Raw genomic sequence first — 57,671 nt, 5'->3', positions numbered from 1 at the left:
TCGATGTTCTGCCCATGACCATCTACAACGAATTTACCGGCTATGCCAACTTTGCCACGGCGGCCTCGCTGTCCATCGTGCTGGGCGTGATCACCTGGGCGGTGCTGGCACTGGCGCGTTCGCTCACCGGCAGCGGCGTGGCCGCAGCGGCTTGAGGAGTGGCCATGCAGAATCGTTTGCGTTTTTACGTTCAATTGGGATTCACGCTGCTGGTGTGCGCCTTCCTGGTGGTACCGGTGGTGCTGTCGATGCTGGCCGGCGTGACCGAGAATTTCTTCGTCGGCTTGTCCAGCGGGCTCACGCTGCGCTGGGTGGCGCAGGTGTGGGAGATGTACCAGCCCACCATCTGGCGTTCGCTCATCATTGCGCTGGCCTGCCTGGCGGTGACGCTGGTGGCCGGTGTGCCGCTGGCCTACATGCTGGCGCGCTATCGCGGCGGACACAGCCGCCTGGCGCGCGTGATCGAGGAGCTGCTCATGATGCCGGTGGCCGTGCCGGGCCTGGCCACCGCACTGGCGCTCATCATGGCTTACGGCCAGTTGCGCGAGTTCCGCGCCAGCATCCTCTTCATCCTGGTCGGCCACGTGATCTTCACGCTGCCCTTCATGGTGCGCCCGGTGCTGGCGGTGATGCAGTCCTCGCAGCTGGCCCAGCTGGAAGAAGCCGCTGCCAGCCTGGGGGCGGGGCGGATGCGCCGCTTCTTCGGCATCGTCATTCCCAATGCCGCCTCGGGCATCCTGGCCGGGGCGCTGATGGTGGTCACGCTGTCCATCGGCGAATTCAATATCACCTGGATGCTGCACACGCCGCTGACCCAGACCCTGCCGGTGGGCCTGGCCGATGCCTATGCATCGATGCGGCTGGAGGTGGGATCGGCCTATACGCTGATCTTCTTTTTCATGATCATTCCGCTCCTGATCGGCATGCAGTGGGCGACCCAGGCAACACGCAAGAAAGTCAGTCTATGAAGCCCAAGCAAGAAGCCGTTTCCATCCGCCTGCAGCAATGCGCCAAGTCCTTTGCCAATGGCACCCGCGCGCTGCAGCCGCTGGACCTCGATATCCATCCCGGTGAAACCCTGGTCCTGCTGGGCCCCTCGGGCTGCGGCAAGACCACCACGCTGCGCATGATCGCCGGGCTGGAGTTTCCCGATGAAGGCGGGCGCGTGTTCTTCGGCGATGAAGACGTGACCGCACTGCCCATTGAAAAACGTGGCGTGGGCATGGTGTTCCAGAACTATGCGCTGTTCCCCAACATGAGCGTGGGCGAGAACATCGCCTACGGCATGAAGATCCGCAAGATCCCGGCCGGCGAACGTGCCGAGCGGGTCGAACGGCTGCTGGAGATGGTGCACCTGCAAGGCCTCTCGCACCGTCGCGTGGACCAGCTCTCGGGCGGCCAGAAGCAGCGCGTGGCACTGGCCCGCGCACTGGCGATGGAGCCGCGCGTGCTGCTGCTGGACGAGCCGCTCACGGCACTGGACGCCAAACTGCGCGAAGCCGTGCGCAGCGACCTCAACAAGCTGCTGCGCAGCCTGGGCATCACCGCCATCTATGTCACCCACGACCAGGGCGAAGCCATGGCGCTGGGCGACCGCATCGTGGTCATGGAGCGCGGCAAGATCTCGCAGATCGGTACCCCCCAGGAAATCTACTATCATCCCGCCAATGACTTCGTGGCCGATTTCATCGGCGCGATGAATCGCGTGCAAGGTATCGTTTCGGGAGATAGATTGTTGTTGCCCACCGGTAGCCTGCCGCTGCTCGACAAGCTCGATGCCGCCAGCCAGGGCCAGGAGGCTTGCGCCATGTTCCGTCCCGAGGATGTGCAGGTGGCGGACATCACCGAAGCCGATGGCCAGTGCGTGCGCGGCAAGTTGCTCAACACGTTTTTCCTGGGTGACCGCACCCGCTTTGAAATCGAGATCGGCACGGAGCGGCCGATCATCGCCGAGACCAGCCGCCGTGGCTGGTGGGAAGCCGGGCAGCAGATCGCCATCCGCGTGCCGGCCGAGGCACTGGTAAAACTGGCGCCGCGCGCCGAGAAGGAGACCGCATGATCCTGGGACAGATTTCCGACCTGCACATCAAGACCGATGGCAAGAAATCCTATCGCGTGGTGGATACCGCCGAAGCACTGCGCCGCTGCGTGCGGCAAGTCAATGCACTGAAGCAGAAGCCGGACGTGCTGGTCATCACCGGCGACCTGGTGGACTTCGGCAAGCCCTCCGAATATGCCTGCCTGCGTGAGTTGCTGGCACCGCTGGCCATGCCCTATTACCTGTTGCCGGGCAACCATGACGAGCGCAATGCGCTGCGCGCGGCCTTCCCGGAGCACGCCTATCTGCAGCAGGGCGGTGAGCGCATCGAGTATGTGATCGAAGACCATCCGGTACGCATCATCGCGCTCGATACCGTGATCCCGCGCGCCAGCGGTGGCGAGCTGGCCGCCTCCAGCCTGCTGTGGCTCGATGAGGTGCTGGCACAGCAGCCGGAGCGTCCGACCGTGATTGCCATGCATCATCCGCCGTTCACCACCGGCATCGGCCACATGGATGACATGGGCCTGGCCAATCCACAGGCGCTGGAAGCGGTGGTGCGCAAGCACCCGCAGGTCGAGCGCATCCTGTGCGGGCACCTGCATCGTTCGATCCAGCGGCGCTTTGCCGGGACGCTGGCCACGACCTGTCCGGGCGTGTCACACCAGGTGCAGCTGGACCTGGATCCGCAAGCGCCTTCCTGCTTCGTGATGGAGCCGCCGGGATTCCAGTTGCACTGGTGGGATGCGGCTGCAGGGAGCCTGGTCAGCCATACGGCCTTCATCGGGGAATTCGATGGGCCGTATCCGTTTTATGATGGGGATGAATTGATCGACTGATCGACTGATCGTTGATCAACGGGGCGAGTGATTGATCTCTTTGGGAGATCAATCAGGGCCGCCGCAGCGATGGAGTAGATGAATGGAAAACGGCAATATCACTTCCACACCAGCGCAATGACCGGCGGCTCGTCGTAATCCTCGCAGCGGTCATTGATGGCCGTGCAGCAGAATTCCACGTCTTCCACCAGGTCCGGCAGGCGCTTGTGCAGGTCGGCGCTGTGGCTGATCTCGATGGTCAGCACTTCCTTGGGCTTGAGCCTGAACTTGCACATGCCGTCCTCATCGCGCAGGTAGGACAGGCAATCGACCCAGGCATCCATGTTGCGGCCATAGAAATCCGGGAAGCCGAAGGCGGCTGCGCTCTCGGTATGGAAACTGTCCCAGTCGGTGATGCGGTCGCCCGCCAGTTGTACGGTGGCCATGCCTGCTCTCTTTCAGTTTGCTTGTCTGTTGCTCTTGCCGCCGCCCTTGGGATCGGTGACGAAACCCAGCTTGGTCAGCCCCGCACCCTGCGCGGCTGACATCACTTCGGCGATCATTTCATAGCGGGTCGACTTGTCGGCCCGCAATTGCAGCTCGGGCTGCGGTTTCCTGGCTGCAGCCGTGGCCAGCCGCGCATCCATGTCCGCTTCGCTGACCGGCTGGTCGTTCCAGTACAGCTTGCCGGCCGCATCGATGCCCAGGGTAATGGTCTCCGGTTTTTCCGGGGCCGGGTTGGACTGCGCGGTGGGCAGGTCCAGCTTCAGGGCGTGGGTGAACATGGGCGCGGTGATGATGAAGATCACCAGCAGGACCAGCATCACGTCCACCATCGGGGTGACATTGATGTCGGCCATCGGGGCCGAGTTCTGGTTGTCGTTGAATCCGCCGAAACTCATGTGGGACTCCTCTCGGATCGGGTGTCGGAAAAATTATTTGCGCATGCCGCCGACGCGCTCGCCGGTGGTCAGGTACGCATGCAGGTCGTGCGCGAAGCCATCCAGTTCGGCCAGCACCACGCGGTTGATGCGGGTGAAGGCGTTGTAGGCCAGCACCGCCGGGATCGCGACCAGCAGGCCCAGCGCGGTCATGATCAGCGCCTCGCCCACGGGACCGGCAACCTTGTCGATCTGCACCGTGCCGCTGGCCGAGACCGCCACCAGCGCGTGGTAGATGCCCCACACGGTACCGAAGAGGCCCACGAAGGGCGCGGTCGAGCCGACCGAGGCCAGCAGCGTCAGGCCGCGCTCCAGGCGCGCAGAGACGCGGTTGATTTCGCGGCGCAGGGTGCGCGTGATCAGTTCGCCCGGATCGGTGGCGGCGTTGAGCGAGGGCGTGCCCTGCTGGCGCGTGCCGATGTCGGCCGCTTCAGCGGCGCGTTCGGCCATGGGGGTGTAGATCTGTTCGCTGTCCAGGCGCTGCATGGCGGCGGTGGCGTCGGCCAGGGTCGGGGCCTGCCAGAATTGTTCCAGGGCATTGCTGCCACGGCGGATGCGCCAGGCGGCCCAGGCCTTGGAGAGGATGTAGAACCAGCTGGCGATCGACATCAGCAACAGCAGGTAGGCCACCGAGTGCGAAACGGCATCGCCTTGGGCCCAATAGTGGGCAAATCCAACGTTCTGTTCCATGGTAGGTGCTTTCGGGAAAGACGCCGCGCTGGCGGCAGGGAGTCAATGAAAGTTGGCTGGGGGAGAGTCGCTTGGAGCGGCGGCCCCCAAAAAAATTCGCTGCCGGACCTGGTGGGGCGCGGCAGCGTCGGGCATTTCCTGTGGTGGCGGGCTCGGCTTACTTGAAGCCCAGCACATCCTGCATGTCATACAGGCCGGTGTCCTTCTCGGCCAGGAAGCGTGCGGCACGCAGGCTGCCCATGGCGTACGAGACGCGGCTGGACGACTTGTGCGAAATCTCGATGCGCTCGCCGATACCGGCAAAGAGCACCGTGTGGTCGCCGATGATGTCGCCGCCGCGCACGGTGGCAAAGCCGATGGAGGACGGATCGCGTTCACCGGTGACGCCTTCGCGTGCATAAACCGCGACGTCGTCGAGCTTCTTGCCCAGCGCATCGGCGATGACTTCACCCATCTTCAGCGCAGTGCCGGAGGGGGCGTCGACCTTGTGGCGGTGATGGGCTTCGATGATTTCGATGTCGTAGCCGTGCGAGAAATTCTTGGCGGCCAGTTCCAGCAGCTTCAGCGTGACGTTGACGCCCACGCTCATGTTGGGTGCGGCCATGATGGCGGTACGCTTGGCGAATTCGGCGATGGCCGCTTTGCCTTCGGCTTCGAAGCCGGTGGTGCCGATGACCACCTTCACGCCATGGGCGGCGCAGTATTCCAGGTGTTTGAGCGTGCCTTCCGGGCGGGTGAAGTCGATCAGTACATCTGCGCCGGCCAGGCCGCGCGCCAGGTCGGGCTCGATGACCACGCCGGTGGTCTTGCCCAGGAACAGGCCGGCATCGGTCCCGATGGTGGGCGAGGCGGGCGTATCCAGGGCGCCGGAGAGCTTCAGGCCCTCGGCGTTGAGGATGGCTTCGATCAGCATGCGGCCCATGCGCCCGGAGGCGCCGGCCACGGCGATATTCAATGCAGTCATGTGAAACTCGGAAGGAAGAAGTGCGAAGGACAGGTCTGGCCCGGCTTACTTGTTGGTGGCCGAGGAAGGCGCCACCGGCGAGGCCGGTTTGATCTCGCTGTCGTCCTTGGGTTTGTCGCTGAAGCTGGCCTTGGCGCCGACCTTGGCGTCAGTGATCAGGGTCAGGTATTCGCTTTCGGTGGGCAGGTTCTGGCCGCCTTCGACGTGATCCAGCAGGTCATCCTTGAAGAATACCGACACGCGGCTGGTCATGATCTCGCCGTTGCCCTTGGCCAGGCGGAAATCGTAGTCCCAGCGATTGGCGTGGAACATGTCGGTCAGCAGAGGCGTGCCCAGCACGAAGCGCACCTGGTCGCGCGTGAGGCCCGGGCGCAGTTGCGCCACCATTTCCTTGGAGACGAAGTTGCCTTGCTGGATGTCGATGCGGTAGGGCTTCAGGAAGCCGAACAGGCTGTTGCTCTTGCCGGTCACCTTCACGCCCGAGGTATCGGTGGGTGCAGCCTGTTCCGGTGCCTTGGTCGAGGAGCAGCCGGCCAGCGAGACGGCCAGTGCAGCCAGGACGCCGACGGCGGTGGTGTGATGACGGGACTTCATTCGGGAAAGCATGCGCATAAAGATTTCAACCGGGTTGAGCCATGAGCCTAAAGCACTATATGATAAGCTAGAACTTACTTCTTAAATAGGCATGAGTGCGTTCCGGGTGTAAAAGGGTGTTCCCCACCGCCCCGCCGGAATGGTCCGCCAGGTCTTCCCAGTGGACCGCCGCGCCTGTTCGAGACCAGTAAAACCCCGGGAACCCACTCTACCATGCCGAACAATCCATCCGAACTGAAGGCCAGCGGCCTGAAGGCGACCCTGCCGCGCCTGAAGATCCTCGAAATCTTCCAGAACACCTCCGTGCGCCACCTCAGCGCCGAAGACGTCTACAAACAATTGCTGTCCGACAACCTCGACGTCGGCCTGGCCACCGTCTACCGCGTGCTGACCCAGTTTGAACAGGCCGGCCTGCTCCAGCGCAATCACTTCGAGACCGGCAAGGCCGTCTTCGAACTCAACGAAGGCTCGCACCACGATCACCTGGTCTGCCTGGATTGCGGCAAGGTCGAGGAATTCTTCGACGCCGAAATCGAAAAGCGCCAGTTGAAGATTGCCCAGGAGCACGGTTTCGAGATCGCCGACCATGCCTTGGCCCTCTACGGTCATTGCAAAAACTGCAAGAAAGTGAAGAAATAAGCCCGCCATCGCTTCCTGGCTCGATTTGAGCAAGGCAGCGTGAAGCAACATGCAAAAAGCCACGTGCGGTCGCGCGTGGCTTTTTTGCGTTCTGGCGGGATGGTTGTGCTGGCCGGGCTCAGTGCTGGCTCAGCGCGCTGGAGAGCAGTTTGGCGGTGATGTCGACGATGGGAATGACCCGTTCGTAGGCCATGCGGGTCGGCCCGATCACGCCCAGGGTGCCGACGATGCGGCCGTTGACCTCGTAGGGGGCGGTGACGATGCTCATGTCGTCCATCGGCACCAGCTGGGATTCGCCGCCGATGAAGATCTGTACGCCGGTGGCCTTGCTGGACACATCCAGCAGCTGCAAGAGCCCGGTCTTCTGCTCGAACATGTCGAACAGGCGCCGCAAGGAATTCATGTTGGAAGACAGGTCGGTCACCGACAGCAGGTTGCGCTCGCCGGAGATGACCACGTTGTTGTCGGCCTCTTCGTTCATGGCGTCGCTGCCGGCTTCGACGGCGGCCTGCATGAGCGCGGTCATGTCGTCGCGCAGCTGGCGCAGTTCGCCTTGCAGGTGGATGCGCACCTGGTCGAAGGACTGGCCGGCGTAATGCTGGTTGATGTAGTTGGCGGCCTGGGTCAGCTGGCTGGGGGTGTAGTCGACCTCGGTCAGCAGCATGCGGTTCTGCACGTCGCCGCCCTGGTCGACGATCACCAGCAGGATGCGTTTTTCGGATAGCCGCAGGAATTCGATCTGCTGGAACATCGATTCGCGCTTGGGCGTCATCACCACACCGGCGAACTGCGACAGCGAGGACAGCACCTGGGCTGCATTGGTGATGATCTTCTGGGGCGAACCGCTGTGCTGCAGCCGCGCCTGCAGGCGGCCTTCGAGGGCGCTCTCGTCGATGGCCTCGACGGTGAGCAGGGTATCGACGAACATGCGATAGCCGCGCGGCGTGGGCACGCGGCCTGCCGAGGTGTGCGGGCTTGCGACGAAGCCCATCTCTTCGAGATCGGCCATGATGTTGCGGATGGTCGCCGGCGACAGTTCCAGGCCCGACAGTTTCGACAGGGCGCGCGACCCTACCGGCTGGCCGTCGGCGATGTACCGTTCGACCAGGGCCTTCAGGAGTGTGCGGGCGCGGTTATCGAGTTGCATGGGGCATATTCTAGCGGCATATCCGGCAAATGTGACGGCCGCGTCAGTTCTTCCAAAAATTGAACAAAGGTTCAGGCTTGCGCCTGCAGCCAGTCGTGCAGCTCATGCAGGTCGCGGCAGATGGCGTCGGGGGTGATGCCTTCGGGCAGGGTGCGCTCGAAACGGTTCATCCACACTGCCCGCAAACCGGCCCGCTGCGCGCCTTGTACGTCCAGCAGCGGATCGTCGCCCACATACACCGTGGCCGCCGGAGCGACCTGCAGTGCCTCGCAGGCGGCGTGGAAGATGGCCGGATCAGGTTTGGCGCGGCCGAAGCGATGGGCGGCAATCGAGACCCCGAAGTGCCCGGCCAGGCCGATGCGCTCCAGGTCGGCAAAGCCGTTGGAGACCGAGCCCAGCGTGAGCCGGTCTTTCATGCGCAGCAGTGCTGGTTCGACGTCATCGAACAGCGCCACCGTGCTGCGCGCCTCGGAGAACAGGGCCATGGCCGGGTCGACCAGCGCCAGGTCCACGTCATGCTCGCGGAAGACATCGGAAAGCGCCGTATGGCGCAGCTTCCAGAGGTCGATGCGGTACATGGGATCGGTCTTCATCAGGGCCATGCGCCGTTCGCGCAGGCTGGCAATCGTATGGGCCGCTACCACGGCGGGCGCATGCTCGCGCAGCCAGTCGTAGAGCAGGCCTTCGGCGCGCACCAGCACCGGCTCGATGGCCCACAGGGTATCGTCGAGATCGAACAGCACCGCCTCGATAGGGGAGGGGGCGGGCGAGGAGGGCAGGGGGGAAGCGCTTGGTTTCATTACAATGTCATCTCAAATTATGGTCTAATCCGCAGCATGTGGCCCATCAAATTACCCGTTCAGGCAGCCGTACCCAAAACCGTCGCCATCGTCGGCAAGTTCCAGGCCGTCGGCATCGCGCAGATCTTGTCGGACATCGCGGTGTTCCTGGAATCGCACGGCCACACCGTGGTCTTCGAGTCCGAGACCGCCGAGAACATCGCCCTGCAAGGCTATGACAGCATGACGCCCGAGCAGATCGGACATCACGCGGACGTGGCCATCGTGGTCGGCGGCGACGGCACCATGCTCGGCATTGCACGCCAGCTGGCGCCCTACAACGTGCCGCTGATCGGCATCAACCAGGGCCGCCTGGGCTTCATCACCGATATCGCCCAAGACCGCATGATACCGGCTCTGGCCGACATGCTGGAAGGCAAGGTCGAAGCCGAGTCGCGTTCGCTGCTGGAGGCGCGGGTCTACCGCGAAGGCAGCGAGATCTTCCGCGCGCTGGCCTTGAACGATGTGGTGGTGGCGCGTGGCTCCACCTCCGGCATGGTCGAGCTGCGGGTGGAGGTCGATGGCCGCTTCATGTACAACCAGCGTTCCGATGGCCTCATCGTGGCTACGCCCACCGGTTCCACCGCCTATGCCTTGTCGGCCGGCGGCCCTATCCTGCATCCCAGCCTGCACGGCATCGTCATGGTGCCGATTTCTCCGCATTCGCTGTCGAACCGCCCCATCACGCTGTCGGATTCCTGTGAGATCGTGATCCAGGTGGTGGCCGGGCGCGAGGTCAGCGCCAACTTCGACATGCAGTCCTTGACCAGCGTGCTGCATGGCGACCGCATCGTGATCCGCCGTTCGGCGCACAAGATCACCTTCCTGCATCCCGAGGGCTGGAGTTATTTCGATACCCTGCGCGAGAAGCTGCACTGGAATGAATACCCCTCCATAGAAGGCCGATTACAATAAGCGCGCATCGAGCCCGGCCATTGCGCGCCGGCTCGCTTGAGCATACTGGCCTGTCCGTCCAACCCGCTGCGAGACCACCATGCTGCGTACCTTAACGATTCGCGACTTCGTGATTGTCGATGCCATCGAGCTCGAATTCGCGCGCGGATTTTCCGTCTTCACCGGCGAAACCGGCGCCGGCAAATCCATCCTCATCGATGCCCTGGCGCTGGCCATGGGCGGACGGGGCGACCCCAGCGTGGTGCGCGAGGGCGCGGCCAAGGCAGACGTGAGCGCCGACTTCACCGCCACGCCGGAAGTCATGGCCTGGCTGGACGAACACGAATTCACCGGCGAGCACGACGGCGTGCTGTTGCGCCGGGTGATCGACAATGCCGGCCGCAGCAAGGCCTACATCAACGGCAGCGCCGCCACCGCCGCGCAATTGCGCGAAGTCGGCGAGATGCTGGTGGACATCCACGGCCAGCATGCGCACCAGTCGCTGATGAAGGCCGATGCCCAGCGCCAGTTGCTGGACAGCCAGGCCGGTCTGCTGGAGCCTGCACGCGAAGTGGCTGCGGCCTACAAGACCTGGCGTGCCCTGGCTCGCCAGCGCGAACAGTTCGAGCAGGATGCGCGCAATGTGCTGCTGGAGCGCGAGCGCCTGGAGTGGCAAGTGGCCGAACTGCACAAGCTGGCCGTCAAGCCCGGTGAATGGGCCGACATCAGCACCGAGCACAGCCGCCTGTCGCATGCTGCGGCGCTCATCGGTGGCGCGCAGGAGGCGCTGGGCGTGATCTCGGAATCGGAATTGCCCATCCTCTCGCAACTCTCCTCGATCACGCAGAAGCTGACCAAGCTGGTCGATGTCGATACGGCCTTGAAGCCGGTGCTCGACGCGCTGGAACCGGCGCAGATCCAGCTGCAGGAAGCGGTCTATGCCTTGAATGATTATCTCGGCCGCGTCGAACTCGATCCCGCGCGATTGCAGGAAGTGGAAGAGCGCCTGGAAGCCATCCATTCGACCGCCCGCAAATTCCACGTGCAGCCCGATGAGCTGCCGGAGGAATATCGCAAGCTCTCCGAAGCATTGAAGCAACTGGCCGATGCCAGCGACCTCGATGCTCTGCGCGCGCAGGAAGACAAGCTCAAGCAAGCCTATCTGGCGCAGGCGCAGAAACTCTCCAAGGCGCGCGCCAAGGCCGCTGCCGCATTGGGTGAGGCGGTCACGGCCGCCATGCAGGATCTGTCGATGGCCGGTGGACGCTTCGAGATCGCGCTCAATGCAGTGGAGCCGGCGGCATACGGTCTGGAACAGGTGGAATTCCTGGTGGCCGGCCACGCCGGCGTGGCACCGCGTGCCTTGGCCAAGGTGGCCTCGGGCGGTGAACTGGCGCGCATCTCGCTGGCCATCTCGGTGATCGCCTCGGCCGCCACCACGGTGCCGACCCTGATCTTCGATGAAGTCGACAGCGGCATCGGCGGTGCCGTGGCTGAAGTGGTCGGGCGATTGTTGAAGCGCCTCGGCCAGGAACGCCAGGTGCTGTGCGTGACCCACTTGCCGCAGGTGGCCAGCCAGGCCAACCAGCACTACCAGGTCAAGAAGCGCAGCGAGGGCGGCAAGACCCTCTCCGACATCGACGGGCTGGACCCCAAGGCGCGCGTGGAAGAAATCGCCCGCATGCTGGGCGGACTGGAAATCACGGCCACCACGCGCAAGCATGCGCGCGAGCTGCTGGCGTCCTGACCGCCTTCACACCAAGAACATCAAGAAACCCAAGCGCAACGACCATGCCCTTCCGCAAAGAACCTCCCTACACCCATGGCAGCCCGGCCTCCACCGCCGTGGTGCTGGTCAATCTCGGCACGCCCGATGCGCCCAACGCGGGCGCGCTGCGGCGCTACCTCAAGCAATTCCTGTCGGACCCGCGTGTAGTGGAAATCCCGCGTGCGGTGTGGTGGTTCATTCTCAACGGCATCATCCTGCCCTTCCGCTCCTCCAAATCGGCCGAGAAATACGCCAGCATCTGGACCGAGGAAGGCTCGCCGCTGCGCGTACATACGCAGCGCCAGGCTGCCGCGCTGGCGGTGCAGCTGGCCGGGCGCGGTCATCATCAATTGCAGGTGGTGTATGCCATGCGTTACGGCACGCCTTCCCTGCCCGAAGTACTGGACCAGTTGAAGCAACAGGGCTGCACGCGCATCCTGGTATTGCCGGCCTATCCGCAGTATTCGGGTACGACCACCGCTTCCATCTTCGATGCCGTCTTCGATCATTACCGCCAGGTGCGCAACATCCCCGAGCTGCGCCTGATCCGCAACTATCACGACCAGGATGCCTACATTCAGGCGCTGCGCCAGTCGGTGCTGGACCACTGGGACCTGCACGGCCGGCCGGACAAGTTGCTGATGAGCTTCCACGGCGTGCCCAAGCGCACGCTGATGCTGGGCGATCCTTACCATTGCGAGTGCTACAAGACGGCGCGCCTGCTGGCGCAATCGCTGGGGCTGACCGATGAGCAGTACCAGGTTACCTTCCAGTCGCGCTTCGGCAAGGCCGAATGGCTGCAGCCCTATACCGCGCCCACCGCCCAGGAATTGGGCCGGCAGGGCGTGCGCCGCATCGACGTGATGTGCCCCGGCTTCACCAGCGACTGCCTGGAAACCCTGGAAGAAATCGCCATGGAAGTGAAGGAAGACTTCCTGCATGCGGGCGGCAAGGAGTTTCACTTCATCCCTTGCCTGAATGAATCACCGGCCTGGATCAACGGCATGGTGGAGATCGTCGAGCAGCACCTGGCCGGCTGGCCGACCATGAGCAATGCGGCCGCCCGTGAAGAGATGGCGCGCCAGCAGGCGATCGCCGCAGAGCGGGCGAAGGCGCTGGGCGCGGATCGCTGATTTTTCAGGAAGCTTCATATCGGCCGCCGACCTCGGGCGGCCAACCGACGTCAGCCTGCTAAAATGGCAGGCTGAACGCCTTTACTGTCGCCGATGTTGTCTGTCCGGCAACGATCTTGCCTGGTGCAGGGCGACCAGATTGTTCATACAAGAAAAAAACCGGGGGGTAGCGTCGCTCAGAGCGTGTATTCGCTCACCAGATGCGTATAGCTGATCCAGGCGGTCGCCAGCAGGCTGTACAGGGCAACGAAGATAATGGCCGCAATCAGTGGCAGTTTCATGATGACACCTTGTTGGCGCGACAAGCGATGAGGGGAAGTGGGAGTGCCGTCAAACGAGCCTGCCCCAAAGGGCGAGAACTCGAATTCAGTTTAGGTCGGGCTCGAATTAACTTGAAGTCAGACCCCGTAATTTCTGTAAGCGCGCGTAACATTTTTCTTCTTGAAATCGCAGAAATAGGCAAAAAGTCGCCGGAAAGTGCCAAAAAGCCCTTGAAAAAGCAGGGACATGCCCTACTTGTGCCGCATCCCTTGGCGGACGGCGCTTCACATCAGGCTGCCGCACGCACGTAAATCATTGATTTGTTGGAGGTAATTCAGGAATGCAAGACATGGAAAAACAGGAAAACCCATCCGTCCAGCAAGACAACCAGGCTGCTGACGCCGCTGCTGCTGCCACTGCCGCCGAGCAGGCCGCTGCGGCTGCCGCTGCCGAGCCCACGCTGGAAGACAAGCTGGCCGCAGCCGAAGCCCGTGCTGCCGAGATGCAGGACGCTTTCCTGCGTGCCCGTGCCGAAGGCGAGAACATCCGCCGCCGTGCTCAGGAAGACATCGCCAAGGCCCACAAGTTCGCCATCGAGGGCTTCGCCGAGTCGCTGCTGGCGGTCAAGGACAGCCTGGAAATGGCCCTGAAGATCGAAAACGCCTCGCTGGAATCGCTCAAGGAAGGCGTGGACATGACCTTGAAGCAACTCTCCTCGGCCTTCGAGAAGAACAAGCTGCAGGAAGTCAGCCCGCAAGCTGGCGAGAAGCTCGACCCGATGAAGCACCAGGCCGTCTCGGCCGTGCCGGCCGAGCAGGAAGCCAACACGGTCGTTGCCGTGCTGCAAAAAGGCTATATGATTTCCGACCGTCTGCTGCGTCCTGCGCTGGTGACGGTGGCCCAGGGAAAGTAAGCGGACCGGCGCCGGAAGGGGAAAGAGGCAAAAGGCATCATTTTTGCTTGTTCCGGTGGTTTCGGCGCTTGAAAGTCCATCTTTCCTCCACATATTCAAACCATTCAAAACACCTGTAGCCCGACATCCAGGGCTGAAAGAACGAAGGAAAAATCATGGGAAAAATCATTGGTATTGACCTGGGCACCACCAACTCTTGCGTTTCCGTCATGGAAGGCAACCAGCCCAAGGTGATCGAGAACTCCGAAGGCGCACGTACCACGCCTTCCATCATTGCATACCAGGAAGACGGCGAAATCCTGGTGGGCGCACCCGCCAAGCGCCAGGCCGTCACCAACCCGAAGAACACCATCTATGCCGCCAAGCGCCTGATCGGCCGCAAGTTCACCGAGAAGGAAGTGCAGAAGGACATCAACCTGATGCCCTACCAGATCGTGGCCGCCGACAATGGCGACGCCTGGATCGGCGTGCGCGACAAGAAGCTGGCCCCGCCGCAGATTTCCGCTGAAGTCCTGCGCAAGATGAAGAAGACCGCCGAAGACTATCTGGGCGAAGAAGTCACCGAAGCCGTCATCACGGTCCCGGCCTACTTCAACGACGCCCAGCGCCAGGCCACCAAGGATGCCGGCCGCATCGCCGGCCTGGACGTCAAGCGCATCATCAACGAGCCGACCGCAGCCGCGCTGGCCTTCGGCCTGGACAAGGCTGAAAAGGGTGACCGCAAGATCGCCGTGTATGACCTGGGCGGCGGTACTTTCGACGTGTCCATCATCGAAATCGCTGACGTCGATGGCGAAAAGCAGTTCGAAGTGCTGTCCACCAACGGTGACACCTTCCTGGGTGGCGAAGACTTCGACCAGCGCCTGATCGACTACATCATCGAGGAATTCAAGAAGATCAACGGCCTGGACCTGTCCAAGGACGCCATTGCCCTGCAGCGCATCAAGGCTTCGGCCGAACGCGCCAAGATCGAGCTGTCGTCCTCGCAACAGACCGAGATCAACGAGCCCTATATCGCCATGGCCAATGGCGCACCGGTCCACCTGAACCTGAAGATTACCCGCGCCAAGCTGGAGTCCCTGGTTGAGGAACTGATCTCCAAGACCATCGAGCCCTGCCGTACCGCCATCAAGGATGCCGGTGTGAAGGTGTCTGACATCGACGACGTGATCCTGGTCGGCGGCATGACCCGCATGCCCAAGGTCATCGAGAAGGTGAAGGAATTCTTCGGCAAGGATCCGCGCCGTGACGTGAACCCCGACGAAGCCGTGGCCGTCGGTGCCGCGATCCAGGGTTCGGTCCTCTCGGGCGACCGCAAGGACGTGCTGCTGCTGGACGTGACCCCGCTGTCGCTGGGTATCGAAACCATGGGCGGCGTCATGACCAAGATGATCAAGAAGAACACCACCATCCCGACCAAGTTCAGCCAGGTGTTCTCCACTGCCGACGACAACCAGCCGGCCGTGACCATCAAGGTCTACCAGGGCGAGCGTGAAATGGCCGTGGGCAACAAGGCCTTGGGCGAATTCAACCTGGAAGGCATCCCGCCGGCACCGCGCGGCACCCCGCAGATCGAAGTGACCTTCGACATCGACGCCAACGGCATCCTGCACGTGGGCGCCAAGGACAAGGCCACCGGCAAGGAAAACAAGATCACCATCAAGGCCAACTCGGGCTTGAATGAAGAAGAGATCGAAAAGATGGTGCGCGACGCCGAAGCCAACGCCGAGGAAGACAAGCGCCTGAAGGAATTGGCCGAGACCCGCAACCAGGGCGATGCGCTGGTGCACTCGACCAAGAAGGCCCTGGGCGAATACGGCGACAAGCTGGAAGCCGGCGAGAAGGAAGTCATCGAAGCCGCCATCAAGAACCTGGAAGAAGCCTTGAAGGGTGACGACAAGGCCACCATCGATGCCAAGACCGAAGCCCTGTCGACCGCGGCGCAGAAGCTGGGCGAGAAGATGTACGCCGACCAGCAGGCGCAAGCCGCTGCGGCCGGTGGCGCTGCGGGCGCCGCAGGTGCCCAGGCGGGTGCCGCCGGTGCCGCACCGAAGGACGACAACGTGGTCGACGCCGACTTCAAGGAAGTGAAGTAATCCGGGACTGATGCCTCGATTTACCTGAGGTCAGCGCTCGCGCCCGGGTGCGGTTTTTCCGCAGCCCGGGCGGATTTTTGAGAAGCATCCACCCGGCCGGGTTGTTTTTCGGCCAGGCCGGTACGCCGAGTCCGCAGTCAAAAGCTGAACTCGGCTTTTTCACATTGTTGGTTTCCGGTCGTGCTTGCGCGGCCGCAGATGCAGGCCATCGCAGCAGCGACGGAACACAATAACAAGGTGGGTTATACAACATGGCAAAACGCGATTTTTACGAAGTGCTCGGACTGGCGAAGAACGCCAGCGACGACGAAATCAAGAAGGCTTATCGCAAGCTGGCGATGAAGTACCATCCTGACCGCAACCCGGACAGCAAGGGTGCGGAAGACAAGTTCAAGGAGGTCAAGGAAGCCTACGAGATGCTGTCGGACCCGCAGAAGCGCGAGGCCTACGACCGCTACGGCCATGCCGGCGTCGATCCCAACATGGGTGGCGGCGGCGGTGCCGGCGCGGGCGGCTTTGCCGATGCCTTCGGCGACATCTTCGGTGACATCTTCGGCGGCGGCGGTGGTCGTGGCCGCAATTCCGGTCCGCAGGTCTATCGCGGCGCCGACCTGCGCTACAACCTGGAAATCACGCTGGAGCAGGCTGCCCACGGCTTCGACACCACCATCCGCGTGCCCTCCTGGGACCAGTGCGATACCTGTCACGGCAGCGGCGCCAAGCCCGGCACCTCGCCGGTCACTTGCACCACCTGCGGCGGTCACGGCCAGGTGCGCATGCAGCAGGGCTTCTTCAGCATCCAGCAGACCTGCCCCAAGTGCCACGGTAGCGGCAAGATCATTCCGGAACCCTGCACCACCTGCGCCGGCGCCGGCCGCATCAAGCGCAACAAGACGCTGGAAGTGAAGATCCCCGAAGGCATCGACGACGGCATGCGTATCCGCTCCTCCGGCAACGGTGAACCGGGCGTCAACGGCGGCCCCCCGGGCGACCTGTATGTGGAAATCCACATCAAGCCGCACGACGTGTTCCAGCGCGATGGCGACGACCTGCATTGCGAAATGCCGATCTCCTTCGCCAAGGCGGCACTGGGTGGCGAGATCGAAGCCCCGACCTTGAATGGCAAGGCGTCCTTCTCCATTCCCGAGGGCACCCAGAGCGGCAAGACCTTCCGCCTGCGTGGCAAGGGCATCAAGGGTGTGCGTTCCGGTTACGCGGGTGACCTGTTCTGCCACGTCGTGGTGGAAACCCCGGTCAAGCTGACCGATCGCCAGAAGGAACTGCTGCGCGAGTTCGAGCAGCTCACCACCGAAGGCGGCGCCAAGCACAGCCCGCAGACCAAGACCTGGAAGGACAAGGTCAAGGAATTCTTCGAGTAAGCCGCCGCTGCGACAGCAGCATCTTGCGCGACCAGCAGCAAAGCAAAAGGCCAGCGACATCGCTGGCCTTTTTCTTGTCCACAGGCTTCATCAAGCCATCAGAAGCAATGCTCCTGCGCCGGGAAGCTGCCGTCCTTGACGGCCGCCACATAGTGCCGCACTGCCTCCTCGATGCCGCTGGCCCCGTCCATGAAGTTGCGCACGAAGCGGCTCTTGTGGCCCGGGAACACGCCCAGCATGTCATGCATCACCAGCACCTGGCCCGAGCAATCAGGGCCGGCACCAATGCCGATGGTGGGGATGGCCAGGCGGCCGGTCACTTCCTTGCCCAGCGTGGCCGGTACCGCTTCGATGACCACCAGCGAAGCGCCCGCCTGCTGCACCGCCAGCGCATCGGCATGCAGTTGCGTGGCGCCATCGCTGGTCTTGCCCTGCACCTTGAAGCCGCCCAGCTGGTGCACCGACTGCGGCGTGAGGCCAATGTGCGCGCACACGGGAATGCCGCGCTCGGTGAGGAACTTGATGGTATCGGCCAGCCACACGCCGCCTTCGAGCTTGACCATCTGCGCGCCCGCCTGCATGAGCAGCGCGGCGTTGCGGAAGGCTTCCTCGCGGGTCGGGTAGGTGCCGAAGGGCAGGTCGGCGATGATGAGCATGGTGCGGGTGCCGCGAGCGACTGCCGCCGTGTGATAGGCCACATCCTGGATCGTCACCGGCAGGGTCGAATCATGGCCCTGGCAGACCATGCCCAGGGAGTCGCCGATCAACACCGTTTCCAGCCCGGCGCGCTCCATGAGCGTGGCGAAGCTGGCGTCATAACAGGTCAGCATGCTGATCTTGTCGCCCTTGGCGCGCATCGCCTGCAGGGTGTGGGTGGTCACCGGCTTGGCGCGTGCCGCGCCCGATTCCTGAAGATAGCCTGCCATGAAAGATTCAACCTCCGTGATTGAGAAAGGCGCGCGGCCCGTGCATCTCCTGGATGTGCTGCAGCAGGATGGCCAGATCGGCGTCGCTGCGGGCCGGATCCAGGTGCTCGGTGTTGACGGTCAGTACCGGCGCGTCTTGGTAATGATAGAAAAATTGACTGTAGCACTCCGACAGCCGTTGCAGGTAATCCAGGGAGATGGCTTCCTCCATGGCGATCCCGCGTGCGGCGATGCGGGTCTGCAAGACATCCGGGGGCGCCTGCAGGTGGATCACCAGGTCCGGTACGCGCGCCCGTGGCTGCAACTGGCGATACAGGGCGTCATAGAGCGCCAGTTCATCCCCGGCCAGGGTCAGCTGGGCGAACAGGATGTTCTTTTCCAGCATGAAGTCGGCCACGAAGCGTCCCTCCAGCTGCGCCGGATCCAGCGGTGCCTGCAACTGCCCCATGCGCTGCAGGAGGAAAAATACCTGGGTCTGGAAGGCATGCCGTGCGGCATCCCGGTAGAACTCGGCCAGGAAGGGATTGCCCTCCGGCTGTTCCAGCAAGGCCTGCGCGCCCCACAGCGTGGACAGGCGCGTGGCCAGCGAAGTCTTGCCAGCCCCGATGGGGCCGTCGATTGCGATGTAGCGGTAGCTTTCCAGTTCCATGGCTTCTTTCCCCCGGCGCGCCGGGTGCGGCATTGTAGTTGATTTCACCCCGGGCGACGCTGGCCGCCGGATGCGATTGTTGTTAATTCTTTGTCAATATCTGACCGATTGTCCGGTAGTGCAGACAACTCAGGCGGAATTTGGCCCTTATTCCACGCAAGGCAAGACAGCGCCAAGCAGCACAATAGGCTGTGGCTTGGTGCGCGCAGGGTAGACCGGCGGGGCGGCGAATTAGTGCCAGAAGCCGCGCTTGAAGCGGCTTTGCCTCGTCCTGCCCGGCATGGAGTCGCCCGAACTGCCCAAGAAGCGCCAGTTCCTGCCGTAAACATCGATGGGGCAGGGTGCGTCATCCTTGGTCCTGCCGTTTTTGATCCGAGCTGAAACAACCAACAGGAAAACGTGGCTGTGAAATCGCTTCGCAATATCTTGCCGGTGCTGTGCCTGGTGAATCTGCTGCTGTTCATGATGCTGGCCCAGCACTGGTGGCTGGGTCTGCTGGTGGGCCTGCTGATCGGCGGCGCCTTCTACCTGACATGCCTGCCTGCCCCAGCCGTGGCGGCGCAGCCGGTGCTGGCGCAACCGATGCAGATGCCTGTGCCGGTCTCCGCCGAGCCGGTGCTGGCCGCTCAGGCGCCGGCGTCGGTGGTTGCCGGCAGCGCGCCGCTGGCCGATTTGTTGCGCGAAGTGCTGCCGGTGTGGCAGGGCAATGTCCAGCTGGCCCGGGCGCAGACCCAATCGGCCATCGACAGCCTGACGGCCCGTTTTGTCGGCATCCACGAGCGCCTGGGCGGCGCACTGGACCCCGCCAGGCACGGCACGAATGGCGAGATCCTGCAGACCGTACAGCACGCTGCCGAACAATTGGGCGCCATTGCGACGGCACTGGAAGGCATGCTGGCCTCGCGCCAGGTGCTGGTGACCAAGTTCGACAGCCTCATGGCCGCCAATGACGAGATTCGCCGCCTGGCGCAACAGAACGAGCAACTGGCGGGCCAGACCGGCGTGACCGACCTGCTCAGCGACGAACAGAGCTGGCAGGAACTGGCCGAGCGTTCGGCCGAGAACAGCCGCCAGATTGCCGCCCGCGCCAAAAGCGCGCGCCAGCAGATCATGGCGGCCATCGGTGCTACCGGGGACGCCACCGCCAGTACCGAAGGTATCGCCGAGAATTCGCGCGCCGTGATCGACCAGATCATCGCCGACTTCCGCCACTCCGCCATGAAGCTCACCACGACCATGGAAGCGCTGGAAGACGAGGGGCGCGAAGTGGACCGCGAGGTCTGCGACATCCTGGTCCACCTGCAATTCCAGGACCGCATCAGCCAGATCCTCGACCACGTGCAGCAGGACATCCTGCGCCTGCGCAGCGCGGCCGCAGAGGCCCAGGCGCTGCCCTCGCCGCAGCAGTGGCTGGCCGATCTCGAAAAGACCTACACCACCCAGGAACAACGCCAGATGCACGCAGGCCAGCAGGGCCATCCCGCGCCACCGTCGCAGGTGGATTTTTTCTGAGACCCCGAGGAACCGAGATGGAAAAATGCATATTGATCGTCGACGATTCCTTCAGCCTGCGGCAGACCATCACGGCCGCCTTGAAGAGCGCCGGCTACCAGGTCGAAGAGGCTGCCGACGGCCGCGAAGCCCTGAAGAAACTCGATGGCCGCAAGTTCAACCTGGTCATCTCCGACCTCAACATGCCCAACCTGGACGGCCTGTCCTTCGTACGCGAGATGAAGCAGTTGCCGGCCTACAAATTTACCCCCGTGATCATGCTGACCACCGAAAGCAGTGAAGCGCGCAAGCAGGAGGGCAAGGCTGCCGGCATCCGCGCCTGGGTGCACAAGCCTTTCCTGCCGCCGGTGCTGCTCGATGCCGTGGCCAAGCTGGTGCAGCCTTGAGACACAGGGACCGTTGAAGAGAATGCCGAGACCCCCAAGATGCCGCTGACGTATTCCGTGCAAGAGGACAGCCTGCTGCTCACCGTGAGCGGCGGCCTGACCATTTTTCAGGCAGCCGAGCGCAAGCCGGAATTGCTGCACGCCCTGAGCTTGCCGCAGACGGAGGTGGTGCTGGACCTGGCCGGGGTCGACGAACTCGACACCGCCGGCATCCAGTTGCTGCTGCTGTTGCGGCGCGAACTGGTCAACGCCGGCCGCCGGCTGGAGATCGGCGCCTGCAGCCCGGCCGTACTGGCCGTGTTGGACCTGCTGCAATTGCATGAGCGATTCAGCCCCGCCGTGGAGCCCGCATGAAAAAGGACTCCGCCCGCGACGCCGTCGTGCAGGAAGCCCGCGAGCTGCTGGTGGCCATGGAAGCGGCCTTGCTGCAGATCGAGATGGAAGGTCCTTCGCGCGACAGCATCAACGCCATTTTCCGCGCCGCCCACACCATCAAGGGGTCAGCGGGCCTGTTCGCCTTCGACAGCATCGTGCAGTTCACCCACCAGGTGGAGCATGTGCTGGACCTGGTCCGCGAAGAACGCCTGCCCCTGAACGCGCACCTGATGTCGCTGCTGTTGCAGTGTGGCGATTACATCGGCGAACTGGTCGACGCCATCGAATGCAACCAGGAAGCCGAAGAGCCCAATGCCGAACGCCGTGCCGCGTTGCTGGCCGAGCTGGCCGAGGTGGCGCAGACAGCCGCGGCACCTGGCGAAGCCATCGCCAGCGAGCCGGTCCGCACCGCTCTCCGGTTCGCAAGCGATTCGCTTGCCGAGGCCAACGCCGGGGGGATGGAGGTCGATGCTGCCCTGCAGGCTGCGGCCGATTACCCCTACTGGCACCTGTCGCTGCAGTTCAACGAGAACGTCCTGCGCGATGGCCTGGATCCGCTATCGTTCCTGCACTACCTGCGGTCGCTGGGGCGTATCGTCGCCATCCTCCCGGTGGAGGCGGGTCTACCCGAGGCCGGCGCCATGGATGCCGAAAGCTGCTACCTGGGCATGGAGATCTGCCTGGCCTCCGACTCCACCCGCCAAACGCTGGAGGACGTCTTCGAATTCGTGCGCGATGACAGCCGCATCGACATCCTGGCTCCGCAGAGTCCCCTGTCGGCGTATGCGACCGTGCTGCAGCGCCTGGCACGCGAGGATGCGGCCCGCTTGGTGGGCCAGTGGCGCAGGCTGGCATTGTTCAGTGAAGTCCAATGGCGCAGCCTCGGCGCGGCGACCCTGGAGGAAGCCGCCGCCGAGGCGGTGCCGGTGGCCGTTCCTGTCGCGGGTGCGCGTCCGCGCCCGCTGGACGAGCGGCGCGCGCAGGAACAGAAATTCATCAAGATCGAAGTGTCCAAGCTGGACCAGTTGATCGACCTGGTGGGCGAGCTGGTCATTGCCGGCGCCAGTGCGCGCTTGATCGCGCGTCGCCGCAAGGATAGCCAGTTCGAGGAAGCCACCCAGGCCATCGACGGCCTGATGGAGCAGATCCGCGATGCTGCGCTCACGCTGCGCATGGTGCAGATCAATGAAGTGTTCCAGCGCTTCCCGCGTATCGTGCGCGACATCGCCCGCGATCTCGACAAGGACATCGAGCTGACCATGACGGGTTCGGATACCGAACTGGACAAATCCATGGTGGAACGCCTGGCCGATCCGCTCATGCACATCGTGCGCAACGCCATCGACCACGGCATCGAGCCGGCGGCCGAGCGCATCGCCGCCGGCAAGCCGCCCAAGGCCTCGCTGCGGCTCAATGCCATGCATGAATCGGGCAGCGTGCTGGTGGAAGTGATGGACGATGGCCGGGGCATGGATCGCGTACGCATCCTGGAGAAGGCCATCGCGCAGGGACTGGCGGCACCGGACGCAGAACTGAGCGATGCCGAGGTCTACCGTTTCATTTTCGAGCCCGGTTTCTCCACCGCTGCGCAGGTCACCGAACTTTCCGGGCGTGGCGTGGGCATGGACGTGGTCAAGCGCAACATCGATGCCCTGCAGGGCGAGGTGGCCATCGATACCGAACCCGGCCGTGGCACGGTGGTCCGCATCCGCCTGCCGCTGACGCTGGCCATCATCTCCGGTTTCCAGGTGGTGGTGGGCAATGCGGTGTTCGTCATTCCGCTGGACATGGTGGTGGAGTGCATCGACATGCCGCCCCGCCAGAGCGGCAGTCATATCGTTGCGGTGCGTGGCGAACCCTTGCCCTTCGTGCCGCTGCGCGAACTGTTCGACTTGCCGGCGCGCGAGCAGGGGCGCGCGCGCAAGAGCCTGGTGATCGTCCAGTACGGACAATTGCGCGCCGGGCTGCTGGTCGATGGCCTGCTGGGTGAGTGCCAGGCGGTGATCAAGCCCCTGGGGCGGCTCTTCGGCAAGGTCAAGGGATTGTCCGGCTCGACCATCCTGGGCGATGGGCGAGTCGCGCTGATCCTGGATATTCCGCACCTGGTGCAGCATACCCAGCAGCAGGAACAAGGCAATACGGCGGCCTACGCCGAACGCAGCGTGGCGGCGGCGCCATGACGGGCGCCGGCGATGCGCCCGCACCACGAGGGGAAGCGAGCATGCAAGAATCGATGACCAACAGGATGAGCATCAAGCAGATCTTCATCTGGCTGGGGGTAGTCCTGTCCATCCTGGTGGCGGTGGTAATCAGCCTTACCGATACGCTGCGGCAGGCCAATACGGCGTTCGAACATGCGCACCAGTCGCGCTACGACTCGGCCGCGCTGGCCAACGAACTGCGCCGCACCACCGAGGACATGACCAAGTTCGCGCGCGCCTACGTGACCACGGGCGACCCCAACGACGAGGATCGGTATTACATGATCCTCGACATCCGCAACGGCAAGCGCGCGCGCCCCTCCAACTATGACCGCTTCAACTGGGACCTGGTCACTGCCCGCAAGCTGCCGGTGGAGGCGGGCGCCCAAACGGTCCCGCTGAGCGAATTGATGAAGCGCACCGGCTTCACCGAACAGGAACTGGCCAAGATGCAGGAAGCGCTGAAGCTGGCCGACCAGCTCTCGCGCATCGAGATCACCGCCTTCCACGCGGTCAAGGGCGAGTTCGATGATGGCGAGGGCAAGTTCACCGTGGTCGGTGCGCCCAACCAGGCCATGGCGCAGGAGCTGGTATTCGACCAGGCCTACCGCGCCCTGTTCGGCCGCGTGATGGCCCCGATCAACGACTTCCTGCGCCAGGTCGATGAGCGCACCCAGGCGCGCGTGCTCAAGGCCGGCCGCGACTATGCCGAACTGGAGCAGAAGATTTTCTGGCTGCTCACCGCCTCGGTGGTAGTGCTGTTCGTCTGCCTCGGGTTTGCCTACCGCACCATCCGTGCCCAGATCGGTGGCGAGCCGCGTGACGCCATGAGCGTGCTGCGCCGCGTGGCCGAGGGCGATCTCACGGTCACCGTACCACTGCGCAAGAACGACAAGGTCAGCGTGCTCTACAGTACCCAGCAGATGGTCAACAAGTGGACCGACGTCATCGGTGACGTCAGCGGTACGGCCAGCGCACTGGCTTCGGCCTCGGAAGAAATTTCCTCGTCCTCGCAGGCGCTTTCGCACAATGCCTCGCAGCAGGCGGCCAATGTCGAGGAGACCAGCGCCTCGGTGGAACAGATCACCGCCACCATCGCCCAGAATGCCGACAATGCCCGCACCACCGATGGCATCGCCAGCCTCTCGGCCAATGCCGCCACCGAAGGCGGTGAAGCGGTGCGCGAGACGGTGGCCGCGATGAAGCAGATCGCCAGCAAGATCGGCATCATCGATGACATCGCCTACCAGACCAACCTGCTGGCATTGAACGCCGCCATTGAGGCCGCACGTGCCGGTGAGCATGGCAAGGGCTTTGCCGTGGTCGCCGCCGAAGTGCGCAAGCTGGCCGAACGCTCGCAGACGGCCGCGCAGGAGATCATCGCAGTGGCCGAGAACAGCGTGGGCCTGGCCGAAAAGGCCGGCGGCCTGCTCAACCAGATGGTGCCCTCGATCCGCAAGACCGCCGACCTGGTACAGGAGATCGCCGCTGCCTCGGCAGAACAGTCGACCGGCCTGGAACAGATCAACAATGCCGTGCACCAGATGGCGCAGACTACGCAGATGACCGCATCGGCCTCCGAGGAATTGTCGGCGACCTCCGAAGAGATGAGTGCCCAGGCCATTCACCTGCAGGACCTGATGCGCTTCTTCCGCGTTGAAGACATGCAGAAGCGCGATGTACGTGGCGGCGCGGGCGACCTGCCGGGAACCAACCAGCGCCAGGGCAAGCGCGCGCGCAGCGTCCCGCAGGGCAAGCGAGAGGGTACGCGCCGCCTGTCGATGCTGGATGTGGAAGAAGATGCGCCTGGCGTGGACGAATCCGCGTTCAAGCGTTTCTGAGCGGTTCGCCATGGCAGTGCGCATGTCCCGTTGTTCCGCGCAGCCTGCGAGCTGCGCACGCACCAATTCGCCGCGAGGGGATCGCGGCAGCAAGGAGAAGAGGCCATGCCCAGCGTTTCGTTGAATGGCGAATCCAGTCGCAAGCGGCAGCAGGAAGAAGTCATCGAGAGCCGCCAGTTCCTGACCTTCCTGGTCGGCAGCGAGAGTTTTGCCATGCCGATCGGGAGCATTCGCGAGATCATCGAATTCGGCGGTCTCACAGAAGTGCCGTTGATGCCCGATTTCCTGCGCGGGGTGATCAACCTGCGCGGCTCGGTGGTGCCGGTGATCGACCTGTCGGTGCGCTTCGGTCGTGCGCCCACGGTGGAGGCCAAGCGCACCTGCATCATCATCATGGAACTCGTTCAGGACGAGCAGATGCTGTTGCTGGGCGTGATGGTCGATGCGGTCAGTGCGGTGCTGAGCATCGGCGTGGATCACATCGAACCGCGTCCGTCCTTTGGCGCCGGTATCCGCGCCGACTTCATCGAGGGCATGATCAACGTCAGCGAGCGCTTCATCGTCGTGCTGGACGTGCAGCGCGTGCTGTCGGTGGATGAACTGGCCAGCCTCCTGGGCATGAGTGCCGAGGATGCGCTGGGCGGCGTGCCGGTACTGTCGGCAGAAGCGGAAAGGCAGTAGCGCCATGGTCAGCACCGGCAAGCTGGAAGGCAGGAAGGGCGTGGGCCACAGTGCTGCGGGCTCGGCCGCTCCTGCTTCTGGGGTTGCCGGTACGGTGGCGGAGGCCGAGGTGAGCGACCAGGACATGCTGCTGTTCCAGCAGTTGTTCAAGCAGTACATTGGACTGCACCTGCCCTTGTCGAAAAAGGCCCTGCTGCAAAGCCGCCTGAGCCATCGACTCAACGAACTCGGGCTGCGCGGACTGGCGCAGTACCATCGCCTCATCAGTGATGCGGATGGTGCCGAGGAACGCCAGCGCGCCATCGATCTCATCACCACCAATGAAACCTATTTCTTCCGTGAACAGAGTCACTTCGATTTCCTGACGCGGGAACTGCTGCCGCTCTGGCGCGATCAGGCGCACCTGCGTGTCTGGAGCGCGGCCAGTGCCACCGGTGAAGAGGCCTATTCCCTGGCCATGCTGCTGGACAATCACCGGCCCGCAGGCAGCTGGTCGGTATTCGGTTCGGACATCAGTACCCGGGTCCTGCGCTTTGCGCGCCGCGCGCTCTATCCCATGGCGCGCGGACAGAATATCCCCCGCACGTACCTGCGTCGCTATTGCCTGCTCGGTACCGGAGAATACGAGGGCCATTTCCTGGTACAGGCCGACCTGCGCGCCAAGGTCGAATTCGCCCAGCGCAACCTGACCGCGCTGCATGAACATGATGACGGGCTGTACGACCTGATCTTCCTGCGCAACGTCATCATCTATTTCGACTGCGATACCAAGCTGCAGGTCTTGCGCGACGTGATCGCGCGCCTGCGTCCCGGCGGCTACCTGATCGTGGGCCATTCGGAATCGCTGCACGGCATGGCGCTGGACCTGCTGATGCACTCGCCCTCCATCTACCGGAGGCCGCCATGAGCGCACCCGCCACCATCCGCGTGATGGTCATCGATGATTCGTCGGTGGTGCGCCAGCTGGTGCAGCAGCTGCTGGCGCAGACCGCCGACATCCGCGTCATCGGGACCGCGCCTGATCCGGTCTTCGCCTTGCGCAAGATGCAGCAGGAGTGGCCCGACGTGATCCTGCTCGACATCGAAATGCCGCGCATGGATGGCATCACCTTCCTGCGCCAGATCATGGCCACCAGACCGACGCCGGTCATCATGTGCAGTGCCCGGGCCGGTGGCACTGGCGGCGTGACGGCTGAAGCGCTGGCCGCGGGTGCCGTGGCGGTGATTGCCCGGCCGCAATTGGGTGTACGCGATTTTCTTCATGAAGCGGTGGCCGAACTGGCTACTGCCATCCGCGCTGCCGCCCTGACCGGCCATGGCGCGCGGGGCGCGGCCGAAGGCTTCACCAGCGGCGCTGCGCAGGCGACACGGGCCGTGTCACCCGTGCTCAAGCTGCGCCCGGTCAAAGCAGCCGCACCGGAAATGCTGCATGATGCGGGATGGGCTGCGGTGCTGCAGCGTCATACCGCCGATGCGGTATTGCCAGCGCCGGGGCTGGCGGATGGCTATTGTCCGCCGACCGCGCGCATTGTCGCCATCGGCGCCTCGACCGGGGGGCCGCAGGCGCTGGAGCGGGTCCTCAAGCCACTGGACCGCCGCTGTCCGGGTATCGTGGTGGTGCAGCACATGCCGCAGCGATTCACCCGCAGTTTTGCCGAACGGCTGCACCGCATTTCCGGCGCCGAGGTCAAGGAAGCCGAGCATCTCGACCTGGTGCTGCCGGGGCGGGTGCTCATTGCTCCCGGGGGCAAGCACCTGGTGCTGCGGCGGGACGGACAGCAGTATTACGTGGAAACATTGGATGGCCCGCTGGTGAGCCGGCACAAGCCTTCGGTGGATGTGCTGTTCCGCTCTGCGGCCAAGGCCGCGGGCAGCAATGCAGTGGGCATCATCATGACCGGCATGGGGGACGATGGCGCAAGGGGGATGCGGGAAATGGCCGATTGCGGCGCCGCCACCTATGCCCAGGACGAGGCCAGCAGCGTGGTCTTCGGCATGCCGAAAGAAGCGATACACATGGGTGGCGTCGGTGACGTCCTCCCGCTCGATCATATCTCCGCCGTGATAGAACAATATGCCTCTAGAGAACATCAATGAGCTGATCGAATCCGCGCTGGTCGTCGATGACAGTGCCCTGCAGCGCCAGCACAGTGTGTCGCTGCTGCAGGAGCTGGGCGTCGATTTGATTTACGAGGCCGGCAACGGCAACGAGGCGCTGGATCTGCTGGCGCTGCTCAAGCTGCCGCCGGGCCTGGTGGTGATCGACCTGGAGATGCCGGGCATGGATGGCATCGAACTGATCCAGCAATTGCAGCTGCAGGGTATCGACATTCCCCTCATCGTCGCCTCCAGCCGCGAGACTTCGCTGCTGCTGTCGGTGGAAACCATGATCCACGCCCTGGGCATGAACCTGATCGGCGTGCTGCAGAAGCCGCTCAACCAGGGCCAGCTGCGCGCTGCCTTGCAATCCTTCCGTCCGCATGGCGGTGGTGTCCACGCCGATGATGATCCCCAGCCGTCCATGTGCGAAAGCGACCTCGGCACGGCCATCGGTGGTGGCCAGGTGCTGCCGTATTTCCAGCCCAAGGTGGATGTGCAGACCGGCATCCTCAAGGGCGTGGAAGCGCTGGCCCGCTGGGTGCATCCGGAGCGCGGCATGATTCCGCCGGACCGCTTCATTCCGCTGGCCGAGCAGTCCGGCCTGATCCATGATCTCACCATCAGCATGATGGACCAGTCGATGGCGCAGGCAGCTGTCTGGCACAGCCGGGGTTTGCCGATCAAGGTGGCGGTGAACCTGTCGCCGTTGTCGCTGGAGCAGCCGGATTTCCTGCGGCGTATCCTGGAACTGGTGGACAAGCACGCCCTGCCGGCCGAAAACGTGGTGCTGGAAATCACCGAAAGCTCGGTGGTGGCGCACAAGGGCAATTCACTGGGCATGCTGGCGCGGTTGCGCCTGAAGGGCTTCGGACTTTCCATTGACGACTACGGCACCGGCTTTTCGTCGATGCAGCAACTGGCGCGCATCCCTTTCACCGAACTGAAGATCGACCGCTCCTTCGTCCACGGTGCGCATGACCGCAAGAACTTGCGCGTGATCCTGCAGTCCGCGCTGGACATGGCGCAGCGGCTGGACCTGGTGACGGTGGCCGAAGGGGTGGAGACGATGGAAGACTGGCGCCTGCTGCAGGACTTCGGTTGCATCCTTGGACAGGGCTACCTGATCGGCAAGCCCATGCCGGCCAATGAATTGCCGCTGTGGCTGAAGGGCCATCATCGCCGGCTCAATGAATTGCGGCCGCTGGGCAAGGGTGCGGCTACAGGCGGGACGGCCTGAGCGGCCTGGTTCAACTCACAGCCGGCTGATCGGCTGGTCGCTGATCGCGTCCAGGTAATCGCGCGCCGCACCCAGTCCCGGAATCTGTACCTGCGCATCGATCTCCAGCATGGGCACCAGCACGAAGGCCCGCTGCGCCATGCGGGGATGCGGGACGATCAGTTCTTCATCCTCCAGCACTGCCTCTCCATACATCAATACATCCAGATCCAGCGTGCGCGGGGCATTGCGGTAAGGGCGCTCGCGCCCGTGCTGCAGCTCGATGGCCTGCAGCGCATGCAGCAGTTCCAGCGCGGTCAGCGACGTGGAGACCAGTGCGACGGCATTGACGTAGTCGTCGCCACTGGAATCGATGGGCGCGGTGCGATAGAGCGAAGACGTGCCCAGCAGCTGCGACTGCGGCAGCCGGGCCAGGTGGGCGATGGCTTCTTCGACGGTGGCGCGGGCGTCGCCGAGGTTGCCACCGATGCCGATCCAGGCTTGCGTGGAGGACGATGCCACGCTGTTCAGTCGTCGCCTGCCGGCGCGCCCTCACCACCGGCACCGCCTGCGCTACCGCTGCTGCGACGACGGCGACGGCGCTTGGGCGCCTCAGCCGTGCCGCCCTCAGCCGGTTCAACCGGCGTCTCGGCCGCTTCCTTGGGGGCGCGTGCGCGCACCGGCGCTGGGGCGCTGGCTTCCTGCTCGCTGCCGCTGTCGCTGGTGTCAACGGTATCAACGGTGTCCCCCGCCGACTTGCTGCGGCTGCGTCCGCCACGGCGTTTGCGTTTCTTGGGCGCGGCGCTGCTGCCGGCAGGATCGGCCGGTTTGCGGGCGATCAGTTCTTCGCGCTCGGCACCATTGCCGGCGATGAAGGCTTCCCACCATTCGCCGAGTTCGGCATCGAGTTCACCGGACTGGCAGCGCAGCAGCAGGAAATCGAAACCGGCGCGCAGGCGCAGGTGTTCCAGCAGCTTGTACGGGGCCTTGCCGACACGGCGCTCGAAGCGCGGCTGCATGGCCCAGATGTCGCGCATGTCGGAGGCGATCTTGCGTTGCAGCGCCAGCTTCTCGGTCTGGGCATCGAGCACGTCATCGGCGGCCAGATGCAGGGCGGGAATCGGATACTCACCGGCAGCCTGGTAGGCGCGCCACTTCTCCAGCACCTGGTGCCACAGCAGCGAGGCGAACAGGAAGCCCGGCGAGACGCCCTTGCCTTCCTTGACGCGAGCGTCCGTATTTGCCAGCGCGAGGCTGACGAACTTCTCGCCCAGCGGCTGTTCCAGCACCACGTCCAGCAGCGGCAGCAGGCCGTGATGCAGGCCTTCCTTGCGCAGCTGCTGCAGGCAGGCCAGCGCGTGGCCGCTCATGAGCAGCTTCAACATTTCATCGAACACGCGGGCGGCCGGCACGTTGTCGATGAGCGGGGCCATCACGCGGATCGGCGCGCTGCTGGCCGGATCGATGGTGAACTTGAGCTTGGCTGCGAAGCGCACCACGCGCAGCATGCGGACCGGGTCCTCGCGGTAGCGCGCTTCGGGTTCGCCGATGATGCGCAGCTTCTTGTCGCGGATGTCGGCGATGCCGCCGTGGTAATCGAGCACGGCCTGGCTGGCCGGATCGTAGTACATCGCGTTGATGGTGAAGTCGCGGCGGGTGGCATCTTCATGCTGCTCGCCGAAGGTGTTGTCGCGCAGCACGCGGCCATGTTCATCCTTGGGCGCGGCTTCGGCCGAGGCACCACGGAAGGTGGTGACTTCGATCAGTTCCTGTCCGAACATGACATGCACGATCTGGAAGCGGCGGCCGATGATGAAGGCCCGGCGGAACAATTGCTTGACCTGTTCGGGCGTGGCGTTGGTGGCCACGTCGAAATCCTTGGGCTTGATGCCCAGCAGCAGGTCGCGCACCGCACCGCCGACGATGAAGGCCTTGTAGCCCGCATCCTGCAGGGTCTGCGTCACGCGCACGGCATTGGGCGAGACCAGTGCCGGATCGATGCCATGCTCTTTGGGGCCGAGCACATCGGGGTCAATCTTGCCGCCTGCGGCAGCGGCCTTGGCGCGCGTTTTCTTCACGGGCTCGGCACCCTCGGCTGCGGCAGCCTTGCCGCGTCCGAGAATGGAGCGAATCAGTTTCTTGATCATTGCGCGTGGCCGTCGGCGAAGAGGTTCAGCACCGGCCAGCCGCGCGCCTGGGCATGCGCCAGCAGCTTGTCGTTGGGGTTGGTGGCGATCGGATCGGTCACCCGTTCCAGGAGCGGAATGTCGTTCTGCGAATCGCTGTAGAAATAGCTGCGCTCGAATTGGTCCAGCTTGAAGCCCAGGCGTTGCAGCCAGGCTTCGGTATGGACGATCTTGCCCGGGCCGAAGGTCGGCGTGCCGTCGAGCTTGCCGGTGAGGTTGCCGGCGTCATCGAGCACGGGCAGGGCGGCGATCAGGTGCTCCACGCCGAAGTGCGAAGCGATCGGCTTGGTCACGAAGTGGTTGGTGGCGGTGACGATGGCCACCAGGTCGCCGGCGTCCAGGTGCTTCTTCACCAGCGCTACGGCTTGCGGCAGGATGGCAGGCTTGACCACTTCGTCCATGAATTGCAGGTGCATCTCGTCGAGCTGCGTGCGCGGGAAGCGCGACAGGTTGCCCAGCGCGAACTCCAGGTAGGCCACCGGGTCGAGCGTGCCGTTCTGGTAATGGGCGAACCATTCGTCATTGGCCTTGCGGAAGCTGTCGGCATCCACGGCGCCGATGCGCGCCATGAATTCGCCCCACTCGTGGTCGGAGTCGAGCGGCAGCAGGGTATGGTCGAGATCGAAAAGGGCGAGGTTCATTGTTCTCCGGATTCCTGTTGTAACAGTTCGCGTAGCAAGGGCAGGGTGATGGCGCGCTTGGTGGCCAGCGAGTAGCGGTCCAGCGCGTCGAGCATGCGCGACAGCGAGGGCATGTCGCGCCGGTAGTGGGTGAGCATGTACATCATCACGGCCGGGGGAATTTCCAGGCCGCGGTCCAGCGTGATCTGCAGCAGGGCGGCGATCTTCTCGTCGTCCGACAGGTCGTGCACCTGGTAGATCAGGCCCCAGCCGAGCCGGGTACGCAGGTCTTCGCGCAGCTCCAGGCGGGTCGGGGGCAGGGTGCCGGTGCAGACCATGCAGCCGCCCTGTTCACGGATCTGGTTGAACAGGTTGAAGGCGGCGATCTGCTGTTCCTCGAACAGTTGATCGACGTCATCGAGCAGGTAATGGCTGGTCTGCGGGCTATAGTCGAAGGCCGACTCCGGGGAGTCGGCACTGATGAGCCGTGCGCGGTTGCCTTCCTGGCCGGCCTTGGTGGCCAGGGCGTGCAGCAGGTGGGTCTTGCCGGCGCCGGCTTCGGCCCAGAGATAGATGAAGCGGTCGGTGCTGGCGCTGCCGGTCTGGATGGATTTGTCCACGCCGGCCGTGGCCAGCAGCTTCAAGCGCTCCAGCAGTTCTGCGTTGCGGCCGGTCACGAAGCTGTCGAAGCTCTGCGGCTGGTCCGCGCTCAAATCGAGCGGAATCTGTTTCATCGGTGGCTATCAGCTACGAAGGCCGCAAGCTGCTTGCGGCCAGTTAATGCAGGACGGCGCCAAGCGCCCGAGCCTGCGCAGCGTCCTGCAAGGGCAGGGAGGCTGTGATCGATCATAAACTCTTCAACGGTTGTAAAAATTGCTGGCCAGATACTCGCGCCGCACATGCATGGCGATCACCGAGACAATGGCCGAGGCCGGCAGCGCCAGCAGCACGCCGACAAAACCGAACAGCTGGCCAAAGGCCAGCAGCGCGAAAATCACCACCAGCGGGTGCAGGCCGATACGCTCGCCCACCAGCTTGGGCGTGAGGATGAAGCTTTCCAGCACCTGTCCCACGCCATAAATCAGAGCCACCCACAGCAAGCCGATGGCGCCATCGAATTGCAGGATGGCCGCCAGGATCGCCAGCACCAGCCCCAGGCCGAAGCCCACATAGGGGATGAACACCAGCAGGCCCGTCAGGACGCCCACCGGCAGGGCGCTGTCAAATCCGGCTGCAGTGAGCGCAACCGAATAATAGACCGCCAGCACCAGCATCACCAGCAATTGTCCACGCAAGTACTGTCCCAGCAGGCTGTCGACCTCGGCCGCCATGGTATTGACGCGGCCGGCCCAGCGGCGCGGGATCATGATCTGCAGGCGCTTGAGGAAGGGATGCCAGTCCTGCAGCAGGTAAAACAGCACCATGGGTACGAACAGCAGGTTGGCCAGCCAGGCCAGCAGTGCCGTGCCCCCGACCTTGGCCGAGGCCAGCACCGAACTCCACAGCTCGTCGCCACTGGTGCTGATCTGTTGCGTGAGCAAAGCCTTGATGCCCGCCAGGTCCAGCCGCACGTCGATGCCCAGCTGGTGCAGGCGCGGCGAGAGGAAGGCGTTCAACTTGTCCAGCAGCGGCGGCACCTGGGCCTGCAGCAGCGGGATCTGGCGCAGTACCAAGGGCACCACGATCAATACCAGCGCCAGTCCGGCCAGGATCAGCAGCAGCACCATGATGGTCACGCCGACGAAACGCGGGATGCGCAACGGGCCGATGCGGCGGCTGGCGATCCAGTCCACGCCGGGGTTGAGCGCGTAACCGATGATGCCGGCGGCGACGAAGGGCGAGAGCATTGGGCCCAGCGCCACCAGAAGCGCCAACAGCAAAATGCCGACAATCAGCCACACCAGGTTCTGTTTTTGCTCTTCGGACAAAGAAAAAGGCATGGATTCGGAGTTCGCGGGTGTCGGTTTTGTTAAAATCACGGCCTGGCAGGGGTACTTCGGCCCTGAATCCCCTATTTTACCGTCTTCACTGGCAATATTTCATCATGACTTCACCTTCCAATGTCTCCCTCTCCTACCGTGACGCTGGCGTCGATATCGATGCCGGTGACGCCCTGGTCGAAGCGATCAAGCCGTTCGCCAAGCGCACCACCCGCGAAGGCGTGCTGGGCGGCATTGGCGGTTTCGGTGCCCTGTTCGAGATCAGCAAGAAGTACAAGGAACCGGTGCTGGTGTCCGGCACCGACGGCGTGGGCACCAAGCTCAAGCTGGCTTTCCACCTGAACCGTCACGATACGGTCGGTATCGACCTGGTGGCCATGAGCGTCAACGACATCCTGGTGCAGGGTGCCGAGCCGCTGTTCTTCCTGGACTACTTTGCCTGCGGCAAGCTGGACGTACCCTCGGCCACCGATGTCATCAAGGGTATCGCCGCCGGTTGCGAACAGGCCGGCTGCGCCCTGATCGGCGGTGAAACCGCGGAAATGCCCAGCATGTACCCGGACGGTGAATACGACCTGGCCGGCTTCGCCGTGGGCGCAGTGGAAAAGTCCAAGATCATCGACGGCACCAAGATCGCCCCGGGCGACGTGGTGCTGGGCCTGGCCTCCTCGGGCGCTCACTCCAACGGCTACTCGCTGGTGCGCAAGATCCTGGACGTGGCCAAGCCCGACCTGGAAGCCGACTTCCACGGCCGCAAGCTGGCCGATGTGCTGATGGCCCCGACCCGCATCTATGTCAAGCCGCTGCTGTCGCTGATGGAGAAGTTGGAAGTCAAGGGCATGGTCCACATCACCGGTGGCGGCCTGGTCGAGAACATCCCGCGCGTGCTGCAGGATCACCTGACGGCGGAGCTGGACGCCAAGTCCTGGACCATGCCCCCGCTGTTCACCTGGCTGCAGCAGCATGGTGGCGTGGCCGATGCGGAAATGCATCGCGTCTTCAACTGCGGCATCGGCATGACCGTGATCGTCTCCAAGGAAAACGCCGACGCCGCTGAAGCCCACCTGAAGGCTGCTGGCGAGACCGTCTACCGCATCGGCGCCATCCGCGCCCGCGCTGAAGGCGAAGCACAGACCATCGTGCGCTGATCGACCCGTGTAAATCGTTTTAACGATTTATAAAGTAACAAGGCTGCATTCCCAGGAATGCAGCCTTTTTATTTTTGCCAGGGAATTTCCCGTCGAATGGAAACTTAGTTTTATTAAAACCAAAACTAAGTTTCCAAAAAGAAAAAACTAACAGTGAGTTCAGCTCGCCTGCCCGACATCCCCATCCTGCTCCGCCAGGATCTGTCGCGGCACGGCCTGCAGGCCACGCGCCACGCCATTCGGTGGAGGCACGCGCACCGGCTCGCTGATGTCGGCGGCGGTGGAGAGCACGTTCAGGGTATCTTCCGGCGGGGCATCCCAGACCGGATCGTCGATGGCCTCGAAGACGCGCTTCAATTGCGAACCCCAGCTGCGGCGGATCATCTGGAAATACTGGTTCTGCTCATCGATGGTGACGAAGCGGGTCACGGCCAGGTCTTCGCTCTCATAGACCAGCAGGTCCAGCGGCAGGCCTACCGAGATGTTGGACTTCAAGGTCGAATCCATGGAGATCAGCGCACACTTGGCTGCCTCGTCCAGCGAGGTCTGGGGTGTCACCACGCGGTCGATGATGGGCTTGCCGTATTTGGATTCGCCGATCTGGAAGTAGGTGTTTTCGTCGTGCGACTCGATGAAGTTGCCGGCCGAGTACATCTGGAACAGCCTGCAGCGCTCGCCACGGATCTGGCCGCCGAAGATGATGCTGACGTTGAAATCGATACCGAACTTGCTCAGCTCGGCGGCCTCGCGGTCATGCACGGCGCGGATGGCATCACCCAGGATCTGCGCGGCTTCGTACATGGAGGTGGCAGTCCAGATGCTGCGGCCTTCCGCATTGGTGCGGTCGGTCAGCATCTGGCGGATGGATTGCGAAATCGACAGGTTGCCGGCGGTCATCATGACCATTACGCGGTCGCCCGGATTCTCGTAAACACTCATCTTGCGGAAGGTGCCGATATGGTCCACTCCCGCGTTGGTGCGCGAATCGGACAGGAACACCAGGCCGCTGTTGAGGCGCATGGCTACGCAGTAGGTCATGATGGAATCGTGATACGTGGAAACGGAAAGCCGGATTTTACCGTAAGGCCCGGCGCCAAAGCGTGCGCACCGGGGGCATCTGTCGTGACGTACCTACAGTAACGGCCTGTTTCCCGAAAAGATGACAGCGGCTGTGCTTCTTTCTCGCGCGTGAAGCACAGCCGGGGCGGCTTACGCTGCCAAAGGAACAAGAAAATCGCGGCTGATGCGATTGCCCAGTTCGAAGATGCGCTCCAGGAATTCGGTGAGCGTATCGTGCAGCCCGGCTTCCAGGATTTCCTCGATGCGGGCGAACTTCAGGTCGGCATGCAGCTTGCCGGCAAAGCGCTCGGTATCGGCCGAGACGTCATTGCGCACGTGATGCAGGTTGGAGATCACGTTGCCCATGCAAGCCAGGAGCGAGCGCGGCATGTCGGCCCGCAGGATCAGCAGCTCGGCCACCCGCTCGGGCGTGATGACGTCGCGGTAGACCTTGCGGTAGATCTCGAAGCCCGACACCGAGCGCAGGATCGCGGCCCAGTAGTAGAAGTCCAGCTGTCCCGCTTCATCGCGCGCCGACTGGCTTTGCGATTGCGATTGCGACTGGCCGTTCTGCTTCTGCGACTGGGTTTCCTTGGCGCCGTGGAACTTGACGTCGATGATGCGCGCCGTGTTGTCCGCACGTTCCAGGAAGGTCCCCAGGCGGATGAAGTGGAAGGCCTCATCCTCCAGCATGGTGCCGATGGTCACGCCCCGCGAGAGGTGCGAGCGATGCTTGACCCATTCGAAGAAATCGCTCGGGTTCTGCTCCAGCGCATTGGTCTGCAGGTAGGACTGCATCTTGATCCAGGTGGCGTTCTGGATCTCCCACGCTTCGGTGGTCAGCGCGCCGCGTACGGCACGCGCATTCTCGCGCGCCTGGCGCAGGCAGGAAGCAATCGAGGACGGGTTGTTGGGATCCCGCACCATGAAGTCGATGACATCCTTCTGCGTGAGCTTGTCGTATTTCTGGTTGTAGCCATAGAGCAGTTCCGAGATGCCCAGCACGGCGCGCCAGCCTTGCTCGGCGTCGTCGACCGATTGCGGCAGCAGGGCGGTCTGTACGTGCACGTCGAGCATGCGGGCGGTGTTCTCGGCGCGCTCGGTGTAGCGGGCCATCCAGAAGAGGTGATCGGCGGTACGGCTCAGCATCTTATTTCTCCAGAATCCAGGTGTCCTTGGTGCCGCCGCCTTGCGACGAGTTCACCACCAGCGAGCCTTCCTTCAGGGCCACGCGCGTCAAGCCGCCCTTGACCATGGTGATCTGCTTGCCGGACAAGACGAACGGACGCAGGTCCAGGTGGCGCGGGGCGATGCCGGACTCCACATAGGTCGGGCACACGGAGAGGGCCAGCGTGGGCTGGGCGATGTAGCCGTCAGGCTTGGCGATGATGCGCGCGCGGAAGTCTTCGATCTCCTGCTTGGTGGAAGCCGGGCCGACCAGCATGCCGTAACCGCCGGCACCGTGGACTTCCTTGACCACCAGCTTTTCGAGGTTGGCCAGGGTGTAGGAAAGATCTTCCTTCTTGCGGCACTGGTAAGTCGGTACGTTGTTGAGGATGGGATCTTCGGACAGATAGAAGCGCACCATGTCCGGTACATACGGATAGATCGACTTGTCGTCGGCCACACCGGTCCCGATCGCATTGGTCAGCGTCACCTTGCCGGCGCGATAGGCCTGCAGCAGGCCCGGCACGCCCAGCGCCGAATCGGGACGGAAAGCCAGCGGATCGAGGAAGTCGTCATCGATGCGGCGATAGATCACGTCGACCCGCTTGGGGCCGCGCGTGGTGCGCATGTAGACCACGTTGTCCTTGACGAAGAGGTCCTGTCCCTCGACCAGTTCCACGCCCATCTGCTGGGCCAGGAAAGCGTGCTCGAAGTAGGCCGAGTTGTACATGCCCGGGGTCATCACCACCACCGTCGGATCGGTCACGCCGGCCGGCGCCACCGAACGCAGGTTGTCCAGCAGCAGGTCGGGATAGTGATCGACCGGCGCAATCTTGTGGCGCTTGAACAGGTCCGGGAAGAGCCGCATCATCATCTTGCGGTTCTCCAGCATGTAGGACACGCCGGAGGGCACGCGCAGGTTGTCTTCCAGTACGTAGAATTCACCTTCGCCCGCCCGCACGATGTCGACCCCGGCGATGTGCGCGTAGATGTCGTTGACCACGTTCACATCCTGCATCTCGCGCCGGTACTGGGCGTTCTGGAAGATCTGCTCGGGCGGGATGATGCCGGCCTTGACGATCTTCTGCTCGTGATAGATGTCGTGGATGAACATGTTGAGCGCCTTGACGCGCTGGACCAGTCCCGCTTCCAGCTTGGCCCATTCGGCCTTGTGGATGATGCGCGGGATGATGTCGAAGGGGATCAGGCGCTCGGTGCCGGCATCGTTGCCATAGACGGCGAAGGTAATGCCGACGCGGCGGAAGATCAGGTCGGATTCGGCACGTTTGCGGGCGATGATTTCGGGCGACTGCGCCGAAAGCCAGCTGGCGAATTCTGCATAGTGCTGACGCACTTGACCTGCTTCGCTGCCTGCGCCTCCTGAATACATCTCATCAAAAAAATGTGCCATAGATTTGCTTCGTGTTCCCGTGGGGAGCGGGAATCTTTCTAAGTAGGTTGTAACGAAAACAGAGGCGGTGGGTACGGCAAAACTACAGCGTGGGTACAGCATAATGCGATGGCGCTAGGGGACTGCTGCTGCACGCCAGCGCCAGCGTGCATGAAGAAAGACTAACAGAGGCTTGAAATTTTTGACAGAGGAAAATTGCATGCTTTTGCTCCTCGCCCGCGCGGGTCTGCTGCCATCAAACGCAGACCCGCAGCGGCTTCAGTTATTCCATGGCGTCGGTGCGGGAACCTCGCAGGGGGCCGGCATGTCGATGGTCTTGAAGTCGGCCGGACTAACGATTTCCAGGTACTCCATGTCGGGCGAGTAGTCGAACAGGAAGTGCACGATGCCCGGCCGCTGGTGCACGCAATCCCCGGCCTTGACCAGCGTGACTTCGGTCTCGTACATGAAGCGCGCCCAGCCCTTCAGCATGATCACGATGTGGAAATTGGCCTCGTGCCGATGCCATCCGGTGCCGGTTTGCGGTGCCATGTTGGCCTTGACCAGCTGCGCCACCACCTGGCCGCCGGTGGCCGCTGCAATGCCCAGGTCGCGATACAGGAAGAAGTCGCGCAGCCCTCCCGTTTCATAGGGCGTGTCGCCTTCGCTGACATGCGAAAAGCTGTTCTGCGCCAGTACGCTTGCCTCCGCTACGGTATTCATCACATCCATCCTTTCTGCGGTTTCCCGCCATGGGCCTGCGACAAAAAACGGGCGCGACTTTTCCTGCCGGTGCTGCTGGTGATGCGCGCGCCCTAGAATTCCACGTCCAGTTCGTCGATATCCTCCGGTTCCTTTTTGGCCGCCGTGATCCATTCCTGCATCTCCGGCATGGCCATGATGCGCTTGGCATAGGCGGTGCAGATGGGATCGAGCTTGACGTCATAGGTCATGAAGCGCGTCACCACCGGCGCATACATGGCATCGGCCATGGTACGTTGTTCGCCGAACAGGAAGGGGCCGCCGTATTTGGCCAGGCACTCCTTCCAGATGGTGGTGATGCGCACGATGTCGGCTTCGGCGCGGGACCACACCTTGAAGTTGGGGAAGTGGCCCTTGAGATTCATCGGCAGCGCCGCGCGCAGGGCCGAGAAGCCCGAATGCATTTCCCCGCACACCGAGCGGCAATGCGCCCGGGCGGCGAGGTCGGCCGGCAGCAGCTTGGCGCCGGGACGGATTTCGTTGAGATATTCGGCAATGGCCAGCGTATCCCATACCAGTACGTCGCCATGGTGGAGGCTGGGTACCAGGATGGAGGAAGACAGCAGCAGGATCTCTGCCCTTGCCGACGGGTCGTCCGGCGGCACGATGTCTTCCTCGAAAGAGAGCCCGGCGAACCTGGCCATGAGCCAGCCGCGCAGGGACCACGAGGAGTAGTTCTTGCTGGTGATGCGCAAAGTCGTCTTAGGCATGTCAGTCCTTTATCTGTTTTGTGCAGGTTGACTTTGGGCACGCTGCCGCGTGAGCGGCGGTGTCTTGTTCATCATCTTCGTCGCCCGCCCCGTCTGCGCTCGGGGAGGACACGGCCCACGGGAGCAGACCGCGTATCACTGCTTGCAAGGCTTGTGCCAGCTCGCGGGAACGGCAGGGGGGCGCACTGCCGGCATTTCCGCACGGCCACCCATCCTCCTGCAAAACTCGCAAAAGCTGTGCGCAGGCGGCCTGGCGGCCCATCAATGGCACGACAATTGCATCGCTGCCATGGCGAGCGGACACCAAAAAGAGACAACCGAGGGCGGCGCTTCATGATCAATACCTATCAGCTCTACCAGAACTACGCCGACGCCACCGATCCGCTGCGGGCCTGTGCCCGCATGATGGCGCCCCTGCTGGGGGCGACCTGGCCCGGTGTGCCGGTCAATCCGGCCTTGCGCAAGATGGCCTCGGCCTGCGAGGTCTTTGCGCGGACCCAATTGACCCATGCACGCCCGCCTTTCGAGATCGGCGAGGTGCTCGACGGCGGGCGCACAATTGCGGTGCATGAGGAGGAAATCAGCGCCACGCCCTTCTGTGGCCTGCTGCATTTCCGCAAGGAAACCTCGGCCGTGCAGCCCAAGGTGTTGGTGGTGGCACCCATGTCGGGCCACTTCGCCACGCTGCTGCGCGGCACCGTCAAGACGCTGCTGCGCGATCACGACGTCTACATCACCGACTGGCGCAATGCACGCGATGTTGCCCTGGAGCACGGCCGCTTTGGCCTGGATGAATACGTTTCCCATGTGATCGAATTCCTCGGCGTGCTGGGTCCCGGTGCACACCTGCTGGCGGTGTGCCAGCCGACCGTGGCCGCGCTGACCGCCGCCTCCGTGATGGCCGAGGACAATCATCCGGCCCAGCCGCGCACCATGACGCTCATGGCCGGGCCGCTCGACACCCGCGTCAATCCCACCGCCGTCAACGCGCTGGCCAAGAGCAAGCCGATCAGCTGGTTCGAGAAGAACATGATCAGCACCGTCCCGGCCCGCCATGCCGGCGCCGGGCGCCGGGTCTATCCGGGCTTCGTGCAGTTGAGTGCCTTCATGAACATGAACCTGAACCGCCACGTCGATGCCTTCCGCAAGCTGTATCACCACCTGGTGGAGGGGGAGGATGCCCAGGCCGCGCAGATCAAGGATTTCTACGAAGAGTATTTCGCCATGGCCGACCTGCCGGCCGAGTTCTACCTGGAAACGGTGCGCACGGTCTTCCAGGAACACGCGCTGCCGCTGGGCAAGCTGACCTATCGCGAGCGCGTGGTCGATCCGCGCGCCATCCGCCGGACGGCCCTCTTTACCATCGAGGGTGAGAAGGACGATATCTGTGCGGTCGGCCAGACCGTGGCCGCACAGGAAATGTGCAGCAACATCCGGCCCTACATGCGCCTGCACCATGTTCAGACGGCCGTGGGGCATTACGGGGTCTTCAACGGACGGCGCTGGGACAACGAGATCTATCCGCGCCTGCGGGATTTCATTAACATGCATCACAGGTGAGCTTGCGGCATGCTCACCAAGGCGAGTGAAAAACTTGGGTAAAAACTTAGTTTTCAGGATCGAAAGATTAAGTTTTTCTTCCCCCGGCACTAACACTCTCACATACACTCACAACGAGGCAGCCCCAACCGGAAAGTCACCAGGAAAGTAATCAGGCGGTAAGAAAAACAAGGTATGCAGGAGAACTGCTCCGCATGTCGCCAACAACCAAGCCCCGCGCTTGACCATTTGCTTGTCGTAAAGGAATTCCATGTCGATCCACGTGGCCCTGAACCATGTCACCTCTTACAAGTACGACCGTGCCATCAACCTGGGTCCGCAAGTCATCCGCTTGCGTCCCGCCCCGCACAGCCGTACCCGCATCCTGAGCTATTCGCTGCGCGTGCTGCCCGAGCCGCACTTCATCAACTGGCAGCAGGACCCGGAATCGAACTACCTGGCGCGCCTGGTGTTCCCGGAAAAGACCACCGAATTCAAGATCGAGGTCGACCTGGTGGCCGAGATGTCGGTCATCAATCCCTTCGATTTCTTCCTCGAACCCTATGCCGAGGAGTTCCCCTTCGAGTATGCCAAGGACCTGCAGAACGAACTGATGCCCTACCGGCAGAAGCTGCCGCTGTCGCCGCTGTTCGAAGAGTTCCTCAAGAGCATTCCGCGCGAGAAGGTCGGCAGCGCCAATTTCCTGGTGGCGCTGAACCAGAAGCTGGCCAATCACATCGGCTACACCATCCGCATGGAGCCCGGCGTGCAGACGCCGGAAGAAACGCTGGAACTGAAGTCCGGCTCCTGCCGCGATTCTTCCTGGTTGCTGGTGCAGTTGCTGCGCCACCTGGGGCTGGCAGCGCGCTTCGTGTCCGGCTACCTGATCCAGCTGACCGCCGACCAGAAGTCGCTCGATGGCCCTTCCGGTCCCGAGGCCGATTTCACCGACCTGCACGCCTGGTGCGAAGTCTATCTGCCCGGTGCCGGCTGGGTCGGGCTGGATCCGACCTCGGGCCTGTTTGCCGGGGAAGGCCATATCCCCTTGTCTTGCACACCGGAGCCGGCCTCGGCTGCGCCGGTCAGCGGCCTGGTCGATCCTTGCGAGGTCGAGTTCGAGCACCTGATGTCGGTCAAGCGCATTTGGGAAGCGCCGCGCGTGACCAAGCCCTATACCGAAGAGCAGTGGGCCGCCATCGAGAAGCTGGGCCATGCCATCGATGCCGACCTGCAGGCCAATGACGTGCGCCTGACCATGGGCGGCGAACCGACCTTCGTCTCGCTGGACCATCCGGACGAACCGGAGTGGAATACCGCCGCCCTGGGTGCGACCAAGAAGCCGCTGGCCGCCGAGCTGTACCACCGCATGCGCAACAAGTATGCCGCGCAGGGCCTGCCGCATTTCGGCCAGGGCAAGTGGTATCCCGGCGAGCAGCTGCCGCGCTGGGCGCTCAATTGCTACTGGCGCCGCGATGGCGAACCGATCTGGTTGAATCCAGAACTGATCGGTGACGAGACCAAGCCCAACGTCAGCGACAAGATCGTCACCAGCCATTTCCTGCACCGTGTGGCACAGCGCCTGCAGGTGGACGGCAAGAATGTCTTCCCGGCCTATGAAGACGTGTTCTACTACATGTGGCGCGAGCGCCGCCTGCCGGGCAATGTCGATCCCTTTGATTCGCGCGTGGACGACAAGCAGGAGCGCGAGCGCCTCATGAAGGTCTTCACCCAGGGCCTGCAAAGCGCGGTCGGCCATGTACTGCCGCTGGCGCGCCGCGACGATGGGCGGGGCTGGCAGAGCGGGGCGTGGTTCCTGCGCAGCGAGCGCTGCTACCTGTATCCGGGCGATTCGCCGCTGGGCTATCGCCTGCCGCTGGATTCGCTGCCCTGGGTCAAGGAGGGCGAGTATCCGGCCGTCTATCCGGCCGATCCGACCCAGGCCTTCCGCCCGCTGCCCAGCAGCGCCGAAATCCGCCGTCAGCTGGGCAGTCCGCAGGAGCCTGCTGCGCTCCTGAGGAAGGCGGCCAGCAGTGCGGCTGCGATCGGCGTTGAAGGAAAGGCGGCGGGTAATGCAGCCAATGCCGCTGCTACGAGCAGTGCGGCCCAGTCTGTGCCGGCTCCCTTCGAATCGGCCAACTGGCTGACCCGCACGGCCTTGTGCGCCGAGGTGCGCAATGGCGTGTTCTACCTGTTCATGCCGCCCTTGTCGCAACTGGAGCATTACCTCGAACTGGTGGCCGCCATCGAAGCGGTGGCCGAGGAACTGAAGCAGCCGGTGCTGCTGGAAGGCTACGAGCCGCCGCACGATCCCCGCCTGCGCAAGTTCAGCGTCACGCCCGACCCCGGCGTGATCGAGGTCAACATCCAGCCGGCCAACAACTGGAGCGAACTGGTCGAGCAGACCACGCACCTGTATGACGCCGCACGCGCCTCGCGCCTGACGACCGAAAAGTTCATGCTCGATGGTCATCACTCCGGCACCGGTGGCGGCAATCACATGGTGCTGGGCGGCATCACGACCAGTGATTCACCTTTCCTGCGCAGGCCCGATCTGCTGCGCAGCCTCATCTCGTACTGGCACAACCATCCTTCGCTGTCCTACCTGTTCTCGGGCATGTTCATCGGCCCGACCTCGCAGGCACCGCGCATCGATGAGGCGCGCAATGATTCGACGGTGGAAATCGAACTGGCCTTCAGCGAGATGGACAAGCAGGTGGCCAAGGGCGATTGCCCGCCCTGGCTGGTGGACCGCCTGCTGCGCAACCTGCTCATCGACGTCACCGGCAATACGCACCGCGCCGAGTTCTGCATCGACAAGATGTATTCGCCCGACAGCGCCACCGGCCGTCTTGGCCTGCTGGAATTGCGCGCTTTCGAAATGCCGCCGCACGCACGCATGAGCCTGACCCAGCAACTGCTGCTGCGCGGCCTGGTGGCGCGCTTCTGGAAGGAGCCCTACAAGCCGGCGCGCCTGGTGCGCTGGGGCACGGAGCTGCATGACCGCTTCCTGCTGCCGCATTTCATCGAGCAGGATTTCGCCGATGTGATGGCCGACATGAACGAGGCCGGCTATCCCATGCGTGCCGAATGGTTCGCCCCGCACATGGAATTCCGTTGCCCCAAGATCGGCGACTATGCGGTCAAGGGCATGCAGGTCGAATTGCGGACTGCGCTCGAACCCTGGCACGTGCTGGGCGAGGAGAACAGCGGCGGCGGTACGGCGCGCTATGTGGATTCCTCGCTGGAACGCCTGCAGGTCAAGATCAGCGGCATGGCCTCCGATCGCTATGTGCTGACCTGCAACGGCGTCTCGGTACCGCTGCAGCCCACCGGCATCGTCGGCCAGTTCGTCGCCGGCATCCGCTATCGTGCCTGGCAGCCGCCCTCGGCGCTGCACCCGACCATTCCCGTGGATTCGCCGCTGACCTTCGACCTGGTTGATACCTGGAATGGCCGCAGCCTGGGCGGTTGCCAGTATCACGTGGTGCATCCGGGCGGCCGCAACTACGAGACCTTCCCGGTCAATGCCTTCGAGGCGGAAAGCCGCCGCCTGGCGCGCTATTTCCGCATGAACCATACCTCGGGAAAATGGCAGGTCACGCCGGCGCGGGCGTCTATCGAGTTTCCTTTTACGTTAGACTTACGCTACTTCTAAAACTGAGCCGGGCGCGGCGCCGCGCCGCTTCCAAGGCGACACGCCGCACGGGATCCGCTCCCTGCGCGTGCGCCACCCGGCCGCCAATGACTTATGCCCCAGCGTCTCCTGGAAAGCTATCCAGTGGCCAGCGATCGTTACGACGAGATGCTGGCGGCTGACGGCCGCCTGCGCCCGCACTGGCGAACGCTGATCGACCAGCTTGAAAACCTCTCGCCGGAGATGCTGCGCCGGCGCGCCAACGAGGTGCGCGACGCCATCGCCTCGGATGGCGTGACCTACAACGTCTACGCCGACCCCAAGGGCGCCAACCGCCCCTGGGAGCTGGACCTGCTGCCGCACCTGGTGTCTTCGGACGAATGGGATTTCCTCGAACGCGCCGTGAGCCAGCGTGCGCGCCTGATGAACGGCTTGCTCGCCGACATCTACGGCCCCCAGCACCTGATCGCCGAAGGCCTGCTGCCGCCCGCGCTGGTATTCGGCCAGCACGGCTACCTGATGCCCTGCCATGGCTGGCAGCCGCCCGGTGGCGTGCATCTGCATGCCTATGCGATCGACCTGGCGCGCTCGGCCGACGGCACCTGGTGGGTCGTATCGGACCGCACGCAAGGTCCGTCCGGGACCGGCTATGCCCTGCAGAACCGCCAGATCATGTCGCGCGCCATGCCTGAAGCTTTGCGCGACATGCACGTGGAGTCGCCGCATCGCTACTTCCATACCCTGCGCGCGATGTTGACGCGCCTGGCCCCGGCTCAGGGTGAGGTCCCGCTGATCGTGCTGCTCACCCCCGGCCCCTACAACGAAACCTATTCCGAGCACGCTTTCCTGGCGCACACGCTGGGCTTCCCGCTGGTGGAAGGGGTGGACCTGACGGTGCGCAGCGACCAGGTATTCCTGAAGACCCTGAACGGCCTGCGCCGCGTGCACGCCATCCTGCGCCGCATGGACGATGACTATTGCGATCCGCTGGAGCTGCGTGCCGACTCCGCCCTCGGTGTGCCGGGCCTGACGCAGGCCGCACGATTGGGCAACGTGGTCATCGCCAATTCGCTGGGCAGTGGCGTGCTGGAATCGACCGCGCTGCACGGCTTCCTGCCGGCCATCAACGAGCGCCTGTATGGCGAATCACTGCTGCTGCCCTCGGTGGCCTCGTGGTGGTGCGGAGAAAAACCGGCGCTCGATTACACGCTGGCGCATCTGGATGAACTGGTGATCGTGCCGGCGTTTTCCTCGATGCGCATGCAGCCGGTGTTCGGCCATACCGTTACGGGCACCGCGCGCCGCCGCCTGATCGAAAGCCTGCAGTTGCAGCCGCACGCTTATGCCGCCCAGGAATGGGTGCGCCTGTCGCAAGCGCCGGTGATGTCGCGCAGCGGCGACTATCGCCTGATGAACCGCACCATCAGCCTGCGCGTCTTTGCGGTGGCCGATGGCACCGGCGGCTACCAGGTCATGCCGGGCGGATTGACGCGCGTGGCCCCACGCCAGCGGCGCGACGTGGTCTCCATGCAGCAGGGCGGCACCAGCAAGGATGTGTGGGTGCTGCGGGAAGAGGAACGTCCCGACCCGACCATGGGCGATGAGCGCCATGGTGCAGAAAACGTCACGATCATCAGGGGCACGGTGGATGTGTCCTCGCACTCGGGCGAGAACCTGTTCTGGATGGGGCGTTATTCCGAACGCGTGAAGAATCTCTCGCGCCTGTTGCGGACCACGCTGCAATACACCATGGATGGCCAGACCGAGAGCCGTGGCATGCTGGGCAGTGTCTCGTGGATCTGCAGCCAGCTCGGCGTGCAGATGCCCAAATCCGAACCGCGTCCTACCATCACCGGCCTGCAGCAGAGCCTGCAGGCGGCCGTGGTCGATCCTTCGGCACCGGTGAGCGTGGCCACGCAGTTGCGCCAGCTCGCCAATGCCGCCTACCAGGTGCGTGAACACCTGTCGCTGGACAACTGGCATGCCCTGACCAAGATGCCGGCCATGGTGCAGGAACGCATCAACACACCGGCCGCTGCCCAGCATGTGCTGGGCAACGTGATCGATGCCTGTTCGGGCCTGGCCGGCCATGCGCTGGATGACATGACGCGCGATGCCGGCTGGCAGTTCCTGATGGTGGGCCGCCACATCGAGCGCATGGCCAATATGGCCGCGCTCTTCGACAACTTCCTGCGCCTGCCGCCGCAGCGCCAGACGGCGGCACTGTCATGGCTGCTGGAGGCGGCCAGCAGCATCGTCACCTATCGCGTGCGCTATCGCCGCACGCCGGAGTGGCTGCCGGTGCTGCACCTGCTGGTGTTCGACGTCAGCAATCCGCATGGCATGGCCTACCAGTTCCGCATGCTGCAGCAATACATGAGCGAGATCGCCCAGCAGATGGGCTTGCTGAGCATGACCATTCCGGCGCACCTGACCAGCCAGCTGGAGGCGATGAACCTGGCCGAGTTCGCGCACGATCATCCCAACGTCGCCGAGGCCAACGCGCGCCTGACGCAACTGATGCGCGATGCCGTCAGCGGTGGCTACATGCTTTCGGATGATCTCTCGCGCCATTACTTCACGCCGCTGACCGCACCGGTCAGCCAGGGGGTATGACATGAGCGAGCGCTTCGTCTACCGTATCCATCACCAGACCACTTACCAGTATTCGCTGCCGGTGCGTCTGTCGCACCAGGTGCTGCACCTGACGCCGCGCGAACTGCCCTGGCAGCAATGCCTCTCGCATACCGTCAACGTCTTGCCGGCGCCGCAGCTGGTGCGCAGCTATGAGGACAATTTCGGCAACGTCATCAAGGCCTTCTCGCTCGATACCGACCATACCAGCCTGGATGTGCAGGCCGATTCCTGGGTGGCGCTCACGCCGCGCCCGCAGCCGCAGCCCGGCATGCAGTGGGAGGAAGCGGCCACGGTGATGGCCTATCACGGCGGCCGCATCATGGCGCCGGGCATGCTGGAGGCGTCCAATTTCCTGTTCGAATCCTCGCATGTGCGCATCAAGCGCGAGTTCATCCGTTATGCGGCCGAGTGCTTCAGTCCCGGCCTGTCGGTGGTGGAGGGCGTGCGCGCCTTGATGATGCGCATCCATGAGGAATTCGCCTTTGATCCGGCCGCCACCACCGTCTCCACACCGGTGACGGAAGTCTTCGTCAACCGGCGCGGCGTGTGCCAGGATTTCGCGCACCTGATGTTGTCCTGCCTGCGCTCCATCGGGCTGGCGGCGCGCTATGTGAGCGGCTATCTGCTGACCGAGCCGCCGCCGGGACAGGCGCGCCTGATCGGGGCCGATGCCTCGCATGCCTGGGTCTCGGTGTATTGCCCCGGCGCGGACGGTAGCGAAGGGACGTGGATCGATGCCGATCCGACCAATGGCATTTTCCCCGATACCAGTCACATCACGCTGGGCTGGGGGCGCGATTTCCTCGACATCTCGCCCTTGCGCGGCGTGCTCATCGGCGGCGGGCAGCAGACCATGCAGGTGGCGGTGACGGTGTTGCCTGGCGAGGAGGCGCGGGGTTTGCAGCTGTCGATCTGAGCAGCGTCGTTCTTTTTCATTTCTCTCGCGTTACCGCTCCGAAGCCGGCCTTGCGTGCCTCGCGCAACCTTCATGCCGCGCACAATGAATTCCCGCGCTGCAGGAACAATCGGCATCGTGCATCGTCAAAGTTCCTGCCAAAGCGCATCGACATGTTCAATCACGGGCAACATTAGAAAAAATATACGTCGTCGATGCATCGCCGTCGGCGACACCCGTTCAATGGCACGCTCACTTGGTTTCAAGGAAAAAGCATGAAAAAAGCAGGTCTCGTCTCGCTATGTCTCGCGCTGCTGGTCTCATTGGCCGGCTGCGATGCCATTTCCTCGGAGCCGACCTATGATGGCTTGAGTGTTGAGGGGTTTAATTACACGCCATATAACTTGAGCCGTTTTGTCGTCACCGATAAATATGGCAATAGGGCCAGTGGCGGTGGAGATTTACCGCCCGGTTCCGGAGAGGGCCGTCTTAGCTGTTGTTACTCGTTGAAAGGAACAGAATTTACTGTTGACTGGCGGGTGTATGACGTCGATGAGGGTGAGAGTGTATATGCTCCAATTAAATACATAGAGAAAAAAACCGAGGTGCATCTACCTCCCACTGAAGTCAAAGGAGGGCCCGGCACCAGAATACTAGGTCTGCATTTTTATCCGGACGATCACGTCGAATTTGAGTTTCGAACGGACTTGGGAGGTTCTCGTATTGACTTTTCAGAAGTCAATTATCGACTGAAAAAGAAATATCCAAGTCAGATCAATCCAGGCGGTGAAGAGGGACGGTGGACCGATTTTCGGCGAGTCGCAAAAATAGCCGCCGAGGGTTGGATGAAGTATCACTTGGCAGATTCGGAGGATCTTGAACAATATGTCTATTACACCTTGTTGGTAAACAAGGATTTTGATCAACATCCTGTGGTACAAAAAATCATTAGCTCCACGAAGGGAATGCCCGGCGAATTCGCACGAGAACTAAAAGCCCTCCCTGAGGCGACGCGAAGCGAAATAAAGGCTGGCAAGTTTGAACATGTAAAAGCCGAGGCAAGCAATGGTTAACGCAAACACTGCAAATGCTTCAGCCTTGAGTCCTGCGGATAAGACGCCGCCCAATGTCGTTCTTGGAATGGCCAGCCATATTGCAGCAACAAAAAATGCGGAAAAGCTTGCTTGCCAGTGTGACATACACATAGGTTTTTTCTTTGACGGGTTCGGGCGCTCCAGAGATTTGGATGATCCGGCCAGCTCCCGCTACTCGAACATTTGCCGCTTATGGGAGGCTCATCGTGATAACAAGGATGATCGGAGAAAAGACACGCCGAATGAATTCTGGTATTCGTTTTACTACTCCGGGTTAGGTACGCCCCTGAATGATGACGCCGCAAGCAACGCCATTGTGTCCGGCGCATTGAAGGTCGCGACAAACGCCGGCAAGGCGGTGATGGACAAAGCAAAGTCGACCGCCAAGGAGGCAACAGGCGTAGACAAGCTGGATGGTGTCGCAAAGCTGGCTTCTCCGACCAAGATCGGAACCAAGGCCCTGAAGGATTCATTGTCGGAAATGTCGTTCAGGCCTGTCGTAAAAGCCTACAAGGACATCATCAAGGATATCCAGGAGGCACCGGAAAACATTCGCAATGTCTTGCGCCTGGCCGAGGGAAACGAGTGGGTGACGCGCGGAAAAGCATCGGTGCGCGGCCTGCTGTATGACGCCAGGAAAAATCCGTTGAAGGCAGGCTGGGCTGTGGCAAAAACGGTCTTTTCCGATCTGATCGTGGACTCCATTCCGTTGGTGAGAGACAGCAGAGCCGCCTCAACCGTGTTTGGAACAGGGGTGGATGCCAGGCTGACTGCCGCACTTGATCAGTTCGAGGCTGCCTGGAAGGACGCCAAGGCGCAGATTCCAAAGGTGCGACGGATTCAGGTCTCCGTATTTGGTGCGGATCGCGGCGCAGTCATCGCACGTGCGTTCGTCAATGAACTGGCGCGCAAATACAAGCGCGCCAATGCCGAAGATCTGGCCATCGAGGGCGACGCCATCGACATCAAGTTTCTCGGCATGTTCGATGCAGTCTCGTCATTGATCGAAGAAAACAAGCTGATCGGCTTTCTACCCTTGGTGGGCATGGTCAAGCAAAACTTCGGCGACCGTCCGCTAGGCGTGCCGCCGGCCGTCAAGAAATGCGTGCATTTTGCCGCCGCCCATGAACTGCGTTTTTACCAGCGGCTCGACAGTCTCGAGAAAACCCGTGGCGAGCAGTTTCTCTATCCGGGAACCAGTGAAGACATCACGGGTGGTGCGCCTGATGGCTCAATGGGATTTCGCGCAGAACTGCAGCGGGTAGCTTTGCGCGATATGCTCAACGAAGCACTGATGGCAGGCGTGATGCTCGACAGGATGGAAGATCTTGTGAAATATAAACGAGAAACTTTCTTGAAGTTTTCGTTGGCAGCCCCCATCAACGACGGCAAATCCAATTACCAGATGATGGACCTGATAGCCGCGTATCGGAAGATCGTTCCGCGTACGCAAGGTCTTGATTTTACCGCGCACATGAAGGTGTTTATTCAATGGCTGGCGGTGCGATATCAATCGCCGGAGTTTCGCGCGTCGGTGACCAGTCACGCCGATGAAGTGAAGGCGGCGCAACGCGCCAAACAGAAACGCGTCGAGATCGCGCAGGCGGAGTTCGAGGCAGCACGCGCCGCAAAGCCATTCGATCAGGAGCGCTACGGGCGAGCCACAGGTGCCTTGTTCAAGGCGCAACAGGACGATCAGAGTACGATGCAAAAGACGATTTATGAAGTGCATCGTCCTTTCGTGAGCGTGTGGGAACGGCTTGATTCAGAGTCCAAAAAAATCACCGAGATGCGCGCACAAGAGCAGAAGCGGATCGATGATGAGCCACGCCGCAAGAGCCAATGGCAAAAATTGGTGGATGAACGTGAAGCCCCCTGGCGGGCGAAGGGAATGAGTCCGCCGGGAATGCCGCCAACTTACCAGCCCGCACGCCCCCTGATGAGCGCCGAAGAGTCCATATTGGCCGACGCCTGGATCGCAGCCTCGAGCGGCAAGACAACACTGCCCGACGAGGTCATGGCGCTGTTCGATCTGCTGGTGCACGACACGATGTTGACCAGTTGGCACGATCACTTGTTGTCTTCGACGCTTTATTTCCAGACGCGTGCGGCCGATGCCTTCGGCGTGACCGATGCCAAGGAAGAAGATGAAACCCGCAAGCAAGACAATGCCAATGCTGCCCGCATCAAACAGATGCAGGAATCGATGCAAATGCCGCGCATGAGCCGGGCAAGTCCATAGCAGGCAAGTTGGGCGGTGCTATGCTTGGCACGCAGAAATATTCTTTCAGGCTTCCTCTCTTGGCGCTAGCCTGCCGCAGAACGCTCATCGTGGCCCATGAGTACGCAAACAGAATGGCCACTGATCGCGAGATCAGTGGCCATGACATTTCAGGCTGGCAGCTCAGTGCGCACCGGCATCGGCCACCATCAGCGGCTTGCCGCCATCCGGACGATTGCGGTCCGAGGCCTGCTTGACCAGCAAGGCCACCGTGGACACCAGCGCGGCCACGGCCACCACCGCGAACACATCGGCAAAGCCCAGCTGGCGGCGTGTGAGTTCGGCTACCAGGAAGGACCCGGCGATGCCCCCGAAGCGCCCCACGCCCAGCATCCAGGCTACGCCCGTGGCACGGCCGCGCGTCGGATAGTAGGCCGCGGCCAGTGCCGGCAGGGAAGATTGCGCGGTATTCATCAAGGTGCCGGCCACGAACACCACGACGGTAAGCACGCCCACATTGCCCGCCGCCTGCCCGATGGCAAACACGGCTACCGCCGTGGCGGCAAAGCCGATGGCGATGACGCGGTTGGCGTTGTAGCGGTCCATCAGCCAGCCGAACAGGATGGCCCCCACGCCGCCCAGCGGGAACAGTGCGGCAATGAGCGTGGCGGCCTTGGGCGCCAGGCCGGCATCCTTGAACAGCACCGGCATCCAGTTCACCAGCGCATAGAAAATCACCAGGCCCATGAAGTAGGCCAGCCACAGCATGCAGGTACCGACCAGGTAGCGCGGCTCGAACAGCAGGGCGATGCCGCTCTTGCCGGTGGCGGCTTCGCCTTGCGGGCCGGTTTCGGCCAGGGTGAAGCGATTGAACGCGGCGGCTGAAGAAGAGATGCGACGCAGGACCGCACCGATGCGCTCGGCCGCATAGCCCTTGGCCACCATGTGGCGTACCGACTCGGGCAGGCTCGGCAGCATCACCAGCAACAGCAGCAGCGGGGCGGCACCGCCCAGCATGAGCACGCTGCGCCAGCCCCACAGCGGGATCATCCACGCCGCCAGGAAGCCTCCCAGTGCCGCTCCCAGGGGGAAGCCGCAGAACATGGCGTTGGTCAGCATGGCGCGGCGTGCGGCCGGGCTGTATTCACTGGTGAGCGTGACCGCATTGGGCATGGCCGCGCCCAGCCCCAGGCCGGTCAGGAAGCGCAGGATGGTCAGCTCCTGCAGGTTGCCGGCGAAAGCCGAACCCATGCACGCCGCGCCCATGACCAGCACCGACAGCAGCAGGATCTTGCGGCGGCCGTAGCGGTCGGCCAAGGGGCCCGAGGTCAGCGCGCCGGCGGCCAGGCCAAACAGGGCGGCACTCAATACGGGTGCCAGGTCGGGCTTGGCGATGCCCCAGTCCTTGAGCAGCGAGGGGGCGATGAAGCCGATGGCAGCGGTGTCGAAGCCGTCCAGCAGGACGACGAAGAAGCACAGCGCAAAGATCAGCCATTGATAGCGCGAGAAGGGCTCGCGGTTGATGAACGCCTGGACGTCCAGGGCAGGGGTTTCTGGTCTCATGTCTCTCTCTTCTGGATATTGGGGGGTACGGCTGTTTTATTTTTTGTGCGAAAAGTATAAAACAATGCGCTCTTTGGGTGTGCGGTCAGTGCGCATCTGTGCGGTAAGCGAACGAAATGTTGATTTGTGAAGGAATGCACAAGGGCCGCCGCCCGCCGGGCGAGAGCGGGCAGGGATGTGCAGGAGCAATGAAGGAAACCGCCGTGAAGCCGGCGTCAGTCTTGACGCTGGCGCTGGCGCGGCTCGGGACGGCTCAGGGCGTGCGGATGTGATCGATCAGCGCGATGGTGGACTCATCCGGGGGCGGTGTGAGCAGGCTGACGATGACCATGGCGGCCATGCCCACCGGGACGCCGAAGATGCCGGCCGAGATCGGTGCGATGTGGAACCACTGGCCGGCCGCGCTGCCGCCAAAGGATGGATTGGTGTGCAGCATGTAATACACGCACATCAGGAAGCCGCAGATGATGCCCGCAATCGCCCCGGGCTGGTTGGCGCGCTTCCAGAATACGCCCAGCACCAGCGCCGGGAAGAGGGTGGAGGCCGCCAGCGAAAAAGCCGCTCCGACCATGGAGAGGATGTCGCCCGGTTTCAACGAGGCAGCGTAGGCGGCCAGCAGCGCCACCACCAGCAACAGCAGCTTGGAAATGGTCACGCGTTTCTGGGTGGAGGCGCTGGGGTCGACCACCTTGTAATACACGTCATGCGAGAGCGCATTGGAGATGGTCAGCAGCAGTCCGTCCGCCGTGGAGAGCGCCGCCGCCAGTCCGCCTGCGGCCACCAGTCCGGAGACGAAATACGGCAGGCCGGCGATCTCCGGCATGGCCAATACGATGATGTCGCCATCCATGGAAATCTCGCCAAGCTGCACCAGGCCATCGCGATTGAGATCGTTGATGGAGACCAGCGGATTGAGCTTGTCCATGTTGGCCCAGTAATACACCCAGTCCGGCAAGTGGCTGTAGCTGCTGCCCACCAGCGAGGTGTAGATGTCGTATTTCACCAGGACGGTGAGTGCCGGCACGGTGAGGTAGATCAGCATGATGAAGAACAGCGTCCAGAACACCGAGCTGCGTGCGCCTGCCACGGTGGGCGTGGTGTAATAGCGCATGAGGATGTGCGGCAAGGCGGCGGTGCCCAGCATCAGGCAGAACACCAGCGCCAGGAAGTTGTTGCGCTTGATGTCCGAGCTTTGCTGGTCGCGCCCGGGGAAGGGTTCGGTCTGCGAGACCGGTGGCTGCGCGCGCGCGAGGTTGGCCGCGCGTGCTTCGGTCCATTTGCGTTCGGCCTCTCCGGGGGATTTGGGATAGGACGACAGCGCGCGGCTGGCGGCCTTGATGTCGGCCAGCGAGGCGCGCGAATCACGCCGGACCTCGTCGGCCTGGTTCTGCGCCTCGACACGGCCATCGAGCCAGGATTGCGGCAGGCCCTTGAGCCGGCGGTCGTAGTCTTCGGCGCGCGCCTGGAAGATCTGGCGCACTTCCTTTTCCTTGGGATCGTCTTCCAGCTTGTGTTCCAGCGCCGAGAGCTTGGGCAGCACCGCGCCATAGGCCACCGGCGGCACGGGCAGGTCGGCGTGCTTGGCGGAGAGCCAGATCACCGGGATCAGGTAAGCCAACAGGATGATGATGTATTGCGCCACCTGGGTCCAGGTGATCGCGCGCATGCCGCCCAGGAAGGAACACACCAGGATGCTGGCCAGCCCGAGGAAGATGCCGATGGAAAAATCGATGCCGGTGAAGCGCGAGGTGATCAGTCCCACGCCATAGATCTGCGCCACCACATAGGTGAAGGAAATCAGGATCGTGGCCGCCACGGCCAGGATGCGGATCACGTTGGCGCCGTGGCTGCCGGGTTTGCCCGGATAGCGGGCGGCCAGGAAATCGGCAATCGTGTATTGACCGAACTTGCGCAGGTAGGGCGCGATCAGCAACGCCACCAGGCAGTAGCCGCCGGTCCAGCCGAGGATGTAGGCCAGGCCGTCGAAACCTTGCAGGTAGAGGCCGCCGGCCAGGCTGATGAAGGTCGCCGCCGAAATCCAGTCGGCGGCCGTGGCCATACCGTTGAAGAGTGGTGGCACGCGCCGTCCGGCGACGTAGTATTCGGGCACGTCGGAGGTGCGGCAGACCACGCCGATGCCGGCATACAGGCCGATGGTGACGAACAGGAACAGGTAGCCTATCCACGAGCGCGGCATGCCTTCGCGCTCAAGGATGGCCAGCACGCACAGGAAGACGATGAAGCCCAGCGTGTAGAAACCATAGTAACGGCACAGGCGCCGGAAGAAGTCCTTGTTACTCTCCATGCCAGTGCTCGCCTTGTTCACGTCGGACCAGTTGTTCGATGCGGCGCATGCGGCGCACGTAGATGACCACGATGGCCAGGTAGATCAGCATCATGCCCTGCGCGGCCATGTAGAAGGACACCGGCCAGCCGAACAGGTGGACGCGGTCCAGTTCGCGCGCGAAGTAGATGAAGAAGAACGTCGCTGCGAACCACAGCGCCATCAGCCAGGCCGTCATGCGGCGGGTGCGGTGCCATTGGTTGCCGGGGTCCGGGGGAGGCGTGCCGTGGTCCATGTCAGGTGATGTCGTCGAAGAAGGGCGTGCGCGGCATCATGCGAAAGCTCACGCGAAAGAGGCTGCCCGGATATTTGGGATCGTTGCTGCGCGGATTGTGGGTGATCTCGACGATGGCCTCGTGCTGCTGCGCGATCTCGCGCACGATGGCCAGGCCCAGGCCGCTGCCGGTGCTGGGCGTGCCGAGGATGCGATAGAAACGCTCGAACACGTTGGCGCGTTCGGCCACCGGAATGCCGGGGCCGTTGTCTTCCACTTCGAGGATGGCCAGGCCTCCGCCTTCATCGGTGCGCGCCCGTACGGTGACGCGGCCATTGCCATCGTGCGGTGTGTAATGCAGGGCATTGTCCAGCAGGTTGGATAACAGTTCGCGCAGCATCACCGGGTTGCCGGTGATGAGGATGGGGTGATCCGGTTGCTCGAAGCCGAGGTCGATGCGCTGGGTGAAGGACATCGGCACCCAGTCCTGCACCACGCCGCGTGCCAGTTCGTTCAGTTCCAGCGGGGCCATGCCGCCGGATTGCGACTGCTGGTTCTCGGCGCGCGCCAGGGAGAGCAATTGATTGACCAGGCGCGTGGCGGTTTCCGAACTCTTGGCCAGTTGCTCCAGCGAGCGGCGCACGTCGTCCTGGTCATCCTGGCGCAGCGCCAGTTCGGATTGCATGCGCATGCCGGCCAGCGGGGTCTTCATCTGGTGGGCGGCATCGGCGATGAAGCGCTTCTGGATGGCGATGGTCTGCGACAGGCGTGCCAGCATGTCGTTGAGCGAGCGCACCAGCGGGGAAATTTCTTCGGGCACCTGGCCGGAATCGATGGGCGAGAGATCGTCGGGGCGGCGCGCGCGGATGCGCTGCTGCAATTCCGACAGCGGCGACAGGCCTCGCGAGAGGGCGAACCACACCAGCGCCAGCGCCACCGGCAGGATCACGAACTGCGGCAGGATCACGCCCTTGATGATTTCATTGGCCAGTTGCGCGCGTTTTTCCAGGGTCTCACCCACCTGCACGGTGGCAATGCGCGGCTCGCGCTGGGCCGCGCGCTGGGCGGCACTGCGGCGCAGGTCCACCTGCAGGGTGGCGATGCGCACGTCGCTGCCGTGCAGGATGTCATTGCGGAACTGCACTGTGCCCAGGGTGATGCGGTCTTCCTCGGCGGGCGGTTGCGGCATGTCGACGTCGCCTTCGACATATTCGCCACCGGGGCCGGTGACCTTGTAGTAGATGTTGTCGATGTCGTCGGCGCGCAGCAGGTCACGTGCCGAGACCGGCAGGCGCGCCACCACCTTGCCGTTGACTTCCGAGACCTGCTGCGCGAGCACGGTCACGCTGTCTTCCAGTGCGCGGTCGAAGGGCTGGTTGGCGATGGACTGCGCAATCAGGTAAGTGATGGCGATGCTCATCGGCCACAGCAGCAGCAGCGGGGCCAGCATCCAGTCGAGGATCTCGCCGAAGAGCGAACGCTGGATGCGTTCCACCGGTTGCGTGGCGAGGGCGGCGCGGCGTTTCTTGCGGGGTGCGGCGGCGGGC

The 57,671-nt window shown here is 63.1% G+C and carries 50 protein-coding genes (1 of these 50 running past the window's edge); 27 read left to right on the top strand and 23 right to left on the bottom strand.

The window, feature by feature from the left end; genetic code table 11:
* The 4 genes in view from FYB76_RS23985 to FYB76_RS23970 are tightly spaced (at most 9 nt apart) and all read left to right on the top strand, a layout consistent with a single transcriptional unit that may run on beyond the window.
* On the top strand, positions 1-155 hold the 3' end of the coding sequence (locus tag FYB76_RS23985) for an ABC transporter permease (RefSeq protein ID WP_154135298.1). It extends 715 nt beyond the left edge of the window; only the last 155 of its 870 coding nucleotides appear in the window; the start codon falls outside the window, past its left edge; it ends in the stop codon at positions 153-155.
* Positions 156-164: 9 nt separating this feature from the next.
* Positions 165-968, top strand: coding sequence for an ABC transporter permease (locus tag FYB76_RS23980; RefSeq protein ID WP_088756415.1), 804 nt, complete (start codon positions 165-167; stop codon positions 966-968).
* The gene (locus FYB76_RS23975; protein ID WP_154135297.1) at positions 965-2,059 is read left to right on the top strand and encodes an ABC transporter ATP-binding protein; all 1,095 of its coding nucleotides are present in this window, start codon (positions 965-967) and stop codon (positions 2,057-2,059) included. Before FYB76_RS23980 ends, FYB76_RS23975 begins: the two co-directional genes overlap by 4 nt.
* A complete protein-coding gene (locus tag FYB76_RS23970; RefSeq protein ID WP_154135296.1) occupies positions 2,056-2,877 on the top strand; it encodes a phosphodiesterase in 822 nt (273 codons plus the stop codon). The genes FYB76_RS23975 and FYB76_RS23970 overlap by 4 nt, the downstream gene beginning before the upstream one ends.
* A gap of 98 nt (positions 2,878-2,975) precedes the next feature.
* On the opposite strand, the gene FYB76_RS23965 is transcribed toward FYB76_RS23970, so the two are convergent.
* From FYB76_RS23965 to FYB76_RS23945, 5 genes are all read right to left on the bottom strand, one after another.
* Positions 2,976-3,302, bottom strand: coding sequence for a barstar family protein (locus FYB76_RS23965; RefSeq protein ID WP_154135295.1), 327 nt, complete (start codon positions 3,300-3,302; stop codon positions 2,976-2,978).
* A 12-nt stretch (positions 3,303-3,314) separates the two neighbouring features.
* Complete coding sequence (locus tag FYB76_RS23960; RefSeq protein WP_088756411.1) at positions 3,315-3,758, bottom strand: biopolymer transporter ExbD; 444 nt, start codon at positions 3,756-3,758, stop codon at positions 3,315-3,317.
* Positions 3,759-3,791: 33 nt separating this feature from the next.
* Positions 3,792-4,487 carry a MotA/TolQ/ExbB proton channel family protein gene (locus tag FYB76_RS23955; protein WP_034341031.1) on the bottom strand — a complete coding sequence of 232 codons (696 nt, stop codon included), beginning with the start codon at positions 4,485-4,487 and terminating at the stop codon, positions 3,792-3,794.
* A gap of 157 nt (positions 4,488-4,644) precedes the next feature.
* Positions 4,645-5,451, bottom strand: a complete 807-nt coding sequence (gene dapB / locus FYB76_RS23950; RefSeq protein WP_154135294.1) for a 4-hydroxy-tetrahydrodipicolinate reductase — start codon at positions 5,449-5,451, stop codon at positions 4,645-4,647.
* Between the two features lie 45 nt (positions 5,452-5,496).
* Positions 5,497-6,045, bottom strand: a complete 549-nt coding sequence (locus FYB76_RS23945) for an outer membrane protein assembly factor BamE (RefSeq protein WP_088756409.1) — start codon at positions 6,043-6,045, stop codon at positions 5,497-5,499.
* 213 nt (positions 6,046-6,258) lie between these two features.
* On the opposite strand from FYB76_RS23945, the gene fur reads away from it, so the two are divergent.
* Positions 6,259-6,684: a ferric iron uptake transcriptional regulator gene (gene fur, locus FYB76_RS23940; protein WP_034341048.1), complete on the top strand. Its 426-nt coding sequence runs from the start codon at positions 6,259-6,261 to the stop codon at positions 6,682-6,684.
* Between the two features lie 118 nt (positions 6,685-6,802).
* Here the strand turns inward: fur and hrcA are convergent, their stop codons facing one another.
* Together hrcA and FYB76_RS23930 are read right to left on the bottom strand one after the other, a co-directional pair.
* Entirely contained in the window at positions 6,803-7,831 is a 1,029-nt protein-coding gene (gene hrcA / locus FYB76_RS23935) for a heat-inducible transcriptional repressor HrcA (protein WP_088756408.1), read from the bottom strand.
* A gap of 71 nt (positions 7,832-7,902) precedes the next feature.
* Positions 7,903-8,631 carry an HAD family hydrolase gene (locus FYB76_RS23930; protein WP_088756407.1) on the bottom strand — a complete coding sequence of 243 codons (729 nt, stop codon included), beginning with the start codon at positions 8,629-8,631 and terminating at the stop codon, positions 7,903-7,905.
* Between the two features lie 36 nt (positions 8,632-8,667).
* Between FYB76_RS23930 and FYB76_RS23925 the strand changes: the two genes are divergently transcribed.
* The 6 genes from FYB76_RS23925 to dnaJ all read left to right on the top strand — a co-directional run bounded on the left by FYB76_RS23925 (position 8,668) and on the right by dnaJ (position 17,114).
* Positions 8,668-9,585 carry an NAD kinase gene (locus tag FYB76_RS23925; protein ID WP_039785185.1) on the top strand — a complete coding sequence of 306 codons (918 nt, stop codon included), beginning with the start codon at positions 8,668-8,670 and terminating at the stop codon, positions 9,583-9,585.
* Between the two features lie 79 nt (positions 9,586-9,664).
* Positions 9,665-11,311, top strand: coding sequence for a DNA repair protein RecN (gene recN, locus FYB76_RS23920; protein ID WP_154135293.1), 1,647 nt, complete (start codon positions 9,665-9,667; stop codon positions 11,309-11,311).
* A gap of 44 nt (positions 11,312-11,355) precedes the next feature.
* Positions 11,356-12,465 carry a ferrochelatase gene (hemH, locus tag FYB76_RS23915; RefSeq protein WP_034341062.1) on the top strand — a complete coding sequence of 370 codons (1,110 nt, stop codon included), beginning with the start codon at positions 11,356-11,358 and terminating at the stop codon, positions 12,463-12,465.
* A 601-nt stretch (positions 12,466-13,066) separates the two neighbouring features.
* Positions 13,067-13,639, top strand: a complete 573-nt coding sequence (gene grpE, locus FYB76_RS23910; RefSeq protein WP_088756404.1) for a nucleotide exchange factor GrpE — start codon at positions 13,067-13,069, stop codon at positions 13,637-13,639.
* 155 nt (positions 13,640-13,794) lie between these two features.
* Positions 13,795-15,735, top strand: a complete 1,941-nt coding sequence (gene dnaK / locus FYB76_RS23905) for a molecular chaperone DnaK (protein ID WP_088756403.1) — start codon at positions 13,795-13,797, stop codon at positions 15,733-15,735.
* Positions 15,736-15,986: 251 nt separating this feature from the next.
* Entirely contained in the window at positions 15,987-17,114 is a 1,128-nt protein-coding gene (dnaJ, locus tag FYB76_RS23900; protein WP_088756402.1) for a molecular chaperone DnaJ, read from the top strand.
* Between the two features lie 98 nt (positions 17,115-17,212).
* On the opposite strand, the gene panB is transcribed toward dnaJ, so the two are convergent.
* On the bottom strand, positions 17,213-18,040 hold the full coding sequence (gene panB / locus FYB76_RS23895; protein ID WP_154135292.1) for a 3-methyl-2-oxobutanoate hydroxymethyltransferase: 828 nt from the start codon (positions 18,038-18,040) through the stop codon (positions 17,213-17,215).
* A 7-nt stretch (positions 18,041-18,047) separates the two neighbouring features.
* Positions 18,048-18,689, bottom strand: a complete 642-nt coding sequence (locus FYB76_RS23890; protein WP_088756400.1) for a deoxynucleoside kinase — start codon at positions 18,687-18,689, stop codon at positions 18,048-18,050.
* A gap of 405 nt (positions 18,690-19,094) precedes the next feature.
* Between FYB76_RS23890 and FYB76_RS23885 the strand changes: the two genes are divergently transcribed.
* The 9 genes from FYB76_RS23885 (at position 19,095) to FYB76_RS23845 (ending at position 29,022) form a co-directional block, all read left to right on the top strand.
* Positions 19,095-20,201 (top strand): chemotaxis protein, encoded by a 1,107-nt coding sequence (locus FYB76_RS23885; protein WP_370516403.1) that lies wholly within the window; start codon positions 19,095-19,097, stop codon positions 20,199-20,201.
* A 17-nt stretch (positions 20,202-20,218) separates the two neighbouring features.
* Positions 20,219-20,587, top strand: coding sequence for a response regulator (locus FYB76_RS23880; protein WP_088756398.1), 369 nt, complete (start codon positions 20,219-20,221; stop codon positions 20,585-20,587).
* Between the two features lie 39 nt (positions 20,588-20,626).
* Complete coding sequence (locus FYB76_RS23875; protein WP_088756397.1) at positions 20,627-20,941, top strand: STAS domain-containing protein; 315 nt, start codon at positions 20,627-20,629, stop codon at positions 20,939-20,941.
* The gene (locus FYB76_RS23870; protein WP_154135291.1) at positions 20,938-23,142 is read left to right on the top strand and encodes a chemotaxis protein CheA; all 2,205 of its coding nucleotides are present in this window, start codon (positions 20,938-20,940) and stop codon (positions 23,140-23,142) included. The genes FYB76_RS23875 and FYB76_RS23870 overlap by 4 nt, the downstream gene beginning before the upstream one ends.
* Positions 23,143-23,183: 41 nt before the next feature.
* On the top strand, positions 23,184-25,004 hold the full coding sequence (locus FYB76_RS23865) for a methyl-accepting chemotaxis protein (RefSeq protein ID WP_154135290.1): 1,821 nt from the start codon (positions 23,184-23,186) through the stop codon (positions 25,002-25,004).
* A gap of 105 nt (positions 25,005-25,109) precedes the next feature.
* Positions 25,110-25,685, top strand: a complete 576-nt coding sequence (locus FYB76_RS23860) for a chemotaxis protein CheW (protein ID WP_088754558.1) — start codon at positions 25,110-25,112, stop codon at positions 25,683-25,685.
* A gap of 4 nt (positions 25,686-25,689) precedes the next feature.
* The gene (locus FYB76_RS23855; RefSeq protein WP_154135289.1) at positions 25,690-26,592 is read left to right on the top strand and encodes a protein-glutamate O-methyltransferase CheR; all 903 of its coding nucleotides are present in this window, start codon (positions 25,690-25,692) and stop codon (positions 26,590-26,592) included.
* Positions 26,589-27,782 carry a chemotaxis response regulator protein-glutamate methylesterase gene (locus FYB76_RS23850; RefSeq protein ID WP_154135288.1) on the top strand — a complete coding sequence of 398 codons (1,194 nt, stop codon included), beginning with the start codon at positions 26,589-26,591 and terminating at the stop codon, positions 27,780-27,782. Before FYB76_RS23855 ends, FYB76_RS23850 begins: the two co-directional genes overlap by 4 nt.
* Positions 27,760-29,022: an EAL domain-containing protein gene (locus FYB76_RS23845; protein WP_154135287.1), complete on the top strand. Its 1,263-nt coding sequence runs from the start codon at positions 27,760-27,762 to the stop codon at positions 29,020-29,022. Before FYB76_RS23850 ends, FYB76_RS23845 begins: the two co-directional genes overlap by 23 nt.
* 15 nt (positions 29,023-29,037) lie before the next feature.
* On the opposite strand, the gene folK is transcribed toward FYB76_RS23845, so the two are convergent.
* From folK to FYB76_RS23820, 5 genes are all read right to left on the bottom strand, one after another.
* Complete coding sequence (folK, locus tag FYB76_RS23840; RefSeq protein ID WP_088754562.1) at positions 29,038-29,523, bottom strand: 2-amino-4-hydroxy-6-hydroxymethyldihydropteridine diphosphokinase; 486 nt, start codon at positions 29,521-29,523, stop codon at positions 29,038-29,040.
* Positions 29,524-29,528: 5 nt separating this feature from the next.
* Positions 29,529-31,148 (bottom strand): polynucleotide adenylyltransferase PcnB, encoded by a 1,620-nt coding sequence (gene pcnB, locus FYB76_RS23835; protein WP_154135285.1) that lies wholly within the window; start codon positions 31,146-31,148, stop codon positions 29,529-29,531.
* On the bottom strand, positions 31,145-31,828 hold the full coding sequence (locus FYB76_RS23830; RefSeq protein ID WP_088754564.1) for an HAD family phosphatase: 684 nt from the start codon (positions 31,826-31,828) through the stop codon (positions 31,145-31,147). Before FYB76_RS23830 ends, pcnB begins: the two co-directional genes overlap by 4 nt.
* A complete protein-coding gene (hda, locus tag FYB76_RS23825; RefSeq protein ID WP_034338369.1) occupies positions 31,825-32,541 on the bottom strand; it encodes a DnaA regulatory inactivator Hda in 717 nt (238 codons plus the stop codon). Before hda ends, FYB76_RS23830 begins: the two co-directional genes overlap by 4 nt.
* A 123-nt stretch (positions 32,542-32,664) precedes the next feature.
* On the bottom strand, positions 32,665-33,747 hold the full coding sequence (locus tag FYB76_RS23820) for an AI-2E family transporter (protein ID WP_088754565.1): 1,083 nt from the start codon (positions 33,745-33,747) through the stop codon (positions 32,665-32,667).
* Between the two features lie 104 nt (positions 33,748-33,851).
* Between FYB76_RS23820 and purM the strand changes: the two genes are divergently transcribed.
* Complete coding sequence (purM, locus tag FYB76_RS23815) at positions 33,852-34,895, top strand: phosphoribosylformylglycinamidine cyclo-ligase (RefSeq protein ID WP_013232670.1); 1,044 nt, start codon at positions 33,852-33,854, stop codon at positions 34,893-34,895.
* Between the two features lie 159 nt (positions 34,896-35,054).
* Here the strand turns inward: purM and FYB76_RS23810 are convergent, their stop codons facing one another.
* The 5 genes from FYB76_RS23810 to FYB76_RS23790 form a co-directional block, all read right to left on the bottom strand.
* Entirely contained in the window at positions 35,055-35,933 is an 879-nt protein-coding gene (locus FYB76_RS23810; RefSeq protein WP_088754567.1) for a peptidase, read from the bottom strand.
* Between the two features lie 171 nt (positions 35,934-36,104).
* Complete coding sequence (locus FYB76_RS23805; RefSeq protein ID WP_088754568.1) at positions 36,105-37,103, bottom strand: alpha-E domain-containing protein; 999 nt, start codon at positions 37,101-37,103, stop codon at positions 36,105-36,107.
* Position 37,104: 1 nt separating this feature from the next.
* The gene (locus tag FYB76_RS23800) at positions 37,105-38,532 is read right to left on the bottom strand and encodes a circularly permuted type 2 ATP-grasp protein (RefSeq protein ID WP_034338355.1); all 1,428 of its coding nucleotides are present in this window, start codon (positions 38,530-38,532) and stop codon (positions 37,105-37,107) included.
* A 258-nt stretch (positions 38,533-38,790) separates the two neighbouring features.
* Entirely contained in the window at positions 38,791-39,234 is a 444-nt protein-coding gene (locus FYB76_RS23795) for a cupin domain-containing protein (protein ID WP_088754569.1), read from the bottom strand.
* A 92-nt stretch (positions 39,235-39,326) separates the two neighbouring features.
* Positions 39,327-39,983 (bottom strand): glutathione S-transferase family protein, encoded by a 657-nt coding sequence (locus FYB76_RS23790; protein WP_034338352.1) that lies wholly within the window; start codon positions 39,981-39,983, stop codon positions 39,327-39,329.
* 333 nt (positions 39,984-40,316) lie between these two features.
* On the opposite strand from FYB76_RS23790, the gene FYB76_RS23785 reads away from it, so the two are divergent.
* From FYB76_RS23785 to FYB76_RS23760, 6 genes are all read left to right on the top strand, one after another.
* On the top strand, positions 40,317-41,543 hold the full coding sequence (locus tag FYB76_RS23785; RefSeq protein WP_154135284.1) for a polyhydroxyalkanoate depolymerase: 1,227 nt from the start codon (positions 40,317-40,319) through the stop codon (positions 41,541-41,543).
* Between the two features lie 250 nt (positions 41,544-41,793).
* Positions 41,794-45,177 carry a DUF2126 domain-containing protein gene (locus FYB76_RS23780; protein WP_154135283.1) on the top strand — a complete coding sequence of 1,128 codons (3,384 nt, stop codon included), beginning with the start codon at positions 41,794-41,796 and terminating at the stop codon, positions 45,175-45,177.
* Between the two features lie 93 nt (positions 45,178-45,270).
* Positions 45,271-47,772, top strand: a complete 2,502-nt coding sequence (locus FYB76_RS23775) for a circularly permuted type 2 ATP-grasp protein (RefSeq protein WP_154135282.1) — start codon at positions 45,271-45,273, stop codon at positions 47,770-47,772.
* 1 nt (position 47,773) lies between these two features.
* A complete protein-coding gene (locus tag FYB76_RS23770) occupies positions 47,774-48,709 on the top strand; it encodes a transglutaminase family protein (RefSeq protein WP_088754574.1) in 936 nt (311 codons plus the stop codon).
* A 254-nt stretch (positions 48,710-48,963) separates the two neighbouring features.
* The gene (locus FYB76_RS23765) at positions 48,964-49,761 is read left to right on the top strand and encodes a DUF3304 domain-containing protein (RefSeq protein ID WP_154135281.1); all 798 of its coding nucleotides are present in this window, start codon (positions 48,964-48,966) and stop codon (positions 49,759-49,761) included.
* A complete protein-coding gene (locus FYB76_RS23760; protein WP_229297077.1) occupies positions 49,754-52,024 on the top strand; it encodes a phospholipase effector Tle1 domain-containing protein in 2,271 nt (756 codons plus the stop codon). The genes FYB76_RS23765 and FYB76_RS23760 overlap by 8 nt, the downstream gene beginning before the upstream one ends.
* A gap of 162 nt (positions 52,025-52,186) precedes the next feature.
* Here the strand turns inward: FYB76_RS23760 and FYB76_RS23755 are convergent, their stop codons facing one another.
* The 4 genes from FYB76_RS23755 to FYB76_RS23740 all read right to left on the bottom strand — a co-directional run.
* Positions 52,187-53,566 carry an MFS transporter gene (locus FYB76_RS23755; RefSeq protein ID WP_154135280.1) on the bottom strand — a complete coding sequence of 460 codons (1,380 nt, stop codon included), beginning with the start codon at positions 53,564-53,566 and terminating at the stop codon, positions 52,187-52,189.
* A 253-nt stretch (positions 53,567-53,819) separates the two neighbouring features.
* Positions 53,820-55,871 (bottom strand): sodium:solute symporter family protein, encoded by a 2,052-nt coding sequence (locus tag FYB76_RS23750; protein ID WP_154135279.1) that lies wholly within the window; start codon positions 55,869-55,871, stop codon positions 53,820-53,822.
* Positions 55,861-56,145 (bottom strand): DUF4212 domain-containing protein, encoded by a 285-nt coding sequence (locus FYB76_RS23745; protein ID WP_088754577.1) that lies wholly within the window; start codon positions 56,143-56,145, stop codon positions 55,861-55,863. The genes FYB76_RS23750 and FYB76_RS23745 overlap by 11 nt, the downstream gene beginning before the upstream one ends.
* A 1-nt stretch (position 56,146) precedes the next feature.
* On the bottom strand, positions 56,147-57,671 hold a 1,525-nt coding region (locus FYB76_RS23740; protein ID WP_154135278.1), incomplete at its 5' end, for a sensor histidine kinase.

It is taken from the genome of Herbaspirillum sp. CAH-3, from assembly GCF_009668275.1.
GTDB lineage: Bacteria > Pseudomonadota > Gammaproteobacteria > Burkholderiales > Burkholderiaceae_D > Herbaspirillum > Herbaspirillum aquaticum.
This window is presented reverse-complemented; position numbering and strand designations above follow the sequence as displayed.

Bases quoted from the DNA above. Each gene is read 5' to 3' on its own strand.
- FYB76_RS23980 (WP_088756415.1), top strand. From the start codon at position 165: ATGCAGAATCGTTTGCGTTTTTACGTTCAATTGGGATTCACGCTGCTG.
- FYB76_RS23975 (WP_154135297.1), top strand. From the start codon at position 965: ATGAAGCCCAAGCAAGAAGCCGTTTCCATCCGCCTGCAGCAATGCGCC.
- FYB76_RS23970 (WP_154135296.1), top strand. From the start codon at position 2,056: ATGATCCTGGGACAGATTTCCGACCTGCACATCAAGACCGATGGCAAG.
- FYB76_RS23965 (WP_154135295.1), bottom strand. From the start codon at position 3,302: ATGGCCACCGTACAACTGGCGGGCGACCGCATCACCGACTGGGACAGT.
- FYB76_RS23960 (WP_088756411.1), bottom strand. From the start codon at position 3,758: ATGAGTTTCGGCGGATTCAACGACAACCAGAACTCGGCCCCGATGGCC.
- FYB76_RS23955 (WP_034341031.1), bottom strand. From the start codon at position 4,487: ATGGAACAGAACGTTGGATTTGCCCACTATTGGGCCCAAGGCGATGCC.
- dapB (WP_154135294.1), bottom strand. From the start codon at position 5,451: ATGACTGCATTGAATATCGCCGTGGCCGGCGCCTCCGGGCGCATGGGC.
- FYB76_RS23945 (WP_088756409.1), bottom strand. From the start codon at position 6,045: ATGAAGTCCCGTCATCACACCACCGCCGTCGGCGTCCTGGCTGCACTG.
- fur (WP_034341048.1), top strand. From the start codon at position 6,259: ATGCCGAACAATCCATCCGAACTGAAGGCCAGCGGCCTGAAGGCGACC.
- hrcA (WP_088756408.1), bottom strand. From the start codon at position 7,831: ATGCAACTCGATAACCGCGCCCGCACACTCCTGAAGGCCCTGGTCGAA.
- FYB76_RS23930 (WP_088756407.1), bottom strand. From the start codon at position 8,631: ATGAAACCAAGCGCTTCCCCCCTGCCCTCCTCGCCCGCCCCCTCCCCT.
- FYB76_RS23925 (WP_039785185.1), top strand. From the start codon at position 8,668: ATGTGGCCCATCAAATTACCCGTTCAGGCAGCCGTACCCAAAACCGTC.
- recN (WP_154135293.1), top strand. From the start codon at position 9,665: ATGCTGCGTACCTTAACGATTCGCGACTTCGTGATTGTCGATGCCATC.
- hemH (WP_034341062.1), top strand. From the start codon at position 11,356: ATGCCCTTCCGCAAAGAACCTCCCTACACCCATGGCAGCCCGGCCTCC.
- grpE (WP_088756404.1), top strand. From the start codon at position 13,067: ATGCAAGACATGGAAAAACAGGAAAACCCATCCGTCCAGCAAGACAAC.
- dnaK (WP_088756403.1), top strand. From the start codon at position 13,795: ATGGGAAAAATCATTGGTATTGACCTGGGCACCACCAACTCTTGCGTT.
- dnaJ (WP_088756402.1), top strand. From the start codon at position 15,987: ATGGCAAAACGCGATTTTTACGAAGTGCTCGGACTGGCGAAGAACGCC.
- panB (WP_154135292.1), bottom strand. From the start codon at position 18,040: ATGGCAGGCTATCTTCAGGAATCGGGCGCGGCACGCGCCAAGCCGGTG.
- FYB76_RS23890 (WP_088756400.1), bottom strand. From the start codon at position 18,689: ATGGAACTGGAAAGCTACCGCTACATCGCAATCGACGGCCCCATCGGG.
- FYB76_RS23880 (WP_088756398.1), top strand. From the start codon at position 20,219: ATGGAAAAATGCATATTGATCGTCGACGATTCCTTCAGCCTGCGGCAG.
- FYB76_RS23875 (WP_088756397.1), top strand. From the start codon at position 20,627: ATGCCGCTGACGTATTCCGTGCAAGAGGACAGCCTGCTGCTCACCGTG.
- FYB76_RS23870 (WP_154135291.1), top strand. From the start codon at position 20,938: ATGAAAAAGGACTCCGCCCGCGACGCCGTCGTGCAGGAAGCCCGCGAG.
- FYB76_RS23865 (WP_154135290.1), top strand. From the start codon at position 23,184: ATGCAAGAATCGATGACCAACAGGATGAGCATCAAGCAGATCTTCATC.
- FYB76_RS23860 (WP_088754558.1), top strand. From the start codon at position 25,110: ATGCCCAGCGTTTCGTTGAATGGCGAATCCAGTCGCAAGCGGCAGCAG.
- FYB76_RS23855 (WP_154135289.1), top strand. From the start codon at position 25,690: ATGGTCAGCACCGGCAAGCTGGAAGGCAGGAAGGGCGTGGGCCACAGT.
- FYB76_RS23850 (WP_154135288.1), top strand. From the start codon at position 26,589: ATGAGCGCACCCGCCACCATCCGCGTGATGGTCATCGATGATTCGTCG.
- FYB76_RS23845 (WP_154135287.1), top strand. From the start codon at position 27,760: ATGCCTCTAGAGAACATCAATGAGCTGATCGAATCCGCGCTGGTCGTC.
- pcnB (WP_154135285.1), bottom strand. From the start codon at position 31,148: ATGATCAAGAAACTGATTCGCTCCATTCTCGGACGCGGCAAGGCTGCC.
- FYB76_RS23830 (WP_088754564.1), bottom strand. From the start codon at position 31,828: ATGAACCTCGCCCTTTTCGATCTCGACCATACCCTGCTGCCGCTCGAC.
- hda (WP_034338369.1), bottom strand. From the start codon at position 32,541: ATGAAACAGATTCCGCTCGATTTGAGCGCGGACCAGCCGCAGAGCTTC.
- FYB76_RS23820 (WP_088754565.1), bottom strand. From the start codon at position 33,747: ATGCCTTTTTCTTTGTCCGAAGAGCAAAAACAGAACCTGGTGTGGCTG.
- purM (WP_013232670.1), top strand. From the start codon at position 33,852: ATGACTTCACCTTCCAATGTCTCCCTCTCCTACCGTGACGCTGGCGTC.
- FYB76_RS23810 (WP_088754567.1), bottom strand. From the start codon at position 35,933: ATGACCTACTGCGTAGCCATGCGCCTCAACAGCGGCCTGGTGTTCCTG.
- FYB76_RS23805 (WP_088754568.1), bottom strand. From the start codon at position 37,103: ATGCTGAGCCGTACCGCCGATCACCTCTTCTGGATGGCCCGCTACACC.
- FYB76_RS23800 (WP_034338355.1), bottom strand. From the start codon at position 38,532: ATGGCACATTTTTTTGATGAGATGTATTCAGGAGGCGCAGGCAGCGAA.
- FYB76_RS23795 (WP_088754569.1), bottom strand. From the start codon at position 39,234: ATGAATACCGTAGCGGAGGCAAGCGTACTGGCGCAGAACAGCTTTTCG.
- FYB76_RS23790 (WP_034338352.1), bottom strand. From the start codon at position 39,983: ATGCCTAAGACGACTTTGCGCATCACCAGCAAGAACTACTCCTCGTGG.
- FYB76_RS23785 (WP_154135284.1), top strand. From the start codon at position 40,317: ATGATCAATACCTATCAGCTCTACCAGAACTACGCCGACGCCACCGAT.
- FYB76_RS23780 (WP_154135283.1), top strand. From the start codon at position 41,794: ATGTCGATCCACGTGGCCCTGAACCATGTCACCTCTTACAAGTACGAC.
- FYB76_RS23775 (WP_154135282.1), top strand. From the start codon at position 45,271: ATGCCCCAGCGTCTCCTGGAAAGCTATCCAGTGGCCAGCGATCGTTAC.
- FYB76_RS23770 (WP_088754574.1), top strand. From the start codon at position 47,774: ATGAGCGAGCGCTTCGTCTACCGTATCCATCACCAGACCACTTACCAG.
- FYB76_RS23765 (WP_154135281.1), top strand. From the start codon at position 48,964: ATGAAAAAAGCAGGTCTCGTCTCGCTATGTCTCGCGCTGCTGGTCTCA.
- FYB76_RS23760 (WP_229297077.1), top strand. From the start codon at position 49,754: ATGGTTAACGCAAACACTGCAAATGCTTCAGCCTTGAGTCCTGCGGAT.
- FYB76_RS23755 (WP_154135280.1), bottom strand. From the start codon at position 53,566: ATGAGACCAGAAACCCCTGCCCTGGACGTCCAGGCGTTCATCAACCGC.
- FYB76_RS23750 (WP_154135279.1), bottom strand. From the start codon at position 55,871: ATGGAGAGTAACAAGGACTTCTTCCGGCGCCTGTGCCGTTACTATGGT.
- FYB76_RS23745 (WP_088754577.1), bottom strand. From the start codon at position 56,145: ATGGACCACGGCACGCCTCCCCCGGACCCCGGCAACCAATGGCACCGC.